Genomic DNA, 53,769 nt, shown 5'->3' with positions numbered 1-53,769 from the left:
GGAGGCACGCCTTGGACACGCCCTTCTCCACCCTCATCCGTACGGCCTCGCACGAGCAGCACACGGAGGCGGAGACGTCGTCCTTCATGGGGGACCTCCTCGGCGGACGCCTGGCCGTCGACGCGTACGCGCGGTACACGGAGCAGCTCTGGTTCGTCTACCAGGCGCTCGAAGAGGGTGCGGAGGCGCTCCGCGAGGACCCGGTCGCCGGGCCCTTCATACAGCCCGAGCTGTTCCGCACGACCGCCCTGGAGCAGGACCTCGCCCATCTGCGGGGCCCCGACTGGCGCGCCGGGGTCTCCCCGCTGCCCGCCACCGTGGCGTACGCCGAGCGGGTCGCCGAGTGCGCCCGCGACTGGCCGGCCGGTTACGTGGCCCACCACTACACGCGCTACCTGGGCGACCTGTCGGGCGGTCAGATCATCCGCGACAAGGCCGAGCGCACCTGGGGCTTCGCCCGCAAGGGCGACGGCGTCCGGTTCTACGTCTTCGAGCAGATCGACAACCCGGCCGCGTTCAAGCGGACGTACCGGGAGCTGCTGGACGAGGTGAACGCCGACGACCTGGAGAAGCAGCGCATCGTCGACGAGTGCAAGCGCGCCTTCGCCTTCAACAGCGCGGTCTTCCACCAGCTGGGCGGCGAGTTCCCGCTCAGCGCGTGAACGCCCGGCGCCCGGGCTCCCGCCACCCGGGCGCCGCCGCACGGGCGCTCGGCCGCGCGGACGTTCGACGCACAGGCGTCCAGCCGCGCAGCCCTCAAGCCCCGCAGGCCTCAAGCCGCGCGGGCCTTCAGCGCGCAGGCCTTCAGCGCGTGAGGGTTCCCTCCAGGCGGACCCGTCCACCCAGCTCCACGATGCCGTCGGGACCGGGCGCGGTGAGCAGCTGCGAGCCGCAGCCCTGCGTGATGTTCAGGGCCCGGCCCAGTTCCGCCGTGAGGAGCAGCGCGGCCGCGCCGGTCGCCTCGTCCTCGTCGATGCCGTCGCCGCGGCCGGGGAAGCCCCGCGCCCTGACGCGGCCCGCCGCCTCCTCTTCCCAGGCCCAGGCGTAGATCCACTCGCCCGGCTCGGGCACGTCGAGGGCCTCGACCTCTGCGGCGGAGCCGTACTGACGCAGCGTCCGGGGCGGCGCCCACTCGGCCCGCGCCTCGATCCAGGTGAACTCCCCGTCCCCGCGCACCCACACCTCGCCGGCCGGCGGGCAGACGACCTCCAGGTCGAGCAGCCAGGCGGCGCCGATGAGCGGGTAGCCGGCGAACGGCAGTCGCACGCTGGGCGTGTAGATGTCGACGATCCCGCGCTCCGGGTCGTCGACGAACACCGTCTCGCTGAAGCCGAGCTCCTTGGCGAGTGCCTGCCGAACGGCCTCGTCGGGGTAGTCGCGGCCCTCCCGTACGACTCCGAGGGCGTTGCCGTGCCGTCCGTCCCCCGTACAGAAGACCCGGAGGACGTCGATGTCAGTGGCGGTCGTGTTCATGGCGGAATTCAACCACCCGTCAGCCCGCCCTCGGACGTGCTCGGCGCAGAGTTGCCGAGCCGCGTCCACCGGCAGCCGGTGGAGGTGTTCCCGCATCCGCGGACGGGAGCGCCCCTCGTCGTACCGGTGCGTCAACCAAATCAGGGCAATCCCCCTCCCTTGACCTTCTCTTGACCATCCCATGAGGGCTCCATGAAGTCCCTGTGACCCCGCTGTGTCCGGGTCGCGCGGCTTGAGAGCTGAATCACTGGACGGGTGGGTATCGCTCAGGTAAGCCTCGGTTAAGTTAGGTCCGCCTCACCCACGTCCCCGCGTTCCTGGAGCCCTCATGCGAGCCGTTCGCCTGTCCGTCGTCACCGCCGCCGCAACGGCGGCCGCCCTGACCGCCGTCACGGGCTGCGCCGAGAAAAGCGACTCCAAGGCCGACGACGGCACCATCACCGTCGTCGCCAAGGACGACTCCTGCGAGGTCTCGAAGAAGGACTTCCCCGCGGGCCACGTGAAGCTGGCCGTCGAGAACCGCGGCTCCAAGGTCACCGAGGTCTACGTCCTCTTCCCGGACGACCGGATCGTCACCGAGCGCGAGAACATCGGCCCCGGCACCAAGGCCACCATCACCGCCGAGATCAAGGCCGGCGACTACGCCATCGCCTGCAAGCCCGGCATGAAGGGCGACGGCATCCGCCAGCAGGTCAAGGCGACCGGCAAGGACACCGCGACCGCCAAGCGCTCCCCCGAGATGGACGCCGCCGTCGCCGCCTACCGCCAGTACGTCCAGGCGCAGGCCGACGAGACCCTCCCCAAGGTGAAGGTCTTCACCGACGCCGTCCGCGCCGGTGACGTCGAGGCCGCGAAGAAGGCCTACGCCGACTCCCGCATCGGCTGGGAGCGCACCGAGCCCGTCGCCGAGTCCTTCGGCGACATCGACCCCAAGGTCGACGTCCGCGAGGACGGCCTGGAGGACGGCCAGGACCCGGCGAAGGACTGGACCGGCTGGCACCGCCTGGAGAAGGCGCTCTGGCAGGACAAGAAGATCGGCGACCGCGAGAAGCAGCTCGCCGACCTCCTCGACAAGGACCTCGCGGACTGGGTGAAGCGCGTCGGCAAGGCCGAGATCACCCCGACCTCCATGGCCAACGGCGCCAAGGAGCTCCTGGACGAGGTCGCCACCGGCAAGGTCACCGGCGAGGAGGAGCGCTACTCCCACACCGACCTCGTCGACTTCAAGGCGAACGTCGAGGGCGCCCAGAAGTCCTTCGACCTGCTGAAGCCGGTCGCCTCCAAGAACGACGCGAAGCTCGTCGCCGAACTCGACAAGCAGTTCGCCGCGCTGAACACGCTGCTCGACAAGTACCGCACGGACAAGAACAGCTACGTCTTCACCTCGTACGACAAGGTCGGCAAGCCCGAGCGGAAGGAGCTGTCCGACGGTGTCAACGCGCTGGCCGAGCCGCTCTCCAAGCTCGCCGCCGCGGTCGTCAAGTAGTCGTCGAAGAGTAGGGACGGGAGCAGGGACATGTCCGAGGAGACCAAGGAGCAGCCGGCGGCCGAGGCCGCCGCGCCCTCTCGCCGCAAGGTCATCGGCTGGGGCGGTGCCGGGCTCGCGCTCGGTGCCGCCGCGGCCGGCGGCGCCGTCGCGCTGACCCGCGACGGCGACACCGCCGTGCCCGTCGCCGAAAGCGGCGCGGCCGTGCCGTTCCACGGCGCGCACCAGGCCGGCATCGCCACCGCCGTGCAGGACCGCCTGCACTTCGCGTCCTTCGACGTGAAGACGACGGACCGCGCCGAGCTGGTCCAGCTCCTCAAGGACTGGACGCGGGCCGCCGAGCGGATGACGGCCGGCGCCGAAGTCGGCGAGGGCGCGTACGGCGGTCTGCCGGAGGCTCCGCCGGACGACACGGGCGAGGCCCTCGGCCTCAAGCCCTCCCGTCTCACCCTCACCATCGGCTTCGGCCCCTCGCTCTTCGACGGGCGCTTCGGGCTGAAGGACAAGCGGCCCGGGGCCTTGGTGGACCTGCCCAAGTTCCCGGGCGACAACCTGGATCCGGCGCGCAGCGGCGGCGACATCTGCGTGCAGGCCTGCGCGGACGACCCGCAGGTCGCCGTGCACGCCATCCGCAACCTCGCCCGGATCGGCTTCGGCAAGGTCGCGGTGCGCTGGTCGCAGCTCGGCTTCGGCAAGACGTCGTCGACGACTCCGGACGCCCAGACCCCGCGCAACCTCTTCGGCTTCAAGGACGGCACCCGCAACATCGCGGGCACCGACACCGAGCGGCTCGCGAAGCACGTGTGGGTCGCCGGCAAGGACGCCGAGGGCGCCGCCGCCTGGATGGACGGCGGCTCGTACCTCGTCGCCCGCCGCATCCGCATGAACGTCGAGACCTGGGACCGCACTCCGCTCGCCGAGCAGGAGGACATCTTCGGCCGCGACAAGCGCGAGGGCGCCCCCGTCGGCAAGTCCAAGGAGCACGACGAGCCGTTCCTGAAGGCGATGAAGCCGGACGCGCACGTCCGGCTCGCCCACCCGGACAGCAACAACGGCGCGACGATCCTGCGCCGCGGCTACTCGTTCACCGACGGCACGGACGGTCTCGGCCGTCTGGAGGCGGGCCTGTTCTTCCTGGCGTACCAGAAGGACGTCCGCACCGGCTTCATCCCGGTGCAGACCTCGCTGGCCAAGGCCGACGTGCTCAACGAGTACACACAGCACGTGGGTTCGGCGCTCTTCGCCGTCCCGCCGGGCGTCCGCGACAAGGACGACTGGTGGGGCCGGGCGCTGTTCTCGTGACGGAGCTGACGGAGAAGGAGCACCGACGTGTTCGGTAACTATCTGATCGGCCTGCGCGAGGGCCTGGAGGCCAGCCTGGTCGTCTGCATCCTCATCGCGTACCTCGTGAAGACCGGGCGCAGGGACGCGCTGAAGCCGATCTGGATCGGCATCGGCGTGGCCGTCGGCGTGGCCCTGGCCTTCGGCGCCGGCCTCGAGTTCGGGTCCCAGGAGCTGACGTTCGAGGCGCAGGAGCTGCTCGGCGGCTCCCTGTCCATCGTCGCCGTGGTCCTGGTGACCTGGATGGTCTTCTGGATGCGGCGGACGGCCCGGCACCTCAAGGCCGAGCTGCACGGGAAGCTGGACGCGGCCCTGCAGATGGGCACGGGCGCGCTGGTCGCCACCGCCTTCCTCGCGGTGGGCCGCGAGGGCCTGGAGACGGCGCTGTTCGTGTGGGCGTCGGTGCGGGCCTCCTCGGACGGCACGTACGCGCCGCTCGTCGGCGTGCTCCTCGGCCTGCTGACGGCGGTGCTCCTCGGCTGGCTGTTCTACCGGGGCGCGCTGAAGATCAACCTGGCGAAGTTCTTCACCTGGACCGGCGGCATGCTGGTCGTGGTGGCGGCGGGCGTCCTCGCGTACGGCGTGCACGACCTGCAGGAGGCGCGCTTCCTCGGCGGCCTCGCGAACAAGGCCTTCGACATCTCGGCGACCATCCCGCCGGACAGCTGGTACGGCACCCTCCTCAAGGGCGTCTTCAACTTCCAGCCGGACCCGACGGTCCTTCAGGTCACGGTGTGGGCGCTGTATCTGGTCCCGACGCTCGCGCTGTTCCTCGCCCCGATAGGGTCGGGTCCGTCCGTGCGGGTGAAGAAGCAGAAGGCGACCGATGAGAAGGCTGAGGCTGCGGCGAACGCCGAGACGGCCGGTTGAGCTACTGACGACGGGATCACCGGAACGCCGGTCGGCGCGACCGCTCGCACACGGGCGGGTGCGCCGGCCGGCGCGCCTGTTCGCGGCGACGGCGGCGGCGACCGTCCTGGCGCTGACCGCGAGCGGCTGCGTGACGGTGCACGGTGAGACGGCGCTGCTGCCGGCGGCGACGAAGGCCGAGGCGGCGCAGGCGCTGGCCGACTTCACCGCCGCCTACAACCGCGCCGACAAGGCGTACGACCCGGCCCTGGACGCGACCCGGGTCACCGGTCCGCTCGGGGCGATCAACCAGGCGGGGCTGCGCGCGCGGTCGGTCAACACCCCGGGCGGCAACAAGGACCACCAGCCCCTCGAACTGACGGACGCGCGCTTCACGCTGACCCGGAAGGCCGGCTGGCCGCGCTGGTTCGTCGCGGACACCGACTCCAACCGGGACGTCGACGACGGCGCGGGCGACCAGCGCTGGCTCCTGGTCTTCGTCCGCAACGGACCCACGGAGCTGTGGGAGGCCGCCTACCTCTCCATCCTCGGTGCGCGCGAGGTGCCCGAGTTCGCGGAGGAGGCCGGGTACGCGGTGCCGGTCGCCGCGGACGGCGACGCGCTCGCGGTCGCGCCCGGGAAGCTCGGCACGGCGTTCGTCTCGTTCCTGAAGGACGGGCAGGGCCCGTTCGCGCCGGGCGTGCACACCACGCAGTGGCGGGCGCAGCGGCAGAAGACCGCCCAGCGGCCGGGCATCGCCACCCAGTACCTCGACCAGACCACCGACCGGGGCGACTTCGCGCCGCTCGGGCTGCGGACGCGGGACGGCGGCGCGCTCGTCTTCTTCGCGACCCGGTTCTTCGAGCGGCAGACGACGGCGAAGGGCTACCGGCCCACGGTCGGCCCCGACGTCAAGGCGCTGCTGACCGGCGAGATCAAGAACACCGTCACCCGGGAGTGGGTGTCCAGCCAGACGGTGCTGGTGAAGCCGGCGGGCACGGACCGGGACGCCGTCACGGTCACGAGCCGGCTCCAGGGCGTGGTGGGCGCGGTGGGCTCGTAGCCCCACCGCGGGGGGCTCGCGGCCCCACCCACCGGCCGGAGCCGAACGGGTCAGCGGGTCAGCGGCCAGGCGATCTCGTGGGCGGTGTGCCCGCCGTCCCCGTCCGCCTCGCGCTCGGCCGCGTGGCGGGCGCAGGCGTCCTGGAGGGTCTCCAGGAGGTTCAGCGGGTCGGGCAGCGGGTGCTCGGGGCCGCGGACCCAGGCGACGACCGGATGGGCGTCCTCGTCCCCGGGGAGCCGGGCCGGCGGTACGAGCACGTAGCTGCCGCGGCAGTGCCAGCGCAGCCCCGGGTGCTCGTCCATCGTCTCGGGGTGGCAGTCGAGCTCACACGGCCACCACTCGTCCTCGTCCTCGGGGGTGCCGCGGGTGGCGGTGAAGAAGAGCATGCGCCCGCCGACGGTGTCGACGTCGGCGGACTCGGCGACGGGTCCGACCTCGACGCCCTCCGCGAGGAGGCGCTCCAGGGCGGCGCGGCCGGCGGCCAGCGGCACGTCGAGGACGTCGTGGACCATGCCGGTGGCGGTGACGAAGTTCGCGGCGGGCTCGTTCCTGGCCCAGCGCTCGATCTGGGCGCGGTCGGTGGTCGACTGCGTCTGCCAGGCGAAGGAGACGGGATGCCGGGCCGGCGTCGGACAGCCGATCCGCTCACAGGAACAGCTGTAGCCGACGGGGTACGCGGCGGGGGCCAGGGGCAGCCCGGCGGCGGCGGTGGCCAGGAGCAGCTTCTCGCGGTCGTTCTCATCGTCGGCCGCCGTGCGTTTGGGGCGCCTGCGCAGCCACTGTGCGAGTTTGCTCTCCGTGCCGCGGTAGCGGCCGATGCCGTCGCCCATCTATCCCCTCACACCTCATGCTCGCCCGTTCGGCTCTGCCCATGGTCCCACCATCCTGCGCTCCGGGTGACCGGAGTGCGGAACCGGGGTGCCCGCGAGATGTACCGGAGCCGTCAGGACCGCGGGGCGAGACCGCGCACGGCGAGGTCGACGAGGGCGTCGGCGTAGGCGTGGGTGAGCGGCAGGGTGCGGTGGAGCCAGCGGTGGTGGAGCGGGCCGACGAGGAGTTCGACGGCGAGGCGGGGATCGGCGTCCGGATCGACCTGGCCCGCCGCCTGGGCGGCCTCGATGCGGCGGACGTAGTACCGGAGCTGGGGTTCGAGCAGGGCCTCGGTGAAGCGCGCGCCGAGTTCGGGGTCGACGATCCCCTCGGCGGCGAGGGCGCGGGTGGGGGCGTCGAAGGCGGGGTCGTTCATCTCGTCGACGGTGGCGCGGAGGACGTACGCGAGGTCGGCGGCGAGGTCCCCGGTGTCGGGGATCTCACTGTCGGCGGATCCTCCCAGGGCCTCGTTGGCGCGGGCGGCGAGGTCGAGGAAGGCGTCGAGGAGGACGGCCGCCTTGGAGGGCCACCAGCGGTAGATGGTCTGCTTGCCGACTCCGGCCCGGGCGGCGATGCCCTCGATGGTGGTCTTCGCGTAGCCGGTCTCGGAGACGAGGGCGAGGGCGGCGTCGAAGATGGCGCGGCGTGAGCGTTCGCTGCGGCGGGACGCGTCGGGGGCGGGCTTGGCGGGCCTGGGCTCGGACATGGCCCCAATCTAGCAGCGGGCGAGACGATACGTCTCGCCGAGGTCCGCGCTCCGCGCCGGGCCCGAACCACCCGAACGGTCCACTGCGCGAAGGCCGCCGAGAGCGGACCATGGGGTCCACCGATCTTCGATTCTTCCGTCCACCCGTCCGTGAGGAGCCCTCATTGCGCCCCACTCCGCGCACGTCCTCGCCCCGCCGTTATCTGATGTGCCCACCCGCGCACTTCACGGTGACGTACTCCATCAACCCCTGGATGGACCCCACCAAACCGGTCGACCTCCCGCTCGCCCTCGCCCAGTGGGAGGACCTGCGCGACCGCTACCGCTCGCTCGGCCACACCGTGGAGCTCCTGGTGCCCGACCCGGCGCTGCCGGACATGGTCTTCGCGGCCAACGGCGCCACCGTCGTCGAGGGCCGGGTCCTCGGCGCCAGGTTCGCCCATCCGGAGCGGGCGCGCGAGGCCGACGCCCACCTGGCCTGGTTCCGCGGAAACGGTTGGGCGGACGACGCCGTCCGGGTCCCGGAGCACGTGAACGAGGGCGAGGGCGACTTCGCGGTCACCGCCTCCTGGATCCTCGCCGGCCGCGGCTTCCGCTCCAGCCCGCTCTCCCACGACGAGGCCCAGGAGTTCTTCGGCCGCCCCGTGATCGGCCTCGAACTGGTGGACCCGCGCTACTACCACCTGGACACGGCGCTGTGCGTCCTGGACGACGCGCGCGACGAGATCATGTACTACCCGGACGCCTTCTCCCCCGGCAGCCGCGCGGTGCTCGCCCGGCTCTTCCCCGACGCCCTGATCGCGACGGACGAGGACGCGGCGGCCCTCGGGCTCAACGCCGTCAGCGACGGCCTGCACGTCCTCCTGCCGCAGGCGGCGGTCGGCCTCTTCGAACCGCTGCGCCGCCGCGGCTTCGAGCCGATCGGCATGGACCTGGGCGAACTCCTCAAGGGCGGCGGCAGCGTGAAGTGCTGCACCCAGGAGCTCAGGCCGTAGGTCCTATCCGTCGAGCTCCGGGGGCCAGGAGTCGCCCCACTCGGCGTCACGGGCCTGCTTGTACAGGGGCCCGTGGCGCTTGGTGACGGTGTCCCTGGCCAGTCCGTCGGGGCCGCACAGGTCGAGCAGCACCTGGCCCTTGCGGATCTGGGGCCTGCGGGTGACGCGGGAGACGGCGGGCGTCACCGGGAACCTGGTCGCGGCGACGTAGCTGTACTTCTCGTCCTCGTACGGCAGCGAGCCGCCCTTGACCCGGCGGTGCAGCGAGGAGCGGCTGACCCGGGCCGAGAAGTGGCACCAGTCCGTGCCCGGCACGATCGGGCAGGCCCCGCTGTGCGGGCAGGGCGCGGCGACGGTGAAGCCGGCGTCGACGAGCCGGGTGCGGGCCGCGATGATCCGCTCGTAGCCGTCGGGGGTGCCGGGCTCGACGACGACGACCGCCCGGGCCACCCGCGCCGCCTCGTCCACGAGCGCCGTCCGGTCGGCCTCGGTCAGCTCCTTGAGGACGTACGAGACGGTGACGAGGTCGGTTTCGGCGAGGTTCAGGGCGGCGCCGATCCGCTCGCGCCGCCACTCGGCGTCCAGCGCCCCGGCGGCCAGCTCCCGGCCGAGCGCGAGGGCGGGCTCCGCCCAGTCGAGGACGGTGGTGCGCGGCGGCTCCTCGCCCCACGCCTCGGCGACGGCCCAGCTCGCCGCACCGGTCCCGCCGCCCACGTCGGTGTGCGTACGCGGCTCCCAGTCGGGCGCGGCCTCCCGCAGGGCGCCCAGGGCGCCCCGTACCGCTTCGAAGGTCGCCGGCATCCGGTACGCGGCGTACGCGGCGACGTCGGAGCGGTCGCGCAGCACGGGGGCGTCCGTCGGGGTGGTCCCCCGGTAGTTGGCGATCAGCCGCTCGACGGCCTTGGCCGCCTGACTGGGCGGCAGCCCGTCGAGGAGCCCGGCGAGGGCGGCGCGCAGGGACTCGGCGGAGGGAGGGGAGGCGTTCACCGAGACAGTCTAGGCGGCGGGGCGCGGTGACCCTTCCTGTCCGGGTTCAGCGGCCGTGGACCGTCTTCCAGGCGTCGATGGAGCGGTCCCACTGCTCGCCGGTGAGTTCGGTCAGGGAGGCCGGGAAGAGGCCGTCCTCCTCCTTGGCGATGTGGTCGTGGAGTTCGTCGACGGCACGGACGAACTCGGCGCGCCGGGCGGCCGAGTCGAGGTCGAGTCCGGCCAGGAAGGCGGCGAGCTCCCGGTGCTCGCGGGCGAGGGCGTCGACGTACGCCGTGTACTCCTCGTTCTCGCGCATGACGGCGAACAGGCCGCGCTCCTCGCCCGCCCAGTGGTCGAGCAGCAGCACGGCCATCCGCTCCACGAGGGTCCGCGCGCGGTCCCGGTCCCCCGCGTCGAGCGCGCGGACCGCGTCCCCGGCGAGGTCGGTGATCGCCTCGTGCTCGGCGATGAACTCCTTGATCAGGGGGATCTCACGGCATCCGCAGTAGTGACACATGCCGCAGATCGTCACATCGCGGGCGCTGTGGCGGCCGGTGCCACACCGCCCGCCGGGTCAGAGCTCCGTGCGGGCGGACCGCCACGGGCGGCACAGGCCGAGGAAGCAGGCGAGGGCCAGGACGGCGCAGACGATCTGGACGACCGCCATGGGGACGGCGGTGTGCTCGCCGGCGATGCCGACGAGGGGGGAGGCGACGGCGCCGACGAGGAACGAGGTGGTGCCGAGGAGCGCGGAGGCCGATCCGGCGGCGTGCGGGGTGCGCATCAGGGCCAGCGCGTTGGTGTTCGGCAGGGCGACGCCCATCGCGGACATCAGGACGAAGAGGCAGGCGGCGATCGGGAAGAGGCCGGCCTCGCCGAAGACGCCGCTCGTCAGGAGGAGGAGCGCGAGCGAGGCGAGGAAGATCGTCCCCAGGCCCCAGGCCAGGACCTTGTCGAGGCTGACGCGGCCGACGAGGAGCTTGCCGTTGATCTGGCCGAGGGCGACGAGGCCGACGGAGTTGAGGCCGAAGAGCAGGCTGAAGGTCTGCGGCGAGGCGCCGTAGATCTCCTGGACGACGAACGGCGAGGCCGAGATGTAGGCGAAGAGCGTCGCGAAGCCGAAGCCGCCGGCCAGCATGTATCCGGCGAAGACCCGGTCGGCGACGAGGCCGCGCATGGTGCGCAGGGCCGCGCCGACACCGCCCTGCTGCCGGCGCCCGGCCGGCAGCGTCTCGTCGAGGAACCGCCAGACGACGACGGTGAGCAGGACGCCGATCACGGTGAGGACGTGGAAGACGCCCCGCCAGTCGGTGATCCGCAGGATCTGGCCGCCGATGAGCGGGGCGACGATCGGCGCGGATCCGGAGATCAGCATGAGGGTGGAGAAGAAGCGGGCCATCTCGACGCCGTCGTACAGGTCGCGGACGACGGCCCGGGCGATGACGATGCCGGCGGCTCCGGCGAGGCCCTGGAGCAGTCGGAAGCCGATGAGGAGTTCGGCGGTGGGGGCGAGGGCGCAGACGGCGGTGGCGAGGACGTACACGACCATGCCGACGAGCAGCGGCCGGCGGCGGCCCCACTTGTCGCTCATGGGGCCGACGACGAGCTGGCCGAGGGCCATGCCGGCGAGGCAGGCGGTGAGGGTGAGCTGGACGGTCGCGGCGGGCGCGTGCAGCGCGCCGGTGACCTGCGGCAGCGCCGGCAGGTACATGTCCATGGAGAGCGGGGGCAGGGCGGTGAGTCCACCCAGGACGAGGGTGACGAGCAGCCCCGTCCGCCGGGTGGCGGTCACCGCGGGCGCCGTTTCGGTTATGTGCCCCGGTGTTGTCTTCTGGCCGCTCTCGGGCATCGACTGCTCCATTTCGTTTGAAACCTTGCCTATGCTCTCAGCTCGATCGGCATGGTCGGCACCTCGTGGGAACGGATGGACAGCATGGGAGAAGCGGTGCGCTGGGGGATCCTGGCGACGGGTGGCATAGCCGAGCGGTTCACCACGGACCTGCTGACGCTCGACGGCGCAGAGGTCGTCGCGGTGGCGTCCCGCACGGAGGCGTCCGCGCGGGCCTTCGCGGACCGGTTCGGAATCCCGCGCGCGTACGGGGAATGGGCCGGGCTCTTCGCCGACGAGGACGTCGACGTGGTGTACGTGGCGACCCCGCACCACGCCCACCGGGCCGCGGCGGGCCTCGCCCTGGAGGCCGGCAAGGCGGTGCTCTGCGAGAAGGCCCTCACCCTCAACGCCCGGGAGGCGGCGGAACTCGTCGCCCTCGCCCGGGAGCGCGGCCTCTTCCTCATGGAGGCCATGTGGATGTACTGCAACCCGCTGATCCGCCGGCTCGTCGAACTGGTCCGCGACGGCGCCATCGGCGAGGTCCGCACCGTGCAGGCCGACTTCGGGCTCGCGGGCCCCTTCGACGCCGGCCACCGGCTGCGGGACCCCGCGGTCGGCGGCGGCGCGCTCCTCGACCTCGGCGTGTACCCGGTGTCCTTCGCACAGCTGCTGCTCGGCGAGCCGTCCTCCGTCCAGGCGCACGCGCTGATCTCCCCCGAGGGCGTCGACCTCAACACCGGCATGCTGCTCGGCTGGGAATCGGGCGCCTCCGCGCTCCTCTCCTGCTCCCTCGTCGCGGACACCCCGCTCACCGCGTCCGTGACCGGCACGCTCGGCCGCATCGACGTCCCGCGCGGCTTCTTCTTCCCCGAGCGGTTCACCCTGCACCGCCACGGCGCCGAGCCGGAGGAGCACACCAACGAGGACGACCCGCACTCGCTCCGCCACGAGGCCGCCGAGGTCATGCGCTGCCTGCGCGCCGGCGCGACCGAGTCCCCCCTCGTCCCCCTCGACGGCTCCCTCGCCGTGATGCGCACCCTCGACGCCGTCCGCGAGCGCGTCGGCGTCCGCTACCCGTCCGAGGTCGCGGCCGCACGGGTGTAGGCGCCCGGGGCGTCCACGGCGGGGCATCCACGTGTCGGACGGATGCGTTCACGGGGCACGCGTCTCGCGTACGCTGCGCGCCCATGAGCATCGCAGTGGTGACGGGAGCGGGATCGGGCATCGGCCGGAGCGTGGCTCTGGCACTCGCGGGGGCGGGCTGGTCCGTCGCCCTCGCGGGCCGCCGGGCGGACGCGCTGGCCGGGACGGCGGCGGCCCTGCCGTCCGGCGACTTCCTGACCGTCCCCACGGACGTGACCTCGGCGGAGGAGGTCGCGGCCCTGTTCGCGGCGGTGCGCGACCACTACGGCCGCGTCGACCTGCTCTTCAACAACGCCGGTACGTTCGCGGGCGGCGGCGTCCCCGTCGAGGACCTGGACCCGGACACCTGGCGGGCGGTCGTCGACGTCAACCTGACCGGCGCGTTCCTCTGCGCCCAGGCCGCCTTCCGGACCATGAAGGACCAGAGCCCCCAGGGCGGCCGCATCATCAACAACGGCTCCATCTCCGCCCATGTGCCGCGCCCGCACTCCATCGCGTACACGGCGACGAAGCACGCCATGACGGGCCTGACCAAGTCCCTGTCCCTCGACGGGCGGCCGTACCGCATCGCCTGCGGCCAGCTCGACATCGGCAACGCGGCGACCGAGATGACGGCCCGCATGCAGACCGGCATCCTCCAGGCCGACGGCCGGATGGCGGCCGAACCGGTGATGGACGCGGCGGACGTCGCCGCCACCGTGGTCCACATGGCGGGCCTCCCGCTGGAGGCGAACGTCCAGTTCGCGACGGTCATGGCCACCGCCATGCCGTACATCGGCCGGGGATGACCCCCGGCCGACGCCCGCGGGCCGCTACGCCTGCCCGGTCTCGAAGCGGGAGACCTTCCCGCCGTCGACGGTGAACTGCCACTTGGTGCGCATCTCGCCCCAGGTGTCGTTGCGGTAGCGGGCGACGAGCACGAGCCCGTCGCCCTTCTCGGACTCGACCTCCATGTGCCCCCGCGAGGAGAACACCTCCTTCTCCGTCCACGCCTCCAGGTCCCGCTCCGAGCCGTCGTCGGACATCGTCGCGCCCGGCGCGAGCGCCGCCCGGAAGGCCTCCTGGTCGTTGGCGTTGAGGGCCGTGACGAAAGCGCGCACGGCGGGGTCACTGAGCTGGTTCACGGGAATCGTCATCCCCCACCCGTACACCCGGCGGACCCCACCGCCCGGACGCCCCGGCCGTGAGGTCCCTCCGACAGCCGTCCCGGCCCGCGAGGTCCGACGGCGACACGACGAAGGGCCCCGACCGGGTCTCCGCCCGGTCAGGGCCCTTCTCGCGATGGCCGACAGACGAGTCGGGCTGTACGCCGGGTTCTGTGCCCCGGGACCTCGCGGTCGTCGGGGCGACGGCCATCCATCTAGGACCGGCGTTGCCGCCGGCCTCCTGCGGTCTACCCGCGGACTCGGGCGAGCAGCCCTCGAACATCCGCGCAGGGACACCGGGGTGTCCCCTCTTGACCTTGCTCCGAGTGGGGTTTACCTAGCCGCCTGAGTCACCTCAGGCGCTGGTGGTCTCTTACACCACCGTTTCACCCTTACCGAGGACCGAGGTCCCCGGCGGTCTGTTTTCTGTGGCACTGTCCCGCGGGTCACCCCGGGTGGCCGTTAGCCACCACCCTGCTCTGTGGAGCCCGGACGTTCCTCGGGGAGATCCGGGGATCTCCACGCGGCCGCCCGCCCGGCTCGTCTGCCGTGCCGACCATGCTACCCGCCGGGGGCCGGGCGCTTGACCTTGCCGCGGCGTCAGGGTTTCTACTGGGCGGCATGCGTATCGGCGAGATCGCCGCACTCGTGGGGGTCACCCCCAGGGCCGTGCGGCACTACCACCAGTCGGGGCTGCTGCCCGAGCCCGCGCGGCGGGCGAACGGATACCGGGAGTACGGGGTCCGGGACGCCGTGCTCCTCGCGCGGATCCGGCGGCTGACCGAACTGGGGCTCGGTCTCGACGAGGTGCGGGACGTGCTGGCGGACGACGAGGGGAGGGGGCTCGTGGAGGTGCTCGAAGAGCTGGCGGAGGACCTGGCACGGCAGGAGGCGGTCATCCGGGAGCGGCGGGAGCGGCTCGTCCCGCTGCTCGCGGAGGCGCGGGCCGGGCGGCTGCCCGCCGAGGGACCCGTGTCGGCGGAGCTCGCCGCGCTGCTCGCGGGCCTGGGCGAGCTGCCCGAGTCGCCGATGGCGGCGAAGGACCGGGAGATCCTGGCGCTGCTCGACGTGGTCGTGCCGGAGGAGGAGCGGGCCCGGCTGATCGGCCTGATCGGGGGAACCGCGCGGCACGCGCACGAGGTGTACCCGGCGCTCGACGCCCTCGCCGGGGCCGCACCGGACGATCCGCGGGTCGCGGAGGCGGCCCGGATGCTCGCCGCCTGCCTGCCGGACGAGCTGGGGGTGGACATCCCGCCCGCCGGGTCGGGGGACGGCTCCTCCCTCGCCGACACGTTCTTCGCGGACCTCGCCCCGGCCCAGTCGGCGGCCGTCCGCATGGCGATCCGCCTGGTCCGCGAGCGCGGGGAGCGGAACCGATGACGGGCCCCCGCGCGGCGGCTCGCGGGACCGCCGGCCGCCCCCGGCCCGTGCGGCTGCTCCGCCTCTTCGCGTACGTCGCGCTCCCCGCCGAAGCGGTCCTCGCCGTCCTGCTGGTCGGCGGGGTGCGGATACCCGGGGCGGTGTGGGCCGCCGCCGAGGCCGCCGCCGTCGCGCTGCTGCTCGCGGAGGGCCTGGCCTACCGGGGGCTGCGGCGGCGGGGGCTCTCCCGCCGGGCGGCCGTCGCGGAGCTGGTGCCCGAGCCGGTGCTGCGGCTGATCGGGCACGAGCTGCGCCTGACGGCGAGCCTGGCGCGGTGGGTGGCACGGCGCCCGCACGGGGTGGAGGGCGCGGACGGGGTCTTCCCGCACGCGCGGGACCAGGCGGCGCTGATGTACGGCTTCGCGTTCGTGTGCCTGGTCGAGACGGCCGGGATGTCGTACCTGCTCGCCGACTGGCCTCTGGTGCACGCGGTCGTCCTCGTCCTGGACGTGTACACCGTGCTGTTCGTCCTCGGGCTGCACGCCGCGTCCGCGACCCGTCCGCACACGCTCGGCGGGGGCGTCCTGCGGGTGCGGCAGGCCGCGCACGTCGACGTGCGGGTCCCGGTCGACCGGATCGCGGCCGTCCGCCACGAGTCGCTCTTCACCCACGAGAAGGCCGACGGCGAACTGAACCTGGCCGTCGGCTCGCAGACCTCCGTCACGGTCGAGCTGACCGAGCCGGTCGACGCGCCCCGGCTGCTCGGCGCGCCCCGGCCCGTCCGCCTGATCCGGCTGCACGCCGACGACCCGCGCGCCCTGGTCGGGGCGCTCACGCGGGCGCGAACAGCACCTTCGCCGATCCCGGGTCCGCCTCCGCGAGCCTGACCCGCAGCCACTCCCCGAGCGGCAGGTGGGACTCCCCGCCGGCGATGCGGGCGACGACCGCCGGGTCCTCCAGGTGGACGGTGCCGACGGCCGGTTCGCGCTCCTTGACGTCGATCACGTACGCGTCGAAGATCTCGCCGATCCGGTCCCGCAGGAGGGCCGCCTCGACGATGTCGACGCTCTCCCGTTCGACGGTGTTGGCGCGGCGCGAGCCGGTCGCCATCTCGTCGGGGAGGGCCGGCAGGGCGGCCCGTACCCACTCGGGGGGTTCGTCGCCCGCCACCGCGGACACGCACAGCTCGCCCGCGTACCGGTCGACGAGCCGGCGCAGCGGTGCGGTGCAGTGGGTGTACTCGTCGGCGACGGCGGCGTGCACGGCCGGGGTGGGGACGTGGCCGTCGGTGAAGACGGTGTACCCGGCGCCGCGCAGCAGGGTCGTGCACTCCTGGAGGAAGGCGGCGTGCCGCGGGTCGGTCGGGTCGGCGGAGCGGACGACGTCCGCGTACGAGACGTGGTGCGGCCAGTCGACGCCGAGGGCGTGCGCGGAGCGGCGGAGGCGGGCGACGGCGCCGTCGGGGGCGGTGGGGAGGGTGCGCAGGATGCCGGTGCCGGCGGCGGTCATGAGGTCGGCGGCGGCCATGCCGGTGAGCAGGGAGATCTGGGCGTTCCAGGCGTCGGCGGGGAGCGGGGCCCGGTAGGCGAGGGAGTAGGTGTGGTCGGTCTCGACGACCTCCTGTTCGGGGACGTTGAGGGAGATCCCGCCGCGTTCGACCTCCAGGGCCTCGCGGAGCCGCCCGATGTCGCGGAGCAGGGCCAGCGGCTCCTCGGCCGTGCCGTCGTCGATCCGCCGCTGGACGGTCTCGTAGTCGAGCTTGGCGCGGCTGCGGACGAGGGCGCGGCGGACGTCGGTGGCGACCCGGCGCCCCTGGGCGTCGAGGTCGATGCGCCAGAGGAGGGCGGGGCGGGGTTCGCCGGGGAGGAGGCTGGCGGCGCCCTCGGAGAGGACGGCGGGGTGGAGGGGGACCCGGCCGTCGGGGAAGTAGAGGGTGAGGACCCGGCGGTGGGCCTCGGCGTCGAGCGCGGAGCCGGGGGCGACGAAGGCGGCGACGTCGGCGATGGCGTAGTGGACCCGGTAGCCGCCGTCGGCCCTGCGGGCCAGGTGCATGGCCTGGTCGAGGTCGGTGGAGGTGGGCGGGTCGATGGTGAAGAACGGGAGGTCGGTCGCGTCGTACGAGGGGAGGCGGGGGTGCTTGGCGGCCTCCTCTGCCTCGGCGAGGACGGCCGGCGGGAAGGCCTCGGGGATCGCGAGCTCGGTACGGAGTGCGCGCAGGGCGGCCCGCAGCGGAGCCTCGGCTGCGCCGGTCACGTGGATGTGGCGGCGTGGCATGGACCGAGCGTATGGCGCGGCGGGGTCCCCGGCACTTTGTACGCTGGACGGCCGGGGCCGCACCCCCACCCCGTACGGACGAAGGAGAACCACCGTGCTCGTGCTGTTGCCGCCCTCCGAAGGCAAGGCCTCCTCGGGGCGCGGGGCGCCGTTGAAGCCGGAGTCGCTGTCCCTGCCGGGGCTCGCGGAGGCGCGGGCGGCGGTCCTGGACGAGCTGGTCGAGCTGTGCGCCGCCGACGAGGAGAAGGCGCGCGAGGTGCTGGGCCTGAGCGAGGGGCTGCGCGGCGAGGTCGCGAAGAACGTGGAGCTGCGGACGGCGGGCGCGCGCCCGGCGGGCGAGGTGTACACCGGGGTCCTCTACGACGCACTGGGTCTGGCGACCCTGGACGCGGCGGCCCGGAAGCGGGCCGACCGGTCCCTGCTGGTGTTCTCGGGGCTGTGGGGCGCGGTGAGGGTGACGGACCGGATCCCTTCGTACCGCTGCTCGATGGGCGTCAAGCTGCCGGGCCTGGGTGCGCTGGGCGCGCACTGGCGGGGTGCGATGGCGTCCGTGCTGCCGGAGGCGGCCGGGGACGGTCTCGTCCTCGACCTGCGCTCGTCGGCGTACGCGTCGGCGTGGAAGCCGAGGGGCGAGGTCGCGGCGCGGACCGCGACCGTGCGCGTGCTGCACGCGCCGACCCGGAAGGTCGTCAGCCACTTCAACAAGGCGACGAAGGGCCGGATCGTCCGGAGCCTCCTGGAGGCGGGTGCGGCACCCGCGTCGCCCGCGGAGCTGACGGAGGCCCTGCGGGATCTGGGGTACGTGGTGGAGGACGGCGGGAAGGCGGGGGCGCTGGACGTCCTGGTGGACGAGATCCACTAGCTCCTGTTGCACGCTGCGCAACGCTCGTTGCGGGTCCTGCTCGCCCTGGGCAGGATGAGGCCCATGACGAGCGTGTTCGGCCTTGCCCCGGAAGCCCCCGACGTCCCCGTCGTCCCCGTCGTCGTGATCGAGGACGCCGCCGACGCCGTACCCCTGGCCCGCGCGCTGGTCGCCGGCGGACTGCCGCTGATCGAGGTCACCCTGCGCACCCCGGCCGCGCTCGACGCCGTACGGGCCATCGCGGCCGAGGTGCCGGAGGCGGTCGTCGGCGCGGGCACGGTCGTCTCGGCCGCCGGGGTCGCGGACGCCGTCGGCGCCGGCGCGCGGTTCCTCGTGAGCCCCGGGTGGACCGAGCGGCTGCTCGACGCGATGCGGGCGTCCGGCGTCCCCTTCCTGCCGGGCGTCTCCACCACCTCGGAGGTCGTCGCCCTCCTCGAACACGGGGTGCGGGACATGAAGTTCTTCCCCGCCGAGGCGGCGGGCGGCGTCCCGTACCTGAAATCCCTCGCGGGCCCCCTCCCCCACGCCCGCTTCTGCCCCACCGGCGGCATCTCCCCCGCCTCCGCCCCCGCCTACCTGTCCCTGCCCAACGTCGGCTGCGTCGGCGGTACGTGGATGCTGCCCCCCGACGCCCTCGCGGCCCGCGACTGGGCCCGGGTCGAGTCCCTCGCGCGCGGGGCGGCGGAACTGCGCCGGGGGCCCGGGGTGCCCGTCAGCGGGTGAGGCCGGTGAACTCCACGCCGAGGTGGTCGGTCACCGGGCGGTAGCCGAGGCGCTGGTAGAGGGCGTTGCTGGTGGGGTTGGCGAGGTCGGTGAAGAGCAGGACCTGGCCGGTGCCGGCGGCAACGGCGGCGCGGCTGACGGCGGTGGTGGCTCCGGCCGCGTAGCCGCGGCGGCGGTCGGCGGGCGGGGTGTAGACGAGGTGGACGCGGGCCTGGCCCTCGATCGTGCGGGAGACGGCGGCCATCGAGACCGGGCGGCCGTCGGGGGCCTCCCAGAGGTGCAGCCTGCCCTCGGTGATCCGCTCGGTGACGAAGGCCGTGTAGTCCTCGGCGGGCGCCTCGCCGAGGGACACCGCGAACTCCCTCGTCCACGCGGCGACGAGCGGCACGTCCGCCTCGGCGGCGAGCCTGCCCCGGCCCTCCGGCGCCGGGTCCGGCGGGGTGAGTTCGCCGAGCCGGAAGAGCCTCATCCGTCCGGTGACGCGCCACGGACGTGCGCACGCCTCCGCGTACGCCTCGACGGCGGCCGTCTCGCCCCGCAGGGCGACCGGGTGTCCTCCGGCCGGTGCGCCTCCCGGGGAGGCGAGCGCGTCGGCCCCGGCGGCGAGGGCGCGGGCCGCCTCCTCCGTCGCCGCACCGAGATCGAGGCCCGCGGCCGGGGAGTAGGCGAGCACACCCGTGACGCGGCCGTCGGGCTCCGCCCACCAGCCGAGCCGTTCCGCCCGGCCCATCAGGGTCAGCACGGCGGTGTTGCGGGCGGGATCGGCGGCCAGGTGCCGCGCGGCGGCGCTGCGGAACGCGTCGGCGTCCTCGGTGAAGTGCCAGGTCATGACGGGATGGTGATACGGGGGGCGGGGCCCGCGCCACCCGTTTGCCCGGGGCGGTGTCCTGCCCGGTCGGCAGGACACCCGCTAACCCCGCAGGTGGGAGGTGTCGTTGAGGAGCCGTACGGACGCGTTGCCGTCGGCGTAGTAGGCGACGGCCGACAGCGAGGCCGCGGAGAGCTCCATGCGGAACAGGGACTCCGGCGGGGCGCCGAGCGCCAGCCTGACCAGGGTCTTGATCGGCGTGACGTGGGTGACGAGGAGGACGGTCCGGCCCGCGTGCGCGGCGGCCAGCCGGTCCCGGGTGGCGGCGACGCGGCGGGCGACGGTCGCGAAGCTCTCGCCCCCGCCGGTCGGCGCGGCCTTGGCCGAGGCCAGCCAGGCGTCGAGGTCCGCCGGGTACTTCTGCCGGACCTCGCCGAACGTCAGCCCCTCCCAGGCGCCGAAGTCGGTCTCCCGCAGCCCCTGCTCGATCCGCACGTCGAGTCCGAGCCGGGCGGCGACGGCGGCCGCCGTCTGGCGGCACCGGGTGAGCGGCGAGCTGACGATCTCCTGGACGGTGCCCCGGGCGGCGAGCGCCTCCGCGACGGCCTCCGCCTGTCGCAGCCCGGCCGCGGACAGCTCGGGGTCGCTCCCCCCGCTCCCCGAGAACCGCTTCTCGGGCGTGAGCGCCGTCTCCCCGTGCCGCAGCAGCACGAACGTCGCCGGCGCCCCCATGTCGGGCCCGGTCCAGCCCTGGGCCGGGGCGGCGACCTCCGGTCGTACGGGCGCGGCGATGGTGTCGGGCACGGACGCCGGGGCGGCCGGCGCGTGGGAGCGCGCGGCGTGGCCCGTCGGGGCCGAAGCGCCCGCCTCGGCCTCGAAGTCTCCCGAGGCGGCGACGGCCTCGGCGGCGAACAGGCCGTCGTCCTCGCCGGCGTCGGGGGCCGCCGGGCGCGACGCGGCGGCCGGCCAGGCGCCGGAGCCCGTGGCCGTACCGCCGGGGGCGGAGCCGGGGCCGGGGCCTCCGGTCGTCCCCGCGGCGGTGGCCAGTGCGGCGCGGGCCTTGGCCGCGCCCGCCGTGGCGTCGCCGGGAGGGCCCGCGGGGGGCGGGGTGGCGGCGTTGCGGGCGGCGGAGGTGTCGAGGGCGGCCGTCGAGCCGGAGGGTTCCCAGCGGCGACCGAGCTTGGCCGCGTCCATGGCCTCGTTGGCGAGGCGGTCGGCGTGCTTGTTGCGCTCGCGGGGGATCCACTCGTAGCGGACGCGGCCGGCCGGGAAGACGCGCCCGGCCTCGGCCGCGAGCGGCTTCATGTCCGGGTGCTTGATCTTCCAGCGGCCGGACATCTGCTCGACGACGAGCTTGGAGTCCATGCGGACGTGGACGGTGGCGTCGGGGAAGAGCTCCCTGGCCGCCTTCAGGCCCGCGACCAGGCCCTTGTACTCGGCGACGTTGTTCGTCGCCACGCCGATGTACTCGGCCGCCTCCGCGAGCGTCTCGCCCGTGGCCGGGTCCAGGACCACGGCGCCGTATCCGGCGGGCCCCGGGTTGCCCCGGGAGCCTCCGTCCGCCTCGACGATCAGCTCGCGCGAAGACGTCATTACAGACCGGACTCCGAGGTGCGGACGAGGATGCGGCGGCAGTTCTCGCAGCGGACGACCGCGTCCTTGGCGGCGGCGCGGACGTCGTTGAGCTCGGTGATGTTGAGCTCGATGTGGCAGCCCTCGCACTTGCGCTGGTACAGCCGGGCCGCGCCGACGCCGCCCTGCTGCTCGCGCAGCTTCTCGTACAGCTTCAGGAGGTCGGCCGGGACGGAGCCCGCGACGACCTCGCGCTCCTTGGTGACCGTGCCGGCCTCGGCGTCCAGCTCGGCCTGGGCGGCGTCGCGGCGGGCGGTGGCGTCGTCGCTCTTGCCCTGCACGGCGGAGACCCGCTCGGTGAGCTCGGCGACGCGCTCCTGGAGGGACTCGCGGCGCTCCATGACCTCCAGGACGATCTCCTCGAGGTCGCCCTGGCGCTTGGCGAGCGAGACGATCTCGCGCTGGAGGTTCTCCAGGTCCTTCGGGGAGGAGACGGCACCGGAGTCGAGCCGCTGCTGGTCGCGGACGGCGCGCTGGCGCACCTGGTCGACGTCCTGCTCGGCCTTGGTCTGCTCGCGGCCGCAGTCGCTCTCCTCGGTCTGCGCGGCGACGAGCAGGTCGCGCAGCTGGGTGAGGTCCTTGGTCAGCGCCTCGATCTCGGCGTGCTCGGGCAGCGAGCGGCGCTTGTGGGCGAGCTGCTGGAGGCGAACGTCCAGGGCCTGGACGTCGAGGAGGCGGATCTGGTCGGCGGGCGCGGCATTCAGTTGGGGGCTCCAGGAGAGGTGTGGTGGGAGGACCAGGGGTCGGTGACCGTCTTCGAGACGTGGACGCGGAGGTCCCAGCCGTGACGGTCGGAGATCGAGTCGAGCTGGGCGGCGGCCTGCTCGCACCAGGGCCACTCGGTCGCCCAGTGGGCGGCGTCGACCAGGCCCAGCGGAGACTGCTGGGTCGCTTCGGAGACGGGGTGGTGGCGCAGGTCGGCGGTGAGGAAGGCGTCCACGCCCGCGGCCCGTGCGGCGCCGAAGAGGCTGTCGCCGGAGCCGCCGCTGACGGCGACGCGGCGCACGGTCATGCCGGGGTCGCCGGCGACCCGGATGCCCTGCGCGGTGGCGGGCAGCCGTTCGGCGGCGCGGGCGGCGAACTGGGCGAGGGTCTCGGGGCGGTCGAGCTCGCAGATCCGGCCGAGGTTGTTCTCGGGGACGAGGGGCCCGGTGACGCGGAGGTCCAGCGCGCCGGCGAGGGCGTCGGAGACGCCGGGGTCGGCGGTGTCGGCGTTGGTGTGCGCGACGTGGAGGGCGATGTCGTGCTTGATCAGGGTGTGCACGACGCGGCCCTTGAAGTGGCCGGCCGCGACGGTCGTCGTCCCGCGCAGGTAGAGCGGGTGGTGGGTGACGACCAGGTCGGCGCCGAGGGCGATCGCCTCGTCGGCGATGTCCTGGACGGGGTCGACGGCGAAGAGCACGCGGGCGACCTCGGCGTCGGGGTCGCCGCAGACGGTGCCGACGGCGTCCCAGGACTCGGCTCGCTCTGGTGGCCAGAGGGCGTCGAGCTCGGCGATGACTTCAGACAGACGGGGCACGGAGGAAAGGCTACCTGTCCTCCGTGCCCCCTTGCTCTGGCCGGAGTCCCGGCCTGTGGACAACCTCGTCCGGGCCTACTTGACCAGGTCCTCGCGCAGGTCGTCGAGGACGCTGTTCGCCGCGGTGACGCCGAGGCCGAGGTACCAGGTCTCGTCCGGGACGTCCTTGGCCCGGCCGGCCTTGACGGCCTTGAGGTTCTTCCAGAGCGGGTTGGCCTGGGCGGTGTCCTTCTTGGTGGCCTTGGCCTCGCCGTACACGCCGGTGAAGATCCAGTCGGCGTCGGCGTCGTCGATCTTCTCGGGGCTGATCTCGGCGGCGAGCTCGTCGATCTGCTGGTTCTTCGGCCGGGGCAGGCCGGCGTCCTCCAGGATCGTGCCGATGAAGGAGGCCTTGGCGTAGAGGCGGATCTTGCCGGGGAGGTAGCGGACCATGGAGACGGTCGGCTTGTCCGGGCCGATGTCCGTGCCGAGCTGCTCGGCCTTGGTCTCGTACGCGGCGAGCTTCTCCTTCGCCTCGGCGGTCTTGTCGAGCGCGGCGGCGTTGAGGAGGTAGTTCTCCTTCCAGGTGAAGCCCGGGCGGATGGAGAACACGGTCGGCGCGATCTTCGACAGCTCGTCGTACTTGTCGGCGGCGCGGAGCTGGCTGCCGAGGATGAGGTCGGGCTGGAGGTTGGCGATGGCCTCCAGGTTGAGGTTGTTGATGGTGCCGACGGACTTCGGGGTGCCGGCGTCCTTCTTCAGGTAGCCGGGGATGCCGTCGTCGCCCTCGGAGGGGGCGTAGCCGACGGGCTGGATGCCGAGGGAGACGACGTTGTCGAGCTCGCCGACGTCGAGGACGACGACCCGCTTGGGGGCGGCCTTGAGTTCGGTCTTGCCGAGGGCGTGGGTGAGGGTGCGCGGGAACTGCCCGGGCTGCGCTTCGGTGCCCATGGCCGCGGTCTTGGCGGCGGCGTCGCCGAAGTCCTTGCCGCCGGTGGCGACGTCCTTCTTCTTGGCGGCGTCCCCCTTCGCGGCGGGGTCGGCGGACCCGTCACCGCCTCCGCAGGCCGCGAGCGAGAGCGCGGCGGCGAGGGCGACGACGGCGGCGGTGCCGCGGCGGCGGAGGGACATGAGAAGGCTCCTGTACGGGTCGTCCTGGCGGAGGGTCAGCCTCCGCTTAGGTTCGCCTTACCTTACTCACCATGGGTCACTCCAGCACAACCGCCCCCGCACCCTCAGCCGAACCGCCGCACGACCACCCTTATGTGTGAAGTGACCCGGCTCGTGTTGTTCGGCTGGAAGTGCGAAAACTAGCTTCGTGGCCGGAGGTGACGAGTCGATGACAGCGTGTGCCATCGAGACCGCGGCCGAGGACGACGACCGCGACAGGGACACCGGGTGGCCGACGGGGTTCACGATCACGACGAACGGCGCGTACGCGGCCAGGCTCGCGGGCGCCGGGAACGCCCTGTACGTGGAGCGGTGGACCCTCGACGGCCCGGAGCCGTACGCCGTGCCGCTCCCCCTCGACCAGCCGGAGGAGCCGGGCACGCGACTGCTGCCCCTCGCGGACGGCCGGGTCCTCGTCGCCCGCCGGGTGGACGGACGGCGGAACACGTTCTCGCTGCTGTACCCCACCGGCCCCGCCACCGGCGAGCTCCAGCTCGGCGCGGTGGAGGCGCCCGGCTCCGAGCACCTGGTGCTCCTGCCGCCCGCCCCCGACGGCATCCGCGCGTACGCGATGTGCGTCGGCCCCGACACGACCACGCTGTGGCTGGTGGCGGGCGGGGCCTTCGGCCCCGAACAGGTCGCCGAGGTCAGGGGCCGCTGCTCGGGCGGCGTGTGGCTCGACCGCGCGGGCCGGATACTCGCCCTCGACCGGCGGCTCGACGACGGACCGGTGAAGGCCGTCGCCGTCGACCTGGAGCGGGGCGGGGAGGCGACGCCGCTGCTCCAGATCGCCGAGGACAGCGACGACCGGCTGCTCCTCGCCGACCCGGACAGCGGGCTGCTCCTGATCCGCTCCGACGCGCCGTCCCCGGGGCACGACCGGCTCGGCTGGGGCGTCCTCGGCAGCCTGCTGCCGGTGCGCTTCCCGGAGTGCCTGCGGCTCGACGACGCGGCGGTGACGCCGTTCGCGGTCCAGCCCGGACAGGTGCTGATGCCGGAGAGCTGCGCGGTGGCGCTGCGGATCGACGCGGCGGGCGGGAGCTGGGTGGGGACCTGGCAGCCCTCGTCCCGCCGGCTCGGCCAACTGGCCGCACCCGCGGGCTGGCTGGCCGGCGCGGGCCTGTGGACGGCCGAGGGCCTGCTGCGGCTGCCGTACGCGACGGCCGAGGTCCCGTGCGGTCTCGCCGCCGTCGAGCCCCCGCCGGAGCCCGCTCCCGAGCCGGCCGCCACCGCCGAGGAACCCCGGGTCTGCCGTCCGGTGCCGTTGCAGCAGGCGCCTCTGACGGACCGCAGACCGGCTGGCTAGACTCACTGGCCGCACAGCAGCAGAGAACACGTACGGGGTGAGTTCGACCATGTCGGAAGCAAGCACGGAGGGTACGGAGCCGCACGGCTCCGGCAAGCACCGGGGCGAGGCCTCGCCGGCGGAGGACTCCACGTCCTCGCCGCACGGCCGGCACCGCCGCGAGGCCGACGCCCTCGCGCAGTGAGGCGAACGGCGAAGGGCCCCGGGGTCTCCCCCGGGGCCCTTCGCCTTCCCCACCGCCCGGCGTCCCCACGCCCCGGCGTCCCCACCTCCGGACGTTCCCGCCGCCGGGCGCCCCTACCGCAGGGCCCGCGCCACCCCCGTGGCGCCGTCCGCCCGCCGGCCCCTGGCCACCCCCGTGACTCAGTCCTTCTTCAGGCCCAGCACCTCCGCCGCCGCGAAGGTCTCGCCCGCCGGGCGGGTCGCGTAGTGCGGGGTCAGCACGGCGTCGAGTTCCTCGTAGGTGAACGCCCCCTTGGCCGTGTCGAACTTGGCCGAGACCCGCGGTCGTTCCACGACGGCCACCATTCCGCCGTGCACGACGAGCAGCTGGCCGTTGACCCCGGCCGCCGCGGGGGAGGCCAGATAGCCGACGAGGGGTGCCACGTGCTCGGGCGACAGCGGGTCGAGCTCGCCCTCGCCGGGCTCGCCGAAGCCGGCGAAGACGTCCTCCGTCATCCGGGTCCTGGCCCGCGGGCAGATGGCGTTCGCGGTGACCCCGTACCGGGCGAGCGCGAGCGCCGTCGAGGTGGTGAGGCCGACGATGCCGCCCTTGGCCGCCGCGTAGTTGGGCTGGCCGGCCGAGCCGGCGAGGAAGGCCTCGGACGAGGTGTTGACGATCCGGCCGTAGACGCCGGTCTCGCCCGCCTTGGAGCGGCCCCGCCAGTGCACCGCGGCGAAGTGGGTGGTGTTGAAGTGGCCCTTGAGGTGGACCCGTACGACGGAGTCCCACTCGTCCTCGGTCATCGAGAAGACCATCCGGTCGCGCAGGATGCCCGCGTTGTTGACGAGGACGTCCAGCTTGCCGAACGCGGACACCGCCAGGTCGACCAGGGACCGCGCCGTCTCGAAGTCGGACACGTCGCCGAGGTGGGCGACCGCACGCCCGCCGGCCGCGCGGATCTCCGCGGCGACCTCCTCGGCGGGCGCGGCGGAGGCCTCGCCCGAGCCGTCGCGGCCGGGCTGCCCGTAGTCGTTGACGACGACGGCCGCGCCGAGCCGGGCCAGTTCCAGGGCCTCGGCGCGCCCGAGGCCCCGGCCGGCGCCGGTGACGATCGCGCTCAGCCCTTCCAGGGGGAGTGACATCTCGCGGGGTCCTCTCAGATCTCGATGCAGGTACGGAGGGCGACGCCGGTCCGCATCTGCTCCAGGGCCTCGTTGATGCCCGCCAGCGGTACGCGGTGGGTGATGAGCGACTCCAGGTCGATGCGGCCCGCCCGCCAGAGCGCGATGGCCCGTTCGTACGAGCGGAGCACGTCCCCGCCGCCGTACATGGAGGGCAGGATGCGCTTCTCGTCGAAGAACAGCTCGAACATGCTGAGCTGGAGGTGGTCGTCGAGGGCGCCCGCGCCGACGACGCAGAGGGTGCCGCCGCGCCGGGTCGTCTCGTACGCGGTCCGGGCGGTGGCGGACTTGCCGACGACCTCGAAGACGTAGTCGAAGCCCTCCCCGCCGGTGACGCGCTGCTTGGCGTCGGCGAGCGCGTCCGGGGCGACCGCCTCGGTGGCGCCGAACCTCAGCGCGGCCTCGCGCCGGGACTCGACGGGGTCGACGGCGACGATCTGGGCGGCGCCCTGGAGCTTGGCGCCCTGGATGGCGGAGATCCCGACGCCGCCGCAGCCGATGACGGCGACCGACGAACCCGCCTCCACCTTCGCGGTGTTGATGGCGGCGCCGAGGCCGGTGGTGACGCCGCAGCCGATGAGGGCGGCGATGTCGTAGGGCACGTCGTCGGGAATGGGGACGGCGCAGCCCGCGTCGACGACCACCTCCTCGGTGAAGGTGCCGGTGCCCGCGAAGCCGAAGACGTCGCCGCCGGGGCGCTTGAAGTTGGGCACGCCGGCGTTCATGAAGCCGGCCAGGCAGAGCTGGGTCTGGCCGCGCTTGCAGGCGGGACAGCTGCCGCAGGCGGGCAGCCAGCAGAGCAGGACCCGCTGGCCCTGGGCGAGTCCGGTGACGCCGTCGCCGATGTCGAGGATCTCGCCCGCGCCCTCGTGGCCGGGGATGAAGGGGGCGGGCTGCGGCAGGACGCCGCTCATCGCGGAGACGTCGGAGTGGCAGAGTCCGGTGGCCCGGACGCGGATCCGCACCCTGCCGGGGCCGAAGCCCACCGCCTCGACGTCGTCGACGACCTCGAGTTTGTCCTGGCCGATCTCGTGCAGTACGGCTGCGCGCATGGTGCGGCTCCAATCAGACGGGTCAGGAGTGCTCGACGACGGTGTCGGCGAGTACGGGGGCGTCGTCGCGCTCCACGGCGGTGACCGTCACCTGGACGGCGCCCTCGCCGGCCCACATCCGGACCCGGAGGGTCTCGCCGGGGAAGACGACGCCGGCGAAGCGGGTGCGGTAGGCGCGGACCCGGGTGACGTCGCCGTCGAGCAGGGTGTCGACGACGGCCTTGAGGGTCATGCCGTACGAGCAGAGGCCGTGCAGGATCGGCCGGTCGAAGCCGGCGAGCCGGGCGAACTCCGGGTCCGCGTGGAGCGGGTTCCAGTCGCCGGACAGCCGGTAGAGCAGGGCCTGTTCCTCGCGGATCGGCCGTTCGGCGACGGCGTCGGGCTCCCGTTCCGGGACCGGGAGGCGCTCGGAGGGGCCGCGGTCGCCGCCCCAGCCGCCCTCGCCCCGGACGAAGATCTGGGCGTCGCTGGTCCAGAGCGGCCCCTCGTCGTCGGCGGCCTCGGTGCGCAGCACGAGGACGGCGGCCTTGCCCTTGTCGTACACGGCGGCGACGCGGGAGGTGGAGACGGCCCGGCCGCCGGTGGGGACGGGCCGGTGGAGGGTGATCGACTGGCCGCCGTGCAGGACGGCGGCGAGGTCGATGTCGATGCCGGGGGCGGAGAGTCCGCCGACGACCCCCATGCCGGCGCCCGCGACGGTGGCGAAGCTGGGCAGGACGTGGAGCCGGGACTCCAGGGTGTAGCGGAGTTCGCCGGGGTCCGTGGCGGGGCTCGGCTTGCCTGGGAGCGAACCGGCTCCGAGGCCGAGGTGGTAGAGCTGGACGTCCTTGTGGTCCCAGGAGATCTCGGCGCTGCGGGGTTCGGCGGCGACGGCCTTTGCGGGGTCGATGGGCATCGGGCTGCTGCTCCTCGTGGCGGTGAAAGACCTCGGCGCGACCGTCCGCACCGTCGGTCACGCCGAGGCCGTGCGGGACCTCCCCGGAACGGCACTTCTAGAACGCGTTCTAGGTCGGTGGACCCCATGTATAGCCCAGCCGGGGGGAGTTGGGAACCCTCCCGGCGGCAGACTTCTGACGATACGTCAGAAGTCGCTTGCCGGGCCGACCCGGGACATTTGTCACGGCCAGGTCCGTACATCCACGCCTGCCGGGACCCCGCCCCGGATTCGTAGCGTCGTCCCATGACGACAGACACCCCGCACGACCCGGCGGTCTCCTTCGGCGCCGTGACCAAGACGTTCGGCACCGTCCGCGCCGCCGACGGCCTCGACCTCACCGTCCGGCGGGGCGAGACCGTGGCCCTGCTCGGCCGGAACGGCGCCGGCAAGTCCACCGCCATCGGCCTCCTCCTCGGCCTCGACGAGCCCGACAGCGGCCGGGTCGCGCTCTTCGGCGGGACCCCGGACCGCGCCGTGGCCGCCGGCCGGGTCGGCGCGATGCTCCAGGAGGGCCGGCCCGTCCCCCGCGTCACCGTGCGCGAACTCGTCGGCTTCGTCGCCCGCACCTACCCGTCGCCGATGCCGGTCGCCGAGGCCCTCGCGCTGGCCGGACTGACCGAACTGGCCGACCGCCGCGTCGACCGGCTCTCCGGCGGCCAGACCCAGCGGGTCCGCTTCGCCGTCGCGCTCGCCGGGAACCCGGAACTGATCGTCCTCGACGAACCGACGGCCGCCCTCGACGTCGAGGCCAGGCAGGAGTTCTGGGACTCCATGCGCGGCTACGCACGCCGCGGCAACACCGTCCTGTTCTCCACCCACTACCTGGAGGAGGCCGACGAGCACGCCGACCGGATCGTCGTCCTCGACTCCGGCCGCATCCTCGCCGAGGGGACCAGCGCGGAGCTCAAGCGGGCCGCCGGCGGCGGACTCGTCTCCTTCGACCTGGCCGGCGGCCCGACCGACTGGCTCGGCCTGCTGCCCGGCGTCACGTCCTTCGAGATCCGCGGCGACCGCGCGCGGCTGCGGAGCACGGACCCCGACGACACCGTCCGCGCCCTGGCGCAGCGGGACGCGATCCGCTCCCTGGAGGTCGCCCCGGTCTCCCTGAACGACGCCTTCCTCAGCCTCACCCGGAACCCGCACACCGCGCCCAAGACCCTGGAGACCTCGCGATGATCACCGCGTACGTACGCCTCGAAGTGCTCCGCACCCTGCGCGACCCCGGATTCGCGATCTCGACGATCGGCGTCCCGGTGATGATGTACCTCCTCTTCACCAACCTCGGCGCGGACGACAGCGCGTACCGGACGGCCGCCATGGTCGGCATGGCCGCGTACGGCGCGCTCGGCGCCGCCCTCTCCGTCGGCACCGGGGTCGCCGAGGACAAGTCCACGGGCTGGCTGCGGCAGCTGCGGATCACCCCCATGACGCCCCGCCAGGTCGTCACCGGCCGCGCCCTGACCGGATCGGTGGTCGTCCTCCCCGCCATCGCCGGCGTCCTCCTCGCCGGCGGCCTCGCCAACGGCGTGCGGATGGACGCCTGGCAGTGGCCGGTGGTCGCCGTCACGCTCTGGCTCGGCTCCCTCCCCTTCACCCTCCTCGGCATCGGCAACGGCTACCGGCTCACCGCCCAGACCACCGGCGTCGTCAACGTCGCCTGCAACCTCGGGCTCGCGGTCGTCGGCGGCCTCTGGTTCCCCGTCGCCCTCTTCCCCGACTGGCTCCGCACCGTCTCCGCGTACACCCCCACCCACCGCTTCGCCGAGCTGGGCGTGGCCGTGACGGACGCGACGGCGCCCGGAGCGGCGGCCCTCGCCGTCATCGCCGTGTGGGCGGCGCTGTTCGGAACGTACGCGGCGGTCTCGTACCGCCGTTCGGCGAGGACGGTGTAGGAAATGGGCATGGGCAACGGGTGGCGACCGCGGAGCACGGGCGTACGGGAAAGGGCACGGGCGCGCGCGGACCGGGGGCCGACCGGGATGAGCCTCCTCCCCTGGCTGCTCATGGGGCTCGGCGCGCTCTCCCACCTCACCGGCGGCGAGGCGCCGAACCCGTGGATCGGCGGCCTCGGACTGCTCGCCTTCAACACGCTGTACATCGCAGTCGTCCTCCGCGCCTTCGACGCGCGCGCCAGGGAGGCCCCCCTGACCTGGGTCCTCCTGGGCACGCTCGGCGCCCTCACCCTCGCGCTCGGCATCGGCTACGGCCGCGAGTGGCTGCTGTTCTTCCCCCTCCTGGGCCTCGCCGTCGGCGCCGTGGTGCGCCGCGGCAGGCTCCTGCGCGTGATCACCGTCCCGCTGGTCGCGGTGGCCGGCCTCGTGACGTTCTGGCGGGACGGCTGGAACTCCATCGGCATCGTGTACGGCACGTTCATCTCGGTCATGGTCACCGCGACGATCCTCACCCTCGACGAGACGGTCCGGCAGCTGCGGGCCACCCGCGAGGAACTGGCCAGGACCGCCGTCGAGAAGGAACGACTGCGCTTCTCCCGCGACCTGCACGACCTGCTCGGCCACACCCTCTCGGTGATCGTCGTCAAGACGGAGGTCGTCCGCCGGCTCGCCCCGCACGACCTCGACGCCGCCCTCGACCAGGTCCGCGACATCGAGTCGGTGGGCCGCCAGGCCCTCACCGAGATCAGGGAGGCCGTCACCGGCTACCGCGAGGGCAGCCTCGCCACCGAACTGGACCGCGCCCGCGACGCGCTCTCCTCGGCCGGCATCGAGCCGGTGGTCCGCCGCTCCGGCCCCCTCCTCGAACCGGCCGCCGAGGCCCTCCTCAGCTGGGTCGTACGGGAGTCCACCACCAACGCGGTCCGCCACAGCGGCGCCACCCGCTGCGAGATCGCCCTCGCCGGCACCGCCGAACGCGTCCGCCTCACCGTCACCGACAACGGCCGCGGCCCCGCCGGCACCGCCCCGGGCAGCGGCCTGCGCGGCCTGCGCGAGCGGGTCGCCGCCGCAGGCGGCACTCTTGACTCGGGACCCGCCCCCGGGGGCGGGTTCCAGGTCGCCGCGGAACTCCCCGTGGAGGCCCCGAGCCCGCACGAGGGGGAGCCGCCGCAATGATCAGAGTCCTGCTGGCCGAGGACCAGGGCATGATGCGCGGCGCACTCGCGCTCCTGCTCGGCATGGAGCCGGACATCGAGGTCGTCGCCCAGGTCGGCCGCGGCGACGAGATCGTCGACGCGGCCCTCCTGTCCCGGCCCGACGTGGCCCTCCTCGACATCGAACTGCCGGGCCGCTCGGGGCTCGACGCGGCGGCCGACCTGCGCGACGAGGCGCCCGACTGCCGGGTCCTGATCCTCACGACCTTCGGCCGCCCCGGCTACCTGCGCCGGGCGATGGAGGCGGGCGCCGTCGGGTTCCTGGTCAAGGACGGGCCCGTCGAGGAGCTGGCCGAGGCGGTCCGCAAGGCCCTGCGGGGCGAGACGGTCATCGACCCGGCGCTCGCCGCCGCGGCCCTCGGCGCCGGCCCGAACCCCCTGACCGCCCGCGAACGCGATGCCCTGGCCGCCTCGGTGGACGGCGCGACGATCGCCGACATCGCGGCGGCCCTCCACCTGTCGGAGTCCACCGTCCGCAACTACCTCTCCTCGGCGATCGGCAAGACGGGCACCCGCAACCGCATGGAGGCGGTCCGCGCGGCCCGTCAGCAGGGGTGGCTGTAGGGGGCTGTAGGGGCGGGTGCTCTTCAGGACCTCCGGGGGCTTCGTCAGGACCTCCGTGGGCTCCGTCAGGAACTCCGGGGGCTTCGTCAGGACCTCCGTGGGGCCTTCGGGAGCCACAGCAGCATCAGCAGGGCCGCGACCAGGAGGATCGCCGTCGACACGCGGAAGGCGACCGCGTAGCCGGCGGTGAGGGCCACGGGGTCGGGGGCGCCGTTCGTGGGGCCGGTGACGGCCGCGGCGACGGTGGAGAGGGCGGCGAGGCCGAGGGCGCCGCCCATGGTGCGGGAGGTGTTCACGAGGCCGGCGACGAGTCCCGCGTCGTCCGGGGAGGCGCTCGACGTGGCGAGGGTGGCCAGCGGGGTGGTGGCGAGGCCGATGCCGGCCATCATCACGATTCCGGGACCCAGGATCGTCCCCAGGAAGGTGCCGTCCGCGGTCATCGCCGACTGCCAGGCGAAGCCGGCGGCGCCGACGAGGGCGCCGAGCACGGCGAGGTTGCGGGCGCCGACCGCCGGCATCAGACGCGGGGCGAGCTTGGAGCCGAGGACGACGGCGAGGGAGCTGGGGACCAGGGCGAGGCCCGCCTGGAGCGGGGTGTGGCCGAGGACGCTCTGCGCGTACACCGTCATGAAGAACCACATCCCGAAGGAGCTCGAACCGCACAGCAGGATCGCCGCGTTGGCCGCCGCCACCGCGCGCGTGCGGAAGATCTTCAGCGGCATGAGCGGGGCGGCCGTGCGGGCCTCCACGGCGGCGAACGCGCCGAGGAGCGCGAGACCGCCGAGGAGCGTCAGCAGGGTCGTGGGGTCGGTCCAGCCCGCCTCCTCCGTCTGCACGATGCCGTACGCGAGGGTGGCGAGCCCGGCGGTGACGAGCACGGCACCCGGCAGGTCGAGCCGGCGCCCCGCGCCGGTCCGGCCCTCGCGCAGCCCGAGCAGCGCGGCGGCGAGGATCAGCGCGCCGACGGGGACGTTGACGAGCAGCACCCAGCGCCACGAGAGCAGGTCGACGAGGAGGCCGCCGACGAAACCGCCCGCCGCGCCGCCGGCCGCCCCGACCGCCGTCCAGGTGCCGATGGCCCGGGTCCTCGCCGCACCGGCCGGGACGGCGTCCGTGACCAGGGTCAGCGTGGCGGGCGCGAGGACGGCGGCGCCGAGTCCCTGCACCGCCCGCCCGGCGACCAGCTGCCAGCCCTCCTGGGCCAGCCCGCCCGCGACCGAGGCCGCGGTGAACAGCCCGAGCCCGAGCAGGAACATCGCCTTCCGCCCGTACAGGTCGGCCGCCCGCCCGCCCAGCAGCATGAAGCCGGCGAACGCGATGGCGTACGCGTTGAGCACCCACTGGAGGGCGAGGTCCGACAGCCCCAGGCCGGCCCGCATCGACGGCAGCGCGACGTTCACGACGGAGACGTCGAGCACGACGAGGAACTGGCCCGCGCAGGCGATCAGGACGACCGCCCAGGGCCGGACCCGCCCGGCCGTCGGAGGAGCGTCGGACGTGCTGGTGGCGGCGGAGTCGGTCTGCGGCATGTGTGTCATGGTCGCCGACCGGCTTCGCCGCCGTACATACGACATGAGCCCTACGCCCTGCGGCACGGGCCTGGGTCCTGCGGCGCGGGCCCCAGGTCCTGCGGCGCGGGGCTGCGACGTGCGGGGGGCCTGCGACGTGCAGGGGGGCGGCCTGTGCACTACGGCGTGCGGCGCGGCCCTACGCCTTCCGCAGCAGGGTGACCACCGCCGCCCCGCCGAGCCCGATGTTGTGCGCGAGGCCGACCCGCGCGCCCGTCACCTGGCGTGGGCCCGCCTCGCCCCGGAGCTGCCAGACCAGTTCGGCGGTCTGGGCGAGGCCCGTCGCGCCGAGCGGGTGGCCCTTGGAGATGAGGCCGCCGGAGGGGTTCACGACCCAGCGGCCGCCGTAGGTGGTGGCGCCGGACTCGACGAGCTTGCCGGAGGCGCCGTCCTCGCACATGCCGAGCGCCTCGTAGGTGAGCAGCTCGTTGACGGAGAAGCAGTCGTGGAGTTCGACGACGTCGACGTCCTCGATGCCGAGCCCGGAGCGCTCGTACGCCTGGCGGGCGGCGGCCCGGGACATGGGGCGGCCGACGGCGTCGATGCAGGAGCCCGAGGCGAAGGACTCCTCGGTGTCGGTGGTCATCGCCTGGCCGGCGATCTCCACCGCGCGCCCGCGCAGCCCGTGTTCGTCGACGAAGCGCTCGGAGACGACGAGGGCGGCCGCCGCGCCGTCGGAGGTGGGCGAGCACTGGAGCTTGGTCAGGGGCCGGTGGACGGTCTTCGCGGCGAGGATCTCGTCGACCGTGTAGACGTCCTGGAACTGGGCGTTGGGATTGTTCGCCGAGTGCTGGTGGTTCTTGGCGCCGACGGCCGCGAGCTGCACCTCCGTCGTCCCGTACCGCTCCATGTGCTCGCGGGCCGCGTTGCCGAAGATCTGGGCGGTGGGCGGGGACATCTCGAAGCCGTGCGCGGCCGCCATGATCCCGTAGTGCCGGGCGACGGGGGAGGTCGCGAAGTCCCCGGCGCCCGACCCGCCGCCGAGGGCGCCCCTGGTCATCTTCTCGAAGCCGAGGGCGAGGACGCAGTCGGCGACTCCGCCCTCGACGAACTGGCGGGCGGTCATGAGGGCGGTGGAGCCGGTCGCGCAGTTGTTGTTGAGGTTGTAGACGGGGATGCCGCTGAGTCCGAGTTCGTAGACGGCCCGCTGTCCGGCGGTGGAGGCCTGGAAGCAGTAGCCGACGGCGGCCTGCTCCACGCGCGCATAGGGGACGCCCGCGTCGGCGAGGGCCGCCGTGCCGGCCTCCCTGGCCATGTCCCAGTACTGCCAGTCCCGTGTCTCGGGCTTCTCGAACCTGGTCATCCCGACACCGACGACGTACGCCTTGCCCATCTTCCGGTCCCCCTCAGTCTCTCGGCAGTCCGAGCAGGCGCTCGGCGACGACATTGAGCTGTACTTGTGTGGTGCCGCCCGCGATGGTGAGGCAGCGGGACATGAGCAGTCCGTGGACCGCCCGTTCGCCGGGGCCCTCGCGCACCGCGCCCTCGGGGCCCAGGAGTTCGAGGGTGAGCTCGGCGAGCTTCTGCTGGTGGAGGGTCTGGACGAGCTTGCGGACGCTGGCGCCCGCGCCCGGTTCGAGGCCGGAGACCTGGAGCAGGGTGGTCCGCAGGCCGATGCACGCGAGCGCGTGCGCCTCGGCGAGCAGGCCCCCGACCCGTACGCGGACCGAGCTGTCCTCCCTCGCCGCCCGGTCGATGAGCGCTTCGAGGCCGGTGTCGAAGGCGACCTGGTCGGCCATGTGGACGCGCTCGTTGCCGAGGGTGTTGCGGGCGACCCGCCAGCCGTCGTTCACCTCGCCGACGACTGCGTCGGCCGGGAGGACCGCGTCGTCGAACCAGACCTCGTTGAAGAGCGAGTCCCCGGTGATCTCCTTCAGCGGCCTGACGTCGATCCCGGGGGTGTTCCGCATGTCGACGAGGAAGTACGTGAGTCCCTGGTGCTTGGGGGCGGCGGGGTCGGTACGGGCGAGCAGGATGCCGTGATGGGCCCACTGGGCCGCGCTCGTCCACACCTTCTGCCCGTTGATCCGCCAGCGCCCGTCCTCCGTGCGCTCGGCGCGGGTGCGGAGGGAGGCGAGGTCGGAACCCGCCCCCGGCTCGGAGAACAGCTGGCACCAGAGGCGTTCGCCGCGCAGGGTCGGGCCGAGGTGCTCGGCCTGCTGCGCGGGGGTGCCGTGGGCGAGGAGCGACGGGACGACCCAGGTGGCGATCCCGAGGCCGGAGACGGTGATCCCGGCCTCGTCCAGCTCCCGCTGGACGGCGAGCTGCCGGACCGGGCCCGCGCCGAGCCCGTACGGCTCCGGCAGGTGCGGCGCCGCGTAGCCGGTGGGCGCGAGGGCGCGCCGGGCGGCGGCCGGGTCGAGCCCGGCGGCGGGGGCGACGGCCTCGCGGGCCGCCGCCCGGTAGGCGTCGGCCTCCGGCGGCAGTTCCGTGCGCAGCTCCCGCCGTACGCCCGCGGCCGCGTGGCGCAGGGCGGCCAGCCGGTGGTGGTCCCCCGTGCCGAGGAGCTGGCGGGCGACGACGGCGCGCCGGAGCAGGAGGTGCGCGTCGTGCTCCCAGGTGAAGCCGGTGCCGCCGAGGATCTGGATGCAGTCCTTGGCGCAGGTGTACGCGGCGTCGAGGGCCGTGGCGGCGGCGAGGGAGGCGGTGAGCGGGCGGGCCCCGTCGTGTCCGGCGGCGGCCCCGGCGGCGTCCCAGGTGAGCGCCCGCGCCTGTTCGAGCCGTACGAGCATGTCGGCGCAGAGGTGCTTGACCCCCTGGAACCGTCCGATGGGCCGGCCGAACTGCTCCCGGTTCCTGGCGTGTTCGGCGGCGGTCTCGACGGCGCGGGCGGCGGTGCCGCAGGCGTCGGCCGCGAGGAGGACGGCGGCGAGGTCGTGGACGAGCCCGGTGCCGGGCACGGTGCCGCCGGAGGGGTCCTCGAAGACGAGTGCGCGGGCGGCGGGGACGTGGGTGGCGCGGGCGGTGACCTCGGCGGTCGGCCGGGTCGGGTCGGCGCTCTCGTGGGGGCGGACGGCGAGCCCTTCGGTGTCGACGGCGAGCAGGACGCTGCCGTCCGCGGTGGCCGCCCGCAGGATGACCAGGTCCGCCTGGGCGCCGCCGAGGACGGGGGGCGCCGTGCCGTCGAGGAGGTATCCGCTCGCGGTCCGTACGGCGGTCAGCGTCCCGGTCCCGCCGAGCGCGACGGCCCCGATCCGCTCCCCGCGCGCGATCTCCCCGGCCGTCCGTGTCCGACCGGCCCGGTGCAGGATCTCGGCGGCCAGCACGGAGGGCAGGTACGGCCCCGGCAGCAGCGCCCGCGCCGCTTCCTCCACGACGACGACGAGGTCGCCGAGCCCGCCTCCGCCGCCTCCTGACTCCTCCGGCAGGTGCAGCCCGAGGAGCCCCTGCTCGGCGGCGGCGTCCCAGTACGCGGGCCGGCCGGTCGCGGTGTCGGGGACGTCCAGGTGCTTGCGGACCTCCTCGGGCGGTACGGCGCGTGCGAGCCAGCCCCGGACGGATCGGGCGAGCTCCCGCTGTTCGTGCGTGATGGCGATGCCCATGCGCCGCAGACTAGAACACGTTCCATTCTGACGGAAGGTCAGAAACGAGAGGGAAAAGCCTGCGTGACGCAGGGGAATTCGAGGTAGAGTCTTCTGCGTGACGCAGAGAATGCGTTGCACAGTCACTCGTGTTGTCACTGTCGAGGAGGAATCCCATGCTCACCGTCGCCGTCACCGGGGCCACCGGAGCCCAGGGCGGAGCCACCGCCCGCAGCCTGCTCGCCGCGGGCCACCGGGTGCGGGCCCTCACCCGCCGCCCCGACTCCCCCGCCGCCGACGCCCTGCGCGTCCTCGGCGCCGAGGTGCGGTTCGCGGACTTCGACGACCGCTCCTCGCTCGACGCCGCCCTCGCGGGCGCCGACTCCCTGTTCGCCGTCACCGCCTTCGAGGGCGGCGCCGAGGTCGAGGTCCGGCAGGGCACGTCCCTCGTCGACGCGGCGGCCGCCGCCCGCCTGGGCCACGTCGTCCTCACCTCCGTCGCCCACGCCGACCGCGACACCGGCGTCCCGCACTACGAGAGCAAGCGGACGATCGAGCACCACCTGCGCGCCTCCGGCACGCCCTGGACGGTGATCGGCCCCGCCGCCTTCATGGACAACTACACCGGCGGCTGGACCGCCGACGGCCTGCGCGGCGGCACCTTCGCCTGGCCGATGCCGGCCGACCGCCCCCTCGCCCTCATCTCCGCGCGGGACATCGGTGCCTTCGCCGCCCTCGCCCTCCAGCGCCGGGAGGACCTCGCGGGCCTGCGCATCGACATCGCGTCGGACGAGCGCACCCCCGGCGAGATGACCGGCGTCCTCGCCTCCGCCCTGGGCCGCCCGGTGACCTACGAGGAGGTCCCCCTCGCCTACGTCCGCACCCGGTCCACGGACCTGGCCGCGATGTTCTCGTACTTCACCACGTCCGGCCTCGACGTCGACGTCGCCGGACTCCGCCGCGACTTCCCCGAGATCGGCTGGCACAGCTTCGGCGACTGGGCCCGGATCCAGGACTGGACGGCCATACTCACGCCAGGACCCACGCCCGAGCCCGCTCACCACTGACCCCGCCGACACCGCAGAGACCGCAGAGACCGCCGTCACGGCCGTCACGGCCGTCACCGCCGTCATGGCCGTCATGGCCGTCATGGCCGTCATGGCCGTCATGGCCGTCATGGCCGTCACCACGGTCGCCGCCGGCACCGACGTCGCTCACAGGAGATCCCGCATGGAACCCAAGGCCAAGCCCATCGGCTACCTACTCAACCGCACCGACGAGGCCCTCACCCGCGTCATGGACGGCACGCTCGCGGAGTTCGGGCTCACCCGCGTCGCCTGGCAGGTCCTCAACCTCGTCGGAGAAGGCGACGGGACCACGGACGCCGAGGTCCACTCGGTCCTCTCGGCCAACGCCGACGCCCCCACCCTGACCGCCGCCGTCGACACCGTCCTCGCCGACGGCTGGGCCACCCGCCCGGCCCCTGGCCGACTCGCCCTCACCCCCGACGGCGGCCACCGGCTGGCCGAGGTCGCGTCGCACGTCGCCGCGTTCCGCACCCGGTCCGTCGACGGCATCACGACGGACGAGTACCGCACCGCCGTCCGCGTCCTGGAGCGCATGATCGAAAACCTGGAAGGGCCGCGCCCCTGACCCCGGAGCTGTGGCAGCATCCCCGCGGAGACCGAGCCGCACACGGGGGGCGAGATGGGCGCGAGTTGGACCGCTTTACTGATAGCCGTGGTGGGCGTGGCGGGAACGCTGGGGGCCGCGCTGCTGACGCAGAACCGCGCGGACCGCACCAAGCGCATGGAGCTCCAGGCCGCCGCCGAGCAGCGGCGCGAGGAGCGCGGCCACGCCGAGGAGGTGCTCCGGGTGGAGCACGCCCGGCAGGCGCAGCGCGAGAGCCTGGAGCGCCGGCGCACCTGCTACATCGCGCTGAACACCGCCACGCGCCAGTACCTGACGTCGATGAACAACCACCTCCACGCACTCCGCCGGGGCGAGGACGCCGTCGAGTCCCTGGAGCAGCTGGAGGCGGGCCGACTGGCCTACCGGGACGTCTACGCGGAGGCGCAGATGATCGTCCCGGACCCGGTGGCGCGCGCCTCCAGCGCGGTCAAGCGACGGCTGAACAGCGCGTACAGCGAGATCAGGGAGTACGGGACGGACCTCGCCGCGCACGCGGAGGAGATCGCGGCCATGGAGGCGCGGCTCCACGAGGAGGTCTGGCCCTACCTGGGGGCGATGAAGAAGTCGATGCGCGCCGACCTGGGCGTCGACGACTGAGCCGGTCCCGTTGTCAGTGGTGCCTGCCAGGCTGTCGGTACAGCAGGGCACACGACAGTGAGAGCGAGCACGCCATGGGCACCTGGGACATCGGCCCCTTCGACAACGACACCGCCGCCGACTTCTCCTACCGCGTGGACGAGGCGCCGGCGGAGAAGAAGGCGGACGTCCTGCGCACCGCCTTCCGCGACGTGATCGGGACCGGCGACGCGTACCTGGACGCGGACCTGGCGGACGAGGCCATCGCCTCCGCGGCCCTGCTCGCGGCCCAGTGCCCGGGCGGCGAGCCGGTCACCACCTCGTACGGTCCGAAGGACCCGCTGCCGCCCCTCCCGGCCGAGCTGCGGCCGGAGGCCGTGGCGGCCCTCGACCGGATCCTCACCGAGCCCTCCGAACTCCTGGAACTCTGGGAGGAGTCGGACGGCGAGGAGTGGAAGACGGGCGTCAGGAAGCTGCGGGCGGTCCTGGCGGGGGCCTGACCCGGACGACTCCCCGGCGGGACCGTCCGACGACCGTCCGGGGAGGGCCGGTCGGAGGAGGGTGTGGTTCGCGGGCGGCGGGTAGGGCACGATGGGCGCCCGTAGCCGCGTACCCGCCAGTAGGAGTCACCATGTCCGAGCCCACTCCCGAGATCCTTGCCGCCTTCGAGGCGGCGAAGGGCTTCATGCCCGTGGTGGAGGGGCTGGCGCTCTACGACGCCGCCGCGGAGGCCGCGAAGCTCGGGCTGCCGCTGCTGGAGGTCGGGACGTACTGCGGGCGGTCGACGATCCTGCTGGCCGACGTGGCGCGGCAGGGGGGGACGGTCGCGGTGACCGTGGACCACCACCGGGGCAGCGAGGAGCAGCAGCCGGGCTGGGAGTACCACGACCCGACGGTGGTGGACCCGGAGGTGGGCCTCATGGACACGCTGCCGACCTTCCGCCGGACGCTCCACAAGGCGGGCCTCGAAGAGCACGTGGTGGCGGTCGTCGGCCGTTCGCCGCTGGTCGCGAAGGCCTGGGGCGGGCAGCTCGGCCTGGTGTTCATCGACGGCGGGCACACCGACGAGCACGCCACGAACGACTACGAGGGCTGGGCCCCCAAGGTCGCCCTCGGGGGCCTGCTCGTCATCCACGACGTCTTCCCGAACCCGGAGGACGGCGGCCAGGCCCCGTACCGGATCTACCTCCGCGCCCTGGAGTCGGGCGACTTCGAGGAGGTCTCGGTCACCGACTCGCTGCGGGTGCTCCGCCGCGTGGGCTGAGCCGGGCCGGTCGCCGCCGTGCCGCCGCCGTGCCGCCTCCCGCGCCCCGTCCGGGCGCGCCGGGTCAGTACCCGGACGTCACGTAGAGGCAGTTGGTGTAGCTGTAGCCGGGTTCGATCTTCGCCTTGCTGGACTTGGTGTCACCCGCGGTCGCGGTGCCGGTGGACGTCCGCTTCTGGAGGAAGTGGTAGTCGCCGGCGGGCAGCAGCAGGGTCGCCTTCGGGTACTTCGAGGACGGCCCGGTGCAGGCCTTGACCTTCTCGCCGTTCGAGAAGATCGGACCGGGGTACTTGGTGCAGGTCCCGCACGCCTTGAGGGTGACCTTGCCGGTCATCGGGCCGGTGTAGAGCAGCTCGACCTCGCCGGGGCCGTCGTTGCTCACCACCATGACCATCCGGCTGCCGCCGGGGACGTCCGCCGGGGGCAGGCTCTTGCCGGCCGCCGGTTCCTCGTCGGCGATCTCGGCCGCGATGGCGATCGAGCGGGCGTGCGCCGCCTGCGGGCTGCTCGGGTACGCCTTGGCGTAGTCGGTCATGGTCGTGATCGCGGCGGCGAAGTCCTTGTTCTTGAACTGGGAGGTGCCGCAGGCGAAGTCGCCCGTCTGCACCGCGTCGGCGGCCTCCTTCGCGGCGCCCTGGATCGACGGGTCCGACATGTTGTCGAGGGAGGACCGGAGCGCGCGCAGCTCGGCGGTGGTGTCGCAGGGCGCGGAGCCGCCGGCGAGGGCGGTCTTCCGGGTCTTGATCGCCGCACGGACGGCCGGCTCGACGCGGGTCGCGTGGCTCGACTTCGGGAAGGTCTTCAGGAGTTCGTTGAGGCTCTCGCTGGCCGTCGGGTCGGCCGTCTGCACGCCGAGCGCGGCGGTCCCGCACTCGTAGAGGGACTCGGCGAGCGGATCGTCGGTCTTGGCGGGCCGGGAGCCGAGGAGGTCCTTGTCGACCGTGCCGGCCAGCCCCCGCAGGTGCTTCAGCGGCGGGACGGCCTCGCAGTACCGCTTCTTCCCGTACGGGGCGGAGACGGTCGCGTAGTACGCGTCGAGGCGCTCGGGGACCAGCTTCCCGGCCCGCGACCCCGCGTGCCGCGTGCCGAGGTCCTCGTACGTGGAGAGCGCCGTGCGGAAGGTCGGCTCGGCCTTGTCGAAGGCGAGCCCGTCGGCGGACTTCACGAGGGCGTCCGCCGCCGCGAGCAGTTCGAGCAGCGCCTGCTCCTTCGCCTCGTCCCGCGCCGCCCCGTACGCGAGCGAACCGCCCGCGGGCACGGCCAGGAGCACGAGGGCGAGCGGCAGCGCGAGGCGCCGGAGCGACGCGCCGATCCGCAGCGTGGCGCGCAGTCCGCGCCGGGCCCCGTCGGCGGCGGCGGCCAGCAGGAAGACGCCGTAGCCGGCGAGGACCCCGACGGGCACGCCGTCGACGTCCGCGGGGAGCGCGAACACCAGCAGCGCGGCCGTGGCGAGCCAGCAGAGCGCCGCCCCCACCCAGTTGCGCAGCAGCACGTACCCGAGGCCGAGGCAGGACAGGTTCAGCAGCCCGATCATCGCGGCCTGCGCCGCGTTCGCCTCCCCGCGCGGCTGCGCGGGCGGCTGCGGCCCGTACCCGGGCGGCGGACCGTATCCGGGCGGCCCGTATCCCGGCGGCGGCCCGTAGCCGGGCGGCGCCCCGGGCGGCGGCGCCGCGACCCCGCCGCCCGACCAGCCGGGTGCGGGCGCGGGCCCGGCCCCCTCGCCGCGGCCGGGCGGGACCTCGCCCCCACCGCCGGGCACCGCGCCGGGCGCCGCACCGAACGCGAGCGTGGGCGTCCCGGGAGCGGCCGGAGCCGCGGCCGGAGCCGCGGGCGCGGCCGGGGTCACGGGAGCGGCCGAGGTCGGTGCCGGGGTCGTGGGCTTCGTCAGGTTCGGAGCGGTCCACGGCGGCTCGGCGGCTCGTGGCGGGCCCTCGGGCGCGGGCGGCGCGGCCGGTGCCGGAGTCCGCGGGTCTGCCGGGGCCACCGGGCCCGCCGGGTCTAAGGTTCTGTCGTCCGGAATGCGGTCGGACGGTTCGGGACGTGCGTCGTTCGGCTCTTCCCCCACCACGGTTCCCCCTCGTGGTCCATGCGCGGTGACACCCCACCGTCGCTCTTCTCACCTACCCTTCACCGTCCCCGCACACGCGTCCGCGGTTCCGGGAAGCGGTGACCAACCTGCGACCTTCGCCCTGCGGGAATTCGCGCCGCCCAGGGCCTAGAGTCGCTGGGTGCCGTACGACCACCGGAACACCGCCCGCCGTACCCTCGCCCTCGCCCTCGCAGCCACGGGCTGCTGCGCCGTGCTCGCCGGATGCGCGGCCTCTCAGGCCGCCCCGTCCTCCGGAAAGGCCCAGGAGACCCGGGAAGCCCAGGAGACCCGGGAGGCCCAGGGCAGTCAGTCCCGTCCTCCGCTGGCCTCCGCCCCGACGCCGACCCGTTCGCCCGCGTCCGCGCCGGCGTCCCGGGGCGGTGGGTCCCTGGCCGGCCGGACCGTCGTCATCGACCCCGGTCACAACTCCGGCAATTTCCGTCATTCCACGGAAATCAACCAGAAGGTGAACATCGGGACGAACCGCAAGGAGTGCGACACCACCGGCACCTCCACCGACGCGGGGTACACGGAGGCGTCGTTCACGCTCGACGTCTCGCACCGGCTGCGGGACCTGCTCACGGCGCGCGGCGCGAAGGTGGTGCTCACCCACGACGCCGACCGCCCGTGGGGTCCGTGCATCGACGAGCGGGCCCGCATCGGCAACGCCGCCCGCGCCGACGCCGTGGTCTCCGTCCACGCGGACGGTTCGGCGGTCGGCCACCGCGGCTTCCATGTGATCCTTCCCGCACGGGTGCGCGGCGACGCGGCGGACACCGCGCCGATCGTGGCGCCGTCGCGGGCGCTGGGCGAGCGGATCGCCGACCGGTTCGCGCGCGCGACCGGAACGTCCCCCGCCAACTACCTCGCCGGAGGTACGGGGTTGGACGTGCGCGACGATCTCGGCGGCCTCAATCTGTCAACCGTGCCCAAGGTCTTCGTCGAATGCGGCAATATGCGTGATCCGAAGGATGCGCGGCTGCTCACGTCGCCGACGTGGCGGCAGAAGGCGGCACAGGGCATCGCGGACGGCATCGCGACCTACCTCGAGGGGTAGAACCGGCGAGCGATAGATTCGCTCCGTACGATGGGGCCGCCCCCGTGCCGCGAGGCCCCGAGTGCCACCCCCCGACGCGACGACCGACGAACGACGAAGGACTCTTACGTGAATATCCGCTCCCTCACCCGAGGCGATGGCGTGCTGATCGGTGCAGCGGTGGTGCTGTTCATCGCCTCGTTCCTCGGCTACGCCAGCTGTGACGGCCCGGCGTCCATCTGCGACCAGATCGACACCCCGAACTCGTGGGAGGTGTCGCCGCTCGGCTGGGGCTCCTTCTTCCTCGGCATCGCCGGCGTCGCCCTCGTGGTCGTCTCCCACGGCCTGCCGCAGCAGCGCAAGGTCGTCGGCCTGGAACTGAACCAGGTGGGTGCCGCGTTCACCGTCGCCTCCGCGTGGACCCTGCTGATGTGGGTCTTCGAGGCGACGAACGCCGGTGCGGGCCTGATCCTCGGCCTGATCGCCTCCCTGGTCGCGGCCGGTGCCGCGGTGGCCGGCCCGCTGGTGCCCGCGCTGAAGGCGCCGCTGGTCGGTGCGCCGAGCCCGCAGGCCCCGCAGCCGTACGGCATGCAGCCGGGTCAGCAGGGTCAGCCGGGCGTTCCCGGCGGCTACGGCTACCCGGGCGCGCAGCACCCGCAGTACGGCGGACCGCAGGACCCGTCGCAGGGTGCGGGCCAGCCGTTCGGCGCGCAGGCCGCCGCCCCGCAGCCGCAGGCCCCGCAGCAGCCGGAGCCGCAGGCCCAGGCCCCGCAGCCGGCGGCGCCCGCCGCGGACTTCGCGCCGTTCTGGTTCGCGGTCCCGGTCGCCCGTCCGCTGTACGCGGAGGACGGCTCGCAGGCGCCGATCGCCGAACTGGCGCCCGGCACCTGGTACCTGGCGGTCGAGCAGCGCGGTCCGGCCCTGGTGGCCCAGACGCAGGACGGCCGCCGCGGCGTCCTCCAGGACACCACGGGCATCCAGCGCGGCTAGGTCGCGCGCGCATCCCGCAGGCGACGGCCCCCCGTCCGGAATCACTTCCGGGCGGGGGGCCGTTGCCGTACAGTGCCCGCACTATCTGATGGATCGTCAGAAAGGTTGCGGGGCATGCGACTCGGACTCGCCCTCGGCTACTGGGGCCGCGGCCCCACGCCGGCCCACCTCGAACTCGCCCGGGAGGCCGAGCGGCTCGGCTACGACTCGGTGTGGACGGCGGAGGCCTGGGGTTCGGACGCCTTCACGGCGCTGACCTGGATCGCCGCGCACACCAACCGGATCAGGCTGGGCACGGCCGTCGCGCAGATGGCCGCGCGCGCCCCGACGACGACCGCGATGCACGCGCTCACCCTCGACCACCTCTCCGGCGGGCGCCTGCTCCTCGGACTCGGCCTGTCCGGGCCGCAGGTCGTCGAGGGCTGGTACGGCCGGCCCTTCCCCCGCTCCCCGCTGACCGCGACCCGCGAGTACGTGGACGTGGTCCGGCAGGTCCTGCGCCGCGAGGGCCCGGTCCGGCTCGACGGGCGGCACCACTCCCACCCGTACTCCGGCGCGGACGGCACCGGCCTCGGCAAGGCCCTCAAGCCGATCACCCACCCGCTGCGCGCCGACGTGCCCGTCCTGCTCGGCGCCGAGGGGCCCAGGAACGTCGCGCAGACCCTCGCCATCGCCGACGGCTGGCTGCCCCTCTACTGGACGCCCGACCGCTGGGCCGAGGTGTACGCGCTCCCCGAGAGCCTGCCGGAGGGCTTCCTGGTGGCCCCGATGGTCCGGGCGCAGCTCTGCGACGACGTGGCGGCCGGCCTGCTGCCGGTCAAGGCGATGCTCGGCTTCTACATCGGCGGCATGGGACACGCGGCCCGCAACTTCCACGCCGACCTGATGGGGCGGATGGGGTACGGGAAGGAGGCCGGGCGGATCCAGGAGCTGTTCGCGGCCGGGCGGCGCGAGGAGGCCGTGCTCGCCGTTCCGGACGCCTTCGCGGACGAGATCTCGCTCGTCGGCCCGCGCGCGCGGATCGCCGAACGGCTCGACTCGTGGCGGCGGGGCCCGGTGACGGACCTCCTCGTCACGTCACCGGACCCCGCCACGCTCCGCGTCCTCGCGGAACTCAACGCCTGAGGGTGCCCCTACCCGCCCAGTTGCGAGGCGCTGGGCACCTTGTCGACGACCTCGGCGCCGGCGCTCTTGCCGGCGCCCTTGACGCTGTTGATGACGCTCTCGAAGGCGCCGACGTCGGCGGCGCCCGCCTCGCCCTTGCGGAGCTTCGTCCCGAGGTCCTTCAGCGACTCGATCCCCGCCGAGAGCGGCGCGACCGCCTTCGAGAGCAGCGGGTCGCCCTTGGCGTTGTTCACGGCCGCCTTGAGCCGGTTGTAGGTGAACGCGCCCGCGAGGCCCGCCTTCACCAGCGCGAGGGTACGGCCGTCGGCACCCTTCTGGAACTTGCCCGCGCGGTACGGCTTCACGATCCACTGGTACGCGGCGCCCGCCGCCAGGCCCGCGTTGGCCACGAAGCGGGTCTTCGCCAGCTTCTGCTGCTCGAAGGTGCTCGTGCTCGTCGGGGTCACGGTGGTGCCCGCGCTCTGGGCCGCGTCGTCGCCGTCGCACGCGGCGGTCGTCAGGAGCAGGGTGCAGGACAGGAGCAGCGCCACGACGCCACGCGCGACGGTTCTGGGCACGACAGACAAGACGGGACCTCCCTGAGGACTGTGGCGCCAGCCTCACCCCGGCCCCCCGGGCCCGCCACCCGGGTGACTCCGAACGGGGCCCGCGGCCCGCCCGCGCGTCCCCTCGCTCCCACCGTCCCCCCAGGTCCCGACCGTGGGACGTCCCGACCCGTCCCCGGGACACCGCGGTTCCTGGCCCCGCCGCCCCCGGAGATCCGACAGTGACCGGAGGTTCAGGACGGCTCCGGACGATTCGGGGCTCAGGGGGTATCCAGGATGAGGCACCAGGTGTGCGACGCGGGTGGACGATGCCAGTGGTTCTACGCGAACCCCGACGCCCGGCTGCGACCGGGCGTCGGGGTGTACCGGGGCTTCCGGTCGAGGGCGGGAACGGCACAGGAGCACGTGGTGGTGCCGACCGGGCGGGTGTCGCTGCTCATCGGGTTCGGAGGCGAGCTGCGGCTCGCCCGGACAGCCGCACCGGGCGGGGCGGGGACCGCCGGGCCCGCGCACAGGTCGGTGGTGTCCGGGCTGCACACCCGCGCCCGGGTGCTCGGGCACCGCGGTGACCTCCACGGGATCGAGGTCACCCTCGCCCCGTGGGCGGCGTACCGGCTCTTCGGTACCTCCCTCCGCGAGCTCGCGGACACGGTCACCGATCCGGCCGACGTCCTCGGCGGCCGCGTCCGGGACCTCGCCGCCGCACTGGAGGCCACACACGACTGGCGGCGGCGCTTCGCCCTGCTGGACGAGACCCTGCTGCGCTGGTCGTCGGAGGTCGCGCCGGAGCACGAACCCTCACCGGCGGTCCTGGAGGCGTGGCGGCTGCTCGGCCTCACGGCGGGGACGGTGCCCGTGCGGGAACTCGCCGACCGGACCGGCTGGAGCCTGCGGCACCTGGAGAACCGGTTCCGCGAGCAGATCGGGCTCGCCCCGAAGAGCCTGGCCCGGGTCCTGCGGCTGAACCGCGCCATCCGGGAGCTGGCGGCGGGCGAGCGGGCCGCCGACACCGCGCTCGCGTGCGGGTTCTACGACCAGTCCCACCTCAGCCGCGAGTTCAGCGCGATGACGGGACTGCCGCCGGGCCGCTTCCTGGCCGCCGGCAACCGGACGAGCGCGTGGCTGACCGGCTGCCGGAACGGATCGCCCGGACCATCCGGATCGACCAGGTCGCCCGGATCACTCAGGTCGACCGGATCGACCGGAGCTCGTTTTCGTCCAATACCCGGAACCGGGCCGCGTGTGAGCCTTGCGGCGAACGGCCCGACAGGTCACGGCACTTCTTCTTCTGGAGCTCCCTCATGAACAAGGTACTGGCCGCTCTCACGGCTGCGGGCATCGCCGCCGCCTCCCTGGTCGCCGTCGCCCCCACGGCCTCCGCGGCAGGGTGCGTGACGACCGGGATCACGACGGGCACCGGCGGCGTCGGAACGGTGGCGTACAAAGCCGCCTCCGGCTGCGGCGACCTGAACCTGACCTACGCCGACGACACCAACCTCGGCTGGGAGGAGTACGCGGGCTACTACAAGAACGCCTCCGGCACCTGGACCCAGGGCTCGCGCGGCTACGTCTACGTGGAGGACGGCTGGTACGGCCTGGACCAGGTCGTCCTGGTCTCCGGCCTCACCAGCGGCCGGGCGTTCAGCGTCGCCAGCCGCTGGGAGGGCGGCGACTACGTCCAGATCACCCACTGACACCGGGCGTGGGGCCCCCCCCCCCAGCGGGGGGGCCCCCCCCCCCCCCCCGCCCCCCGTCCCGCCCCGAGCGCCACGGAGGTCGCGCCGGCCATGCCTCGTCCCGCCCGCCACTCGCACCGTCCCGGCCGCCTCCGAGCCGCCGCCCTGTGCGCCGCCGCCCTGCCCGTCCTCCTCGGCGCCTGCACGGCCACCCCGGCCCCGGGCGCCCCCGCCCCGGACGCCCCGCAGCCGCACGCCGCCGCCACGCCCGCCCCGGTGTCGTACGCCATGCCGGCGGACGCCGTGTCCCTGGTGCTGCCGACGACGGGCGAGGGCACCCGGTGGACGCAGGGCCTGGACGCCTTCGGGCGGCTGGCCGCCGCATGGGCGGTCGACGGGTGCGCGCGCCGGCTCGGCGTGCCCGTGCCGGACTCGCCGCCGCCGATGTTCACCCGGTACTCCGGCCTGCCCGACCTGGACTTCCTCGACGCCCACGGCTTCGGGGGCGGCACCGCCGTCCCCGGCACGCCGCCCGCGACGCGACCCACGACGGACCCGTCCGCCCGACTCGGCCCGGAACCGCGGCGGTGTCTCGCCGAAGGAAGGGCCGTGGGGCGGGAACTCGCCGCGGTCTACGCCCGGCTGCAGTCGGGCTGGTTCGCGGAGGTCGCCTCGGTCGACCGGGCGCCCGCGGTCCGGCAGGCCTACGCCGGCCTCGGCGACTGCCTCGCCGCCCACCAGGTGAACGCCCGCGACGAAGCGGCCTTCCTCACCCTCGTCGACCAGCGCCTCCAGGCCGCCGACACCACCGCCGCCCGTGGTCTGGGGAGCGTCTACGCGACCTGCATGAAGCCCGTGGAGGCCGCGCGGGAGCCGCTGCGCGCGAAGGCGGCGGCGGCGTTCCGCGTCTCGAACTCCGCCGAGATCACCCGGGTGCGCAGCGAACTCCCCCAGAAGATCGACGAGTTGGAGAAGCGCTACCGGATCCGGATCTCGTTCCCCACGACCTGAGGTACCGGATCAGCCGCAGCAGTCCGGTTCGAGGCCCGCCGGGAGACGTTCGCCGCCGAAGACGGCGACCGTGGCCTCCTCGCCGCCGAGGGCGGCGACCGCGAGCAGCAGGGAGCCGGCGGTCCAGCTGGTCTGCTCCTCGGGCCAGACGGCCTTGTCGGCCTCCTCGTCGCCCTCGAAGACGTACCCCGTCCAGTACATGCCGTTCTCGGCCCGCAGGTGCCCGATGTCCTGGAGGACCGCGAGGGCCCGGTCGGACTCCCCCATCGCCCAGAGCGTGAGGGCCAGCTCGCAGGACTCGCCGCCCGTGACCCACGGGTTCGGCACGACGCACCGCACGCCGAGGCCGGGCACGACGAACGTGTCCCAGTCGGCGTCGATGCGGGCCTGCGCCTCGGGCCCGGTGATCGCGCCGCCGAGGACCGGGTAGTACCAGTCCATCGAGTAGCGCGACTTGTCGAGGAAGCGTTCGGGGTGCCGGCGGATCGCGTGGCCGAGCGCCCCCGCCGCCAGCTCCCAGTCGGGCTGTGCCTCCTCGCGGACCTCGGCGATGGCGAGGGCGCAGCGGAGTGCCTGGTGGATCGACGAGCTGCCGGTGAGCAGCGCGTCCTCGACCGCCGTGCCGTCGGGCTCGCGCTTCCAGCCGATCTGGCCGCCGGGCTGCTGGAGCCCGAGGACGAACTCGACGGCCGCGTAGACGACGGGCCACATCCGGTCGAGGAAGGCGTCGTCGCCGGTGGACAGGTAGTGGTGCCAGACGCCGACCGCTATGTACGCGACGAAGTTGGACTCCCGGCTGCGGTCGGTGACCCGGTCCGCCTCCCCGTCCTGGTAGGCCGCGTACCAGGAGCCGTCGCCGTTCTGGTGCCGGGCGAGCCACTCGTAGGCGCGGGCGGCCGCGGCGTGCTCACCGGCCGCGTCCAGGGCCATGGCGGCCTCGGTGTGGTCCCACGGGTCGAGGTGGTGTCCGCGGAACCACGGGATGGCGCCGTCCTCGCGCTGCCCGGCGAGTATGCCTGCGACGGTCTCGGCGGCCTGCTCGGCGGTGAGCACCCCGGGCAGGACGAGGTGCTCCGCGATCCGCTCGGGGCTCGTCACTTGGCGTCGGCCTTCGGGAGGTGCGGCTTGGTCGCGTACGCCACGAAGCTCTTGCCGACGACCGGGTTGAGCAGCTGCTCGGCGACCCGGGTCAGGGCGGGCTTCTTCATGATGTCCCAGACCAGCAGCTTGTGGTACGCGCGGACCGGCAGCGCCTTGTCGTTGTCGACGCCGAAGGCGCACTTCAGCCACCAGTACGGCGAGTGCAGCGCGTGCGCGTGGTGGGTGCCGTACGGCCGGAGCCCGGCCTGCCGGATCTTGCCGAGGAGCTCGTCCGCCTTGTAGATGCGGATGTGGCCGCCCTCGACCTCGTGGTACGCGTCGGAGAGCGCCCAGCAGACCTTCTCGGGGCCGTACCGCGGCACGGTGATCGCGATCCGGCCGCCCGGCTTGAGGACGCGGACCATCTCGGCGAGCACGCCCTTGTCGTCCGGGATGTGCTCCATGACCTCGGAGATGATCACGACGTCGAAGGACTCGTCGGGGAAGGGCAGGTTGAGCGCGTCGCCCTCCATGGCCGTGGCGGTCGCCCCGGCGGGGGCCTCCCCGGCCTCCTTCATCGCCGCGAACCACTTGGCGACCTCGCGGATCTCCTCGCCGTTCTGGTCGAGGGCCACGACCTGCGCGCCGCGCCGGTAGCACTCGAAGGCGTGCCTGCCCGCACCGCAGCCCAGGTCGAGCACACGATCGCCGGGGGCGAGCGGGAAGCGGGTGAAGTCGACGGTCAGCACGAGATCCTGCTTTCGGGGTTGAAGGTTGTGGGCAAGCGTTCCGCCGGGGCGGAACGGGTGGGCACAACCCACCCGCCGGACTGCGCCCGGCGACGGCGGCGCGCCGTCACCGGCGGACTCCCGCACCCTGGCGGGCGACGGCCTCCCGGTACAGCTCGGCCGTGCCCTGCGCCGCGCGCGCCCAGGTGAACCTCGCGAGCACCCGTGCCCGCCCCGCCGCACCGAGCCGGGCGCGCAGCTCGGGGTCGCCCAGCACCCGCCCCAGCGCGGCGGCCAGCGCCCCCGCGTCGCCCGGCGGCACCGCCAGACAGGTCTCGCCGTCGGGCCCGGCGACCTCGGGGATGGCCCCGCCGGTGGTGGCCACCAGTGGCGTCCCCGTGGCCATGGCCTCGGCGGCCGGCAGCGAGAACCCCTCGTACAGCGAGGGCACGCAGGACACCTGCGCCGAGCGCACCAGGTCGACGAGTTCGGCGTCGCTGATGCCCTTGACGAACTCGACGGCGCCTTCGAGCCCGTACCGCTCGATGGCCGCGGCGACGGGGCCCTGCTCGGCGCGCTTGCCGACGACGACGAGGTGGGCGTCGGGGTTCTCGGTGCGGAGCTTGGCGAGCGCCTCGACGAGGTGGACGAGGCCCTTGAGGGGGACGTCGGCGCTGGAGGTGGTGACGATCCGGCCGGGGACCTCGGCGACGGCCGGGTCCGGGGACCAGAGGGTCGTGTCGGCGCCGATGTGGACGACCTGGATGCGGTCCTCGCGGACGCCGAGGTGCTCGACGATCTCCTGGCGGGAGGTGCCGGAGACGGTGAGCACGGACTCCATGCGGCGGGCGACCCGCTTCTGCATGCGGGTGAAGGCGTACCAGCGGCGGACGGAGGCGCGGCGCTTCCAGTCGGCGGCGGCGTCGAGTTCGAGCTGCCGGTCGACGGTGATGGGGTGGTGGATCGTGGCGACGAGCGGTGCGCCGAGGGCGCGGGCGCCGCCGAGGAGCCCGTATCCGAGGGTCTGGTTGTCGTGGACGACGTCGAAGTCGCCGCGCCGGGCGGCGAGCATGCGCCGGGCGCGCAGGGAGAAGGTGAGGGGCTCGGGGAAGCCGCCGGTCCACATGGTGGCGACCTCGAGTCCGTCGATCCAGTCCCGGTACTCCTCGCGCTTCGGCGTCCGGAAGGGGTCCGGCGAGCGGTAGAGGTCGAGGCTCGCTATCTCGGTGAGCGGCACGCCCTCGTCGAGGGTGGGGTACGGCTGGGAGCCGATGACCTCGACGGAGTGTCCGAGACGGGCGAGTTCGCGGGACAGGTGCCGGACGTAGACGCCCTGCCCGCCGCAGAACGGGTTCCCCTTGTACGTGAGGAGAGCGATCCGCAACGGTCCGTCACCGGCCGCGGTGACGCCCTGTCGGGGGCCTGCCTCTATGGCCTCAGCGGTCATGCGCGACCCCCTTCGAGCGTGCGTTTCGCCGGAGCGTAACCGCTCGCGCTAATCTAGAACAAGTTACAGACTTGATCGTTCGGGATCTTCTCGCCCGGCCGCCCACCGGTCTTCTCGATCCTCCGGGGAGGACAGAATCTACCGGCAGGTAGCTCCGCCGTGAGAGCCGGAACAGGTGATTCGCGCCACGGCGGCGGCACCGCTACTGTCGCTCCCCACCGCACGGAACGGGACCTCATGACCGCAGAGAACAGAGCGGACCACAGACCCGCATCGCCGCCCCTCACGGAGCGCCAGGAGGCGCGGCGCCGCCGCATCCTGAACGCCAGCGCCCAGCTCGCGGCGCGGGGCGGCTTCGACGCCGTGCAGATGCGGGAGGTCGCCGAGGCGGCCGGGGTGGCCCTGGGGACGCTGTACCGCTACTTCCCCTCCAAGATCCACCTGCTGGTCGCGACCATGCAGGACCAGCTCCAGCACATGCACACCACCCTGCGGAAGCGGCCGCCCGCCGGCGCCGCCCCGGCCGAGCGGGTCGCGGAGACCCTGATGCGGGCGTTCCGCGCGCTCCAGCGGGAGCCGCAGCTGGCCGACGCGATGGTGCGGGCGCTGACCTTCGCCGACCGCAGCGTGAGCCCCGAGGTCGACACGGTCTCGCGGCTGACGACCGCGATCATCCTGGACGCGATGGGCGCCGACCACCCCACTCCGTCGCAGCTCTCCGCGGTCCGGGTGATCGAGCACACCTGGCACTCGGCGCTGATCACCTGGCTGTCCGGGCGCGCGTCGATCGCACAGGTGAAGATCGACATCGAGACGGTCTGCCGGCTCATCGACCTCACGGCCCCGGAGCCGGAGACGTCCTGACGGGTGCCGCCCGCGCCCCCGGCGGTCCGGCCCCCGGCGGTCCGGCCGCCG

Annotated in this window: 54 protein-coding genes and 1 other RNA gene; 30 read left to right on the top strand and 25 right to left on the bottom strand. The window is 73.9% G+C overall.

Features of this window, described 5'->3' with window-relative positions; translation table 11 throughout:
- Positions 1-11: 11 nt before the first annotated feature.
- Entirely contained in the window at positions 12-662 is a 651-nt protein-coding gene (locus ACFCY7_RS02835) for a heme oxygenase (biliverdin-producing) (RefSeq protein ID WP_376480695.1), read from the top strand.
- Between the two features lie 142 nt (positions 663-804).
- Here ACFCY7_RS02835 and ACFCY7_RS02830 read toward each other — a convergent pair whose 3' ends face one another.
- Positions 805-1,473 (bottom strand): PhzF family phenazine biosynthesis protein, encoded by a 669-nt coding sequence (locus ACFCY7_RS02830; RefSeq protein WP_376480693.1) that lies wholly within the window; start codon positions 1,471-1,473, stop codon positions 805-807.
- A gap of 328 nt (positions 1,474-1,801) precedes the next feature.
- On the opposite strand from ACFCY7_RS02830, the gene efeO reads away from it, so the two are divergent.
- The 4 genes from efeO to ACFCY7_RS02810 are packed head-to-tail and all read left to right on the top strand — an operon-like array spanning position 1,802 to position 6,212.
- Positions 1,802-2,959, top strand: coding sequence for an iron uptake system protein EfeO (gene efeO / locus ACFCY7_RS02825; RefSeq protein ID WP_376480692.1), 1,158 nt, complete (start codon positions 1,802-1,804; stop codon positions 2,957-2,959).
- Positions 2,960-2,989: 30 nt separating this feature from the next.
- Positions 2,990-4,261 carry an iron uptake transporter deferrochelatase/peroxidase subunit gene (gene efeB, locus ACFCY7_RS02820; protein ID WP_376480691.1) on the top strand — a complete coding sequence of 424 codons (1,272 nt, stop codon included), beginning with the start codon at positions 2,990-2,992 and terminating at the stop codon, positions 4,259-4,261.
- Positions 4,262-4,288: 27 nt separating this feature from the next.
- Positions 4,289-5,170, top strand: coding sequence for an iron uptake transporter permease EfeU (gene efeU / locus ACFCY7_RS02815; RefSeq protein WP_376480689.1), 882 nt, complete (start codon positions 4,289-4,291; stop codon positions 5,168-5,170).
- Between the two features lie 58 nt (positions 5,171-5,228).
- Entirely contained in the window at positions 5,229-6,212 is a 984-nt protein-coding gene (locus ACFCY7_RS02810) for a hypothetical protein (protein ID WP_376480687.1), read from the top strand.
- A 50-nt stretch (positions 6,213-6,262) separates the two neighbouring features.
- On the opposite strand, the gene ACFCY7_RS02805 is transcribed toward ACFCY7_RS02810, so the two are convergent.
- Together ACFCY7_RS02805 and ACFCY7_RS02800 are read right to left on the bottom strand one after the other, a co-directional pair.
- Positions 6,263-7,042, bottom strand: a complete 780-nt coding sequence (locus ACFCY7_RS02805; protein WP_376480685.1) for a bifunctional DNA primase/polymerase — start codon at positions 7,040-7,042, stop codon at positions 6,263-6,265.
- Positions 7,043-7,155: 113 nt separating this feature from the next.
- The gene (locus tag ACFCY7_RS02800; RefSeq protein ID WP_376480683.1) at positions 7,156-7,788 is read right to left on the bottom strand and encodes a TetR/AcrR family transcriptional regulator; all 633 of its coding nucleotides are present in this window, start codon (positions 7,786-7,788) and stop codon (positions 7,156-7,158) included.
- A gap of 164 nt (positions 7,789-7,952) precedes the next feature.
- Here ACFCY7_RS02800 and ddaH point away from each other — a divergent pair, with 164 nt between their 5' ends.
- The gene (ddaH, locus tag ACFCY7_RS02795) at positions 7,953-8,783 is read left to right on the top strand and encodes a dimethylargininase (RefSeq protein ID WP_376480681.1); all 831 of its coding nucleotides are present in this window, start codon (positions 7,953-7,955) and stop codon (positions 8,781-8,783) included.
- A gap of 3 nt (positions 8,784-8,786) precedes the next feature.
- Here ddaH and ACFCY7_RS02790 read toward each other — a convergent pair whose 3' ends face one another.
- Genes ACFCY7_RS02790 through ACFCY7_RS02780 form a run of 3 tightly spaced genes read right to left on the bottom strand, consistent with a single transcriptional unit; the run spans position 8,787 to position 11,601 of the window.
- The gene (locus tag ACFCY7_RS02790; protein WP_376480679.1) at positions 8,787-9,770 is read right to left on the bottom strand and encodes a small ribosomal subunit Rsm22 family protein; all 984 of its coding nucleotides are present in this window, start codon (positions 9,768-9,770) and stop codon (positions 8,787-8,789) included.
- A 46-nt stretch (positions 9,771-9,816) separates the two neighbouring features.
- The gene (locus ACFCY7_RS02785; protein WP_376480677.1) at positions 9,817-10,269 is read right to left on the bottom strand and encodes a hemerythrin domain-containing protein; all 453 of its coding nucleotides are present in this window, start codon (positions 10,267-10,269) and stop codon (positions 9,817-9,819) included.
- A 57-nt stretch (positions 10,270-10,326) separates the two neighbouring features.
- A complete protein-coding gene (locus ACFCY7_RS02780; protein WP_376480799.1) occupies positions 10,327-11,601 on the bottom strand; it encodes a Bcr/CflA family multidrug efflux MFS transporter in 1,275 nt (424 codons plus the stop codon).
- Between the two features lie 84 nt (positions 11,602-11,685).
- Between ACFCY7_RS02780 and ACFCY7_RS02775 the strand changes: the two genes are divergently transcribed.
- Positions 11,686-12,687: a Gfo/Idh/MocA family protein gene (locus tag ACFCY7_RS02775; protein ID WP_376480675.1), complete on the top strand. Its 1,002-nt coding sequence runs from the start codon at positions 11,686-11,688 to the stop codon at positions 12,685-12,687.
- 83 nt (positions 12,688-12,770) lie between these two features.
- Positions 12,771-13,514, top strand: a complete 744-nt coding sequence (locus ACFCY7_RS02770; protein WP_376480673.1) for an SDR family oxidoreductase — start codon at positions 12,771-12,773, stop codon at positions 13,512-13,514.
- A gap of 24 nt (positions 13,515-13,538) precedes the next feature.
- On the opposite strand, the gene ACFCY7_RS02765 is transcribed toward ACFCY7_RS02770, so the two are convergent.
- A complete protein-coding gene (locus tag ACFCY7_RS02765; protein WP_376480672.1) occupies positions 13,539-13,862 on the bottom strand; it encodes a nuclear transport factor 2 family protein in 324 nt (107 codons plus the stop codon).
- Positions 13,863-14,015: 153 nt separating this feature from the next.
- Positions 14,016-14,414: RNase P RNA component class A (gene rnpB, locus ACFCY7_RS02760), an RNA gene on the bottom strand.
- Positions 14,415-14,492: 78 nt separating this feature from the next.
- Between rnpB and ACFCY7_RS02755 the strand changes: the two genes are divergently transcribed.
- Complete coding sequence (locus ACFCY7_RS02755; protein WP_376480670.1) at positions 14,493-15,251, top strand: MerR family transcriptional regulator; 759 nt, start codon at positions 14,493-14,495, stop codon at positions 15,249-15,251.
- Positions 15,248-16,117, top strand: a complete 870-nt coding sequence (locus tag ACFCY7_RS02750; RefSeq protein WP_376480668.1) for a hypothetical protein — start codon at positions 15,248-15,250, stop codon at positions 16,115-16,117. The genes ACFCY7_RS02755 and ACFCY7_RS02750 overlap by 4 nt, the downstream gene beginning before the upstream one ends.
- On the opposite strand, the gene ACFCY7_RS02745 is transcribed toward ACFCY7_RS02750, so the two are convergent.
- Positions 16,062-17,504, bottom strand: a complete 1,443-nt coding sequence (locus tag ACFCY7_RS02745; RefSeq protein ID WP_376480667.1) for an RNB domain-containing ribonuclease — start codon at positions 17,502-17,504, stop codon at positions 16,062-16,064. The two genes, ACFCY7_RS02750 and ACFCY7_RS02745, sit on opposite strands and share 56 nt — an antisense overlap.
- 94 nt (positions 17,505-17,598) lie before the next feature.
- On the opposite strand from ACFCY7_RS02745, the gene yaaA reads away from it, so the two are divergent.
- Positions 17,599-18,366 (top strand): peroxide stress protein YaaA, encoded by a 768-nt coding sequence (yaaA, locus tag ACFCY7_RS02740; protein ID WP_376480665.1) that lies wholly within the window; start codon positions 17,599-17,601, stop codon positions 18,364-18,366.
- A gap of 63 nt (positions 18,367-18,429) precedes the next feature.
- A complete protein-coding gene (eda, locus tag ACFCY7_RS02735; protein WP_376480663.1) occupies positions 18,430-19,089 on the top strand; it encodes a bifunctional 4-hydroxy-2-oxoglutarate aldolase/2-dehydro-3-deoxy-phosphogluconate aldolase in 660 nt (219 codons plus the stop codon).
- Here eda and ACFCY7_RS02730 read toward each other — a convergent pair.
- The 5 genes from ACFCY7_RS02730 to ACFCY7_RS02710 all read right to left on the bottom strand — a co-directional run bounded on the left by ACFCY7_RS02730 (position 19,079) and on the right by ACFCY7_RS02710 (position 24,158).
- Positions 19,079-19,918, bottom strand: coding sequence for a GNAT family N-acetyltransferase (locus ACFCY7_RS02730; RefSeq protein WP_376480661.1), 840 nt, complete (start codon positions 19,916-19,918; stop codon positions 19,079-19,081). The two genes, eda and ACFCY7_RS02730, sit on opposite strands and share 11 nt — an antisense overlap.
- Before the next feature lie 81 nt (positions 19,919-19,999).
- Entirely contained in the window at positions 20,000-21,490 is a 1,491-nt protein-coding gene (locus ACFCY7_RS02725) for a bifunctional RNase H/acid phosphatase (RefSeq protein WP_376480659.1), read from the bottom strand.
- On the bottom strand, positions 21,490-22,233 hold the full coding sequence (locus ACFCY7_RS02720) for a zinc ribbon domain-containing protein (RefSeq protein ID WP_376480797.1): 744 nt from the start codon (positions 22,231-22,233) through the stop codon (positions 21,490-21,492). The genes ACFCY7_RS02725 and ACFCY7_RS02720 overlap by 1 nt, the downstream gene beginning before the upstream one ends.
- Positions 22,230-23,048 (bottom strand): Nif3-like dinuclear metal center hexameric protein, encoded by an 819-nt coding sequence (locus ACFCY7_RS02715; protein ID WP_376480657.1) that lies wholly within the window; start codon positions 23,046-23,048, stop codon positions 22,230-22,232. The genes ACFCY7_RS02720 and ACFCY7_RS02715 overlap by 4 nt, the downstream gene beginning before the upstream one ends.
- Before the next feature lie 75 nt (positions 23,049-23,123).
- On the bottom strand, positions 23,124-24,158 hold the full coding sequence (locus ACFCY7_RS02710; RefSeq protein ID WP_376480655.1) for an ABC transporter substrate-binding protein: 1,035 nt from the start codon (positions 24,156-24,158) through the stop codon (positions 23,124-23,126).
- A 208-nt stretch (positions 24,159-24,366) separates the two neighbouring features.
- On the opposite strand from ACFCY7_RS02710, the gene ACFCY7_RS02705 reads away from it, so the two are divergent.
- Complete coding sequence (locus ACFCY7_RS02705) at positions 24,367-25,503, top strand: hypothetical protein (RefSeq protein WP_376480653.1); 1,137 nt, start codon at positions 24,367-24,369, stop codon at positions 25,501-25,503.
- A 49-nt stretch (positions 25,504-25,552) separates the two neighbouring features.
- Positions 25,553-25,687 (top strand): hypothetical protein, encoded by a 135-nt coding sequence (locus ACFCY7_RS02700; RefSeq protein WP_376480651.1) that lies wholly within the window; start codon positions 25,553-25,555, stop codon positions 25,685-25,687.
- A 179-nt stretch (positions 25,688-25,866) separates the two neighbouring features.
- On the opposite strand, the gene ACFCY7_RS02695 is transcribed toward ACFCY7_RS02700, so the two are convergent.
- From ACFCY7_RS02695 to ACFCY7_RS02685, 3 genes are read right to left on the bottom strand one after another with little or no spacing between them, the layout of a single operon-like run.
- Positions 25,867-26,808 (bottom strand): 3-oxoacyl-ACP reductase, encoded by a 942-nt coding sequence (locus ACFCY7_RS02695; RefSeq protein ID WP_376480649.1) that lies wholly within the window; start codon positions 26,806-26,808, stop codon positions 25,867-25,869.
- 14 nt (positions 26,809-26,822) lie between these two features.
- Positions 26,823-27,899: a Zn-dependent alcohol dehydrogenase gene (locus tag ACFCY7_RS02690; protein WP_376480647.1), complete on the bottom strand. Its 1,077-nt coding sequence runs from the start codon at positions 27,897-27,899 to the stop codon at positions 26,823-26,825.
- 22 nt (positions 27,900-27,921) lie between these two features.
- Positions 27,922-28,794 (bottom strand): MaoC/PaaZ C-terminal domain-containing protein, encoded by an 873-nt coding sequence (locus tag ACFCY7_RS02685; RefSeq protein ID WP_376480646.1) that lies wholly within the window; start codon positions 28,792-28,794, stop codon positions 27,922-27,924.
- A 285-nt stretch (positions 28,795-29,079) separates the two neighbouring features.
- On the opposite strand from ACFCY7_RS02685, the gene ACFCY7_RS02680 reads away from it, so the two are divergent.
- The 4 genes from ACFCY7_RS02680 to ACFCY7_RS02665 are packed head-to-tail and all read left to right on the top strand — an operon-like array spanning position 29,080 to position 32,506.
- A complete protein-coding gene (locus ACFCY7_RS02680) occupies positions 29,080-30,012 on the top strand; it encodes an ATP-binding cassette domain-containing protein (protein ID WP_376480645.1) in 933 nt (310 codons plus the stop codon).
- The gene (locus ACFCY7_RS02675) at positions 30,009-30,728 is read left to right on the top strand and encodes an ABC transporter permease (protein WP_376480643.1); all 720 of its coding nucleotides are present in this window, start codon (positions 30,009-30,011) and stop codon (positions 30,726-30,728) included. The genes ACFCY7_RS02680 and ACFCY7_RS02675 overlap by 4 nt, the downstream gene beginning before the upstream one ends.
- Before the next feature lie 9 nt (positions 30,729-30,737).
- Positions 30,738-31,904, top strand: coding sequence for a histidine kinase (locus tag ACFCY7_RS02670; protein ID WP_376480641.1), 1,167 nt, complete (start codon positions 30,738-30,740; stop codon positions 31,902-31,904).
- Positions 31,901-32,506 (top strand): response regulator, encoded by a 606-nt coding sequence (locus ACFCY7_RS02665; RefSeq protein ID WP_376480640.1) that lies wholly within the window; start codon positions 31,901-31,903, stop codon positions 32,504-32,506. The genes ACFCY7_RS02670 and ACFCY7_RS02665 overlap by 4 nt, the downstream gene beginning before the upstream one ends.
- An 86-nt stretch (positions 32,507-32,592) precedes the next feature.
- On the opposite strand, the gene ACFCY7_RS02660 is transcribed toward ACFCY7_RS02665, so the two are convergent.
- From ACFCY7_RS02660 to ACFCY7_RS02650, 3 genes are all read right to left on the bottom strand, one after another.
- On the bottom strand, positions 32,593-34,044 hold the full coding sequence (locus tag ACFCY7_RS02660; RefSeq protein WP_376480638.1) for an MFS transporter: 1,452 nt from the start codon (positions 34,042-34,044) through the stop codon (positions 32,593-32,595).
- A gap of 169 nt (positions 34,045-34,213) precedes the next feature.
- On the bottom strand, positions 34,214-35,407 hold the full coding sequence (locus ACFCY7_RS02655; RefSeq protein WP_376480636.1) for a lipid-transfer protein: 1,194 nt from the start codon (positions 35,405-35,407) through the stop codon (positions 34,214-34,216).
- A 13-nt stretch (positions 35,408-35,420) separates the two neighbouring features.
- Positions 35,421-37,616, bottom strand: coding sequence for an acyl-CoA dehydrogenase (locus tag ACFCY7_RS02650; protein WP_376480635.1), 2,196 nt, complete (start codon positions 37,614-37,616; stop codon positions 35,421-35,423).
- A gap of 155 nt (positions 37,617-37,771) precedes the next feature.
- Here ACFCY7_RS02650 and ACFCY7_RS02645 point away from each other — a divergent pair, with 155 nt between their 5' ends.
- The 5 genes from ACFCY7_RS02645 (at position 37,772) to ACFCY7_RS02625 (ending at position 41,127) form a co-directional block, all read left to right on the top strand.
- Entirely contained in the window at positions 37,772-38,662 is an 891-nt protein-coding gene (locus tag ACFCY7_RS02645) for an NmrA/HSCARG family protein (protein WP_376480633.1), read from the top strand.
- 64 nt (positions 38,663-38,726) lie between these two features.
- Positions 38,727-39,248, top strand: a complete 522-nt coding sequence (locus tag ACFCY7_RS02640; protein ID WP_376480631.1) for a MarR family winged helix-turn-helix transcriptional regulator — start codon at positions 38,727-38,729, stop codon at positions 39,246-39,248.
- A gap of 54 nt (positions 39,249-39,302) precedes the next feature.
- Complete coding sequence (locus tag ACFCY7_RS02635; RefSeq protein ID WP_376480629.1) at positions 39,303-39,884, top strand: hypothetical protein; 582 nt, start codon at positions 39,303-39,305, stop codon at positions 39,882-39,884.
- Between the two features lie 74 nt (positions 39,885-39,958).
- Complete coding sequence (locus ACFCY7_RS02630; protein ID WP_376480627.1) at positions 39,959-40,363, top strand: DUF4259 domain-containing protein; 405 nt, start codon at positions 39,959-39,961, stop codon at positions 40,361-40,363.
- A 131-nt stretch (positions 40,364-40,494) separates the two neighbouring features.
- Complete coding sequence (locus tag ACFCY7_RS02625; RefSeq protein ID WP_376480626.1) at positions 40,495-41,127, top strand: class I SAM-dependent methyltransferase; 633 nt, start codon at positions 40,495-40,497, stop codon at positions 41,125-41,127.
- 64 nt (positions 41,128-41,191) lie between these two features.
- Here ACFCY7_RS02625 and ACFCY7_RS02620 read toward each other — a convergent pair whose 3' ends face one another.
- Positions 41,192-42,973 (bottom strand): hypothetical protein, encoded by a 1,782-nt coding sequence (locus ACFCY7_RS02620; RefSeq protein ID WP_376480624.1) that lies wholly within the window; start codon positions 42,971-42,973, stop codon positions 41,192-41,194.
- A 382-nt stretch (positions 42,974-43,355) separates the two neighbouring features.
- Between ACFCY7_RS02620 and ACFCY7_RS02615 the strand changes: the two genes are divergently transcribed.
- The 3 genes from ACFCY7_RS02615 to ACFCY7_RS02605 all read left to right on the top strand — a co-directional run bounded on the left by ACFCY7_RS02615 (position 43,356) and on the right by ACFCY7_RS02605 (position 46,367).
- Complete coding sequence (locus ACFCY7_RS02615) at positions 43,356-44,273, top strand: N-acetylmuramoyl-L-alanine amidase (protein WP_376480622.1); 918 nt, start codon at positions 43,356-43,358, stop codon at positions 44,271-44,273.
- Positions 44,274-44,381: 108 nt separating this feature from the next.
- On the top strand, positions 44,382-45,242 hold the full coding sequence (locus ACFCY7_RS02610) for a DUF5336 domain-containing protein (RefSeq protein ID WP_376480620.1): 861 nt from the start codon (positions 44,382-44,384) through the stop codon (positions 45,240-45,242).
- Positions 45,243-45,356: 114 nt separating this feature from the next.
- Complete coding sequence (locus ACFCY7_RS02605; protein ID WP_376480619.1) at positions 45,357-46,367, top strand: LLM class F420-dependent oxidoreductase; 1,011 nt, start codon at positions 45,357-45,359, stop codon at positions 46,365-46,367.
- An 8-nt stretch (positions 46,368-46,375) separates the two neighbouring features.
- On the opposite strand, the gene ACFCY7_RS02600 is transcribed toward ACFCY7_RS02605, so the two are convergent.
- Positions 46,376-46,924 carry a hypothetical protein gene (locus tag ACFCY7_RS02600; RefSeq protein ID WP_376480795.1) on the bottom strand — a complete coding sequence of 183 codons (549 nt, stop codon included), beginning with the start codon at positions 46,922-46,924 and terminating at the stop codon, positions 46,376-46,378.
- 264 nt (positions 46,925-47,188) lie between these two features.
- Here ACFCY7_RS02600 and ACFCY7_RS02595 point away from each other — a divergent pair, with 264 nt between their 5' ends.
- The 3 genes from ACFCY7_RS02595 (at position 47,189) to ACFCY7_RS02585 (ending at position 49,599) form a co-directional block, all read left to right on the top strand.
- Complete coding sequence (locus ACFCY7_RS02595; protein WP_376480617.1) at positions 47,189-48,217, top strand: helix-turn-helix domain-containing protein; 1,029 nt, start codon at positions 47,189-47,191, stop codon at positions 48,215-48,217.
- Complete coding sequence (locus ACFCY7_RS02590; protein ID WP_376480615.1) at positions 48,214-48,606, top strand: hypothetical protein; 393 nt, start codon at positions 48,214-48,216, stop codon at positions 48,604-48,606. Before ACFCY7_RS02595 ends, ACFCY7_RS02590 begins: the two co-directional genes overlap by 4 nt.
- A gap of 93 nt (positions 48,607-48,699) precedes the next feature.
- Entirely contained in the window at positions 48,700-49,599 is a 900-nt protein-coding gene (locus ACFCY7_RS02585) for a hypothetical protein (RefSeq protein ID WP_376480613.1), read from the top strand.
- A gap of 9 nt (positions 49,600-49,608) precedes the next feature.
- On the opposite strand, the gene ACFCY7_RS02580 is transcribed toward ACFCY7_RS02585, so the two are convergent.
- From ACFCY7_RS02580 to ACFCY7_RS02570, 3 genes are all read right to left on the bottom strand, one after another.
- Positions 49,609-50,697, bottom strand: coding sequence for a prenyltransferase (locus ACFCY7_RS02580; protein WP_376480611.1), 1,089 nt, complete (start codon positions 50,695-50,697; stop codon positions 49,609-49,611).
- Entirely contained in the window at positions 50,694-51,428 is a 735-nt protein-coding gene (locus tag ACFCY7_RS02575; RefSeq protein ID WP_367825505.1) for a class I SAM-dependent methyltransferase, read from the bottom strand. The genes ACFCY7_RS02580 and ACFCY7_RS02575 overlap by 4 nt, the downstream gene beginning before the upstream one ends.
- A gap of 106 nt (positions 51,429-51,534) precedes the next feature.
- Positions 51,535-52,854 carry a glycosyltransferase family 4 protein gene (locus ACFCY7_RS02570; protein WP_376480610.1) on the bottom strand — a complete coding sequence of 440 codons (1,320 nt, stop codon included), beginning with the start codon at positions 52,852-52,854 and terminating at the stop codon, positions 51,535-51,537.
- A 237-nt stretch (positions 52,855-53,091) separates the two neighbouring features.
- On the opposite strand from ACFCY7_RS02570, the gene ACFCY7_RS02565 reads away from it, so the two are divergent.
- Positions 53,092-53,718 carry a TetR family transcriptional regulator gene (locus ACFCY7_RS02565; RefSeq protein ID WP_376480609.1) on the top strand — a complete coding sequence of 209 codons (627 nt, stop codon included), beginning with the start codon at positions 53,092-53,094 and terminating at the stop codon, positions 53,716-53,718.
- The last annotated feature ends 51 nt before the right edge of the window (positions 53,719-53,769 follow it).

The sequence above is a fragment of the Streptomyces sp. NPDC056361 genome, from assembly GCF_042262805.1.
In the GTDB taxonomy this organism is placed as follows: domain Bacteria; phylum Actinomycetota; class Actinomycetes; order Streptomycetales; family Streptomycetaceae; genus Streptomyces.
Note: the sequence above shows the minus strand (reverse complement) of the source record. Positions and strands in the feature narration are given on the sequence as shown.

Excerpts from the sequence above, each read along its gene's own strand:
- ACFCY7_RS02685 (WP_376480646.1), bottom strand. The coding sequence starts at position 28,794 with ATGCCCATCGACCCCGCAAAGGCCGTCGCCGCCGAACCCCGCAGCGCC.
- ACFCY7_RS02785 (WP_376480677.1), bottom strand. The coding sequence starts at position 10,269 with ATGTGTCACTACTGCGGATGCCGTGAGATCCCCCTGATCAAGGAGTTC.
- ACFCY7_RS02645 (WP_376480633.1), top strand. The coding sequence starts at position 37,772 with ATGCTCACCGTCGCCGTCACCGGGGCCACCGGAGCCCAGGGCGGAGCC.
- ACFCY7_RS02625 (WP_376480626.1), top strand. The coding sequence starts at position 40,495 with ATGTCCGAGCCCACTCCCGAGATCCTTGCCGCCTTCGAGGCGGCGAAG.
- ACFCY7_RS02690 (WP_376480647.1), bottom strand. The coding sequence starts at position 27,899 with ATGCGCGCAGCCGTACTGCACGAGATCGGCCAGGACAAACTCGAGGTC.
- ACFCY7_RS02745 (WP_376480667.1), bottom strand. The coding sequence starts at position 17,504 with ATGCCACGCCGCCACATCCACGTGACCGGCGCAGCCGAGGCTCCGCTG.
- eda (WP_376480663.1), top strand. The coding sequence starts at position 18,430 with ATGACGAGCGTGTTCGGCCTTGCCCCGGAAGCCCCCGACGTCCCCGTC.
- efeB (WP_376480691.1), top strand. The coding sequence starts at position 2,990 with ATGTCCGAGGAGACCAAGGAGCAGCCGGCGGCCGAGGCCGCCGCGCCC.
- ACFCY7_RS02670 (WP_376480641.1), top strand. The coding sequence starts at position 30,738 with ATGGGCAACGGGTGGCGACCGCGGAGCACGGGCGTACGGGAAAGGGCA.
- ACFCY7_RS02650 (WP_376480635.1), bottom strand. The coding sequence starts at position 37,616 with ATGGGCATCGCCATCACGCACGAACAGCGGGAGCTCGCCCGATCCGTC.
- ACFCY7_RS02780 (WP_376480799.1), bottom strand. The coding sequence starts at position 11,601 with ATGCCCGAGAGCGGCCAGAAGACAACACCGGGGCACATAACCGAAACG.
- ACFCY7_RS02695 (WP_376480649.1), bottom strand. The coding sequence starts at position 26,808 with ATGTCACTCCCCCTGGAAGGGCTGAGCGCGATCGTCACCGGCGCCGGC.
- ACFCY7_RS02630 (WP_376480627.1), top strand. The coding sequence starts at position 39,959 with ATGGGCACCTGGGACATCGGCCCCTTCGACAACGACACCGCCGCCGAC.
- ACFCY7_RS02570 (WP_376480610.1), bottom strand. The coding sequence starts at position 52,854 with ATGACCGCTGAGGCCATAGAGGCAGGCCCCCGACAGGGCGTCACCGCG.
- ACFCY7_RS02640 (WP_376480631.1), top strand. The coding sequence starts at position 38,727 with ATGGCCGTCATGGCCGTCATGGCCGTCATGGCCGTCATGGCCGTCATG.
- ACFCY7_RS02675 (WP_376480643.1), top strand. The coding sequence starts at position 30,009 with ATGATCACCGCGTACGTACGCCTCGAAGTGCTCCGCACCCTGCGCGAC.
- ACFCY7_RS02585 (WP_376480613.1), top strand. The coding sequence starts at position 48,700 with ATGCCTCGTCCCGCCCGCCACTCGCACCGTCCCGGCCGCCTCCGAGCC.
- ACFCY7_RS02750 (WP_376480668.1), top strand. The coding sequence starts at position 15,248 with ATGACGGGCCCCCGCGCGGCGGCTCGCGGGACCGCCGGCCGCCCCCGG.
- ACFCY7_RS02590 (WP_376480615.1), top strand. The coding sequence starts at position 48,214 with ATGAACAAGGTACTGGCCGCTCTCACGGCTGCGGGCATCGCCGCCGCC.
- ACFCY7_RS02765 (WP_376480672.1), bottom strand. The coding sequence starts at position 13,862 with ATGACGATTCCCGTGAACCAGCTCAGTGACCCCGCCGTGCGCGCTTTC.
- ACFCY7_RS02770 (WP_376480673.1), top strand. The coding sequence starts at position 12,771 with ATGAGCATCGCAGTGGTGACGGGAGCGGGATCGGGCATCGGCCGGAGC.
- ACFCY7_RS02655 (WP_376480636.1), bottom strand. The coding sequence starts at position 35,407 with ATGGGCAAGGCGTACGTCGTCGGTGTCGGGATGACCAGGTTCGAGAAG.
- ACFCY7_RS02665 (WP_376480640.1), top strand. The coding sequence starts at position 31,901 with ATGATCAGAGTCCTGCTGGCCGAGGACCAGGGCATGATGCGCGGCGCA.
- ACFCY7_RS02830 (WP_376480693.1), bottom strand. The coding sequence starts at position 1,473 with ATGAACACGACCGCCACTGACATCGACGTCCTCCGGGTCTTCTGTACG.
- ACFCY7_RS02800 (WP_376480683.1), bottom strand. The coding sequence starts at position 7,788 with ATGTCCGAGCCCAGGCCCGCCAAGCCCGCCCCCGACGCGTCCCGCCGC.
- ACFCY7_RS02705 (WP_376480653.1), top strand. The coding sequence starts at position 24,367 with ATGACAGCGTGTGCCATCGAGACCGCGGCCGAGGACGACGACCGCGAC.
- ACFCY7_RS02605 (WP_376480619.1), top strand. The coding sequence starts at position 45,357 with ATGCGACTCGGACTCGCCCTCGGCTACTGGGGCCGCGGCCCCACGCCG.
- ACFCY7_RS02635 (WP_376480629.1), top strand. The coding sequence starts at position 39,303 with ATGGGCGCGAGTTGGACCGCTTTACTGATAGCCGTGGTGGGCGTGGCG.
- ACFCY7_RS02660 (WP_376480638.1), bottom strand. The coding sequence starts at position 34,044 with ATGACACACATGCCGCAGACCGACTCCGCCGCCACCAGCACGTCCGAC.
- ACFCY7_RS02565 (WP_376480609.1), top strand. The coding sequence starts at position 53,092 with ATGACCGCAGAGAACAGAGCGGACCACAGACCCGCATCGCCGCCCCTC.
- ACFCY7_RS02805 (WP_376480685.1), bottom strand. The coding sequence starts at position 7,042 with ATGGGCGACGGCATCGGCCGCTACCGCGGCACGGAGAGCAAACTCGCA.
- ACFCY7_RS02710 (WP_376480655.1), bottom strand. The coding sequence starts at position 24,158 with ATGTCCCTCCGCCGCCGCGGCACCGCCGCCGTCGTCGCCCTCGCCGCC.
- ACFCY7_RS02725 (WP_376480659.1), bottom strand. The coding sequence starts at position 21,490 with ATGACGTCTTCGCGCGAGCTGATCGTCGAGGCGGACGGAGGCTCCCGG.
- ACFCY7_RS02730 (WP_376480661.1), bottom strand. The coding sequence starts at position 19,918 with ATGACCTGGCACTTCACCGAGGACGCCGACGCGTTCCGCAGCGCCGCC.
- efeO (WP_376480692.1), top strand. The coding sequence starts at position 1,802 with ATGCGAGCCGTTCGCCTGTCCGTCGTCACCGCCGCCGCAACGGCGGCC.
- ACFCY7_RS02680 (WP_376480645.1), top strand. The coding sequence starts at position 29,080 with ATGACGACAGACACCCCGCACGACCCGGCGGTCTCCTTCGGCGCCGTG.
- ACFCY7_RS02700 (WP_376480651.1), top strand. The coding sequence starts at position 25,553 with ATGTCGGAAGCAAGCACGGAGGGTACGGAGCCGCACGGCTCCGGCAAG.
- ACFCY7_RS02775 (WP_376480675.1), top strand. The coding sequence starts at position 11,686 with ATGGGAGAAGCGGTGCGCTGGGGGATCCTGGCGACGGGTGGCATAGCC.
- ACFCY7_RS02755 (WP_376480670.1), top strand. The coding sequence starts at position 14,493 with ATGCGTATCGGCGAGATCGCCGCACTCGTGGGGGTCACCCCCAGGGCC.
- ACFCY7_RS02595 (WP_376480617.1), top strand. The coding sequence starts at position 47,189 with ATGAGGCACCAGGTGTGCGACGCGGGTGGACGATGCCAGTGGTTCTAC.